This is a genomic window from Deinococcus sp. (genome assembly GCF_030523985.1).
Lineage (GTDB): Bacteria > Deinococcota > Deinococci > Deinococcales > Deinococcaceae > Deinococcus.
The window spans coordinates 1-40,848 of the sequence record NZ_JAUNHK010000013.1; the positions used below are offsets into that span (position 1 = coordinate 1).

Below are 40,848 nucleotides of genomic sequence, written 5' to 3' on the forward strand. Positions count from 1 at the left end.
CCGCGCAGGAACTCATGAACGATGACCGGGTGCGGAGTGCCTACCTGGGCGTGTAGGACAGGCCGAGAGTTGAGCGCTGGAGGGGGTTGCGGGCGAGAAAGCCGCAACCCTCTTTCATTGCCTCATACGGAACTGGGCTTTACTCCGCACATCCGAGGAAAGCGCCCGAATGTGCTCTGCTGCGCAGCTTTGCAAGTCCGCGTCGCCCAGCCCCGCTTTTTCTTCTTCTCGCTCTGCTCGGAAAAATAGTTCGGATGCCCAAACTATTTTTCGAAGCCGTATCAGAGGTTAAAAGAAGCCGGAATCCCTTGCTGCTGATCTCATTCTGATTGATTGAATATCGAGATTTATTGCTAGGAACCGTCCTCTCTTGTCAAAGAGTCGGTTCCTGTTGTTATAGTGAGGACGTTATGAAAACCTCCAGCCGTCTGGTGCTGGCGGGCGCAGGCCTATGCATGATGGGCCTGCTGTCCTCCTGCTTTCCTGTTCGCCCCCCCTACGAAAAACCTGTAACGGTTAAGTTCACCTTACCCGCCGATTCGGCTACCGAGAAGCTGTCGGTGGCGGCGCTCTACACCACCCGTGACACTGCCGGAAACGTGATTCAAAAGCGCGTGGACAACACGCTGGGGTATGTCTACGGCAGCGAGGGCAGCGTGACCCTCTACAAGGCGCAGCTCGACAAGGTGATCTCTGACCAGAACTGCCTGCCCTACCGTGCCGACAAGGTCAAGCAAGTCACCAAGCCTGCCAGCGTGCGAAGCTGCGACATCAATTTCGTGGCGTACGACCCTGCCCAGATGGCGGGCGACCCCACCACCGCCAACCTGCGCTACCTGACCCACGACACCTACAGCTACGCCAGTGAAGCGTATACCTACACCTCGACCTTCAGCGGCAAAGACGGGGATGCCACCGTGACCTCGCAGGAAACGGGTAGCCGCCGCGCAGGCTGGAGCCTGGTCACGCACCTGGTGCTCAACCCCAGCAGTACGCCCAATACCTATCAGGTCATTCGGAACAGCGTGGACGACAGCCAGCTCAACTTGGCCCGCACCATGCACCGACCCAGCGATTACTTCACCAGCATGAGCGTCACCGGAGGCAAGCAATGAAACGACTTTCCATCAAGGCGCTGCTGGGCGGCATCGTGCTCACCTCGGCGCTCGTCTCCTGCGGCCAGAACGGCTCAGCGCCCGACCTCGGCGGCCTGCCCCCACTGGCGACGGGCATCACGGTGCGTTTTGACGCCGCCCCAGCCAACACCTACCTGACCCTCAGCACCGAGGGCGGCGAAGTGGTCTACCAGAAGGCCGTGAGCGAGGGGGCCATGTCTTTTGCCCCTGACCTGAACGACTGGCGCAGTCTGTCGAGCCGCGCCGCTCCCATCAAGCTGAACACCGGCGTGACCACCGAGCCGCTGCTGTTCCTGAAATGGGGCATGTTTCAGGACAAGAACACCAATGGCAAGCCCGACGAGGGCGAGTGGCTCGACCGCATGACCCATGACCGCGTGGCCTACGCCGAAAAAGCCGTCAAGGTCGAGTTCGACACCGAAACGCCCGCCATGCACCACGTCTGGACACTGAACCAGGGCTGGACCCGCGCCGAGCACTACGTCTACCGCCCGCTGGGAAGCAGCACCTTCCAGCGCCTCTCGCGCAGCACGGCTGCCTGGGACTTCTGGCTGCATACGGCGACGCCTGTGACCAGCATGTAAAACCAGTCCACCACCCGGAAGAAGCGCGGAGAAGAGTTGGCCCGCGCTTCTCATGTTTTTGCCCCCGGCCCCCCTGTCCAGTCCCTCCAAACGGTGACACGGCCCGCCCAAAAAAGAGGGCGAACGGCGTATCCTTAGACTTATGACCCAGTCGCACGACGAGCCGACCCAGACGATGATGTGGGGTGGAAACGCCGCCTTCATCGAGGGGCTGTACGAGAGCTACTTGCAAGACCCTTCCTCGGTGGATGCCGAGTGGCGCAGCTATTTCGACGACCTGCGCGGCGGCGCGAAAGACCGCGTTCACAGCGAGGTGCAGCAGCGCTTCTACGAACTCGGCACCCAGCGCCGGGGCGGGGCCGTGGTGCCCGTGCCCCAGGGCGTCAGCGGCGCACAGCAGGCGGCGGGTGCTCTGGTCACCGCCTACCGCGTGTACGGCCACATCAGCGCCAAGACCAACCCGCTCAAGCTGCGCGGCATCCCGGTGGTGCCCGAACTGACCCCCGAGTTCTACGGCCTGTCCGAAGCCGACCTGAACGAGCAGGTGCAAGACGGCCCCTTCAGCGGCACCCTGCGCGACTTTATCGGTCAGCTTCAGGACACCTACTGCGGCTCCATCGGCTTCGAGTACAACTACCTGCCCGCCAAGGAACGCGCCTGGTTCCAAGAGCGCATCGAAAAGGGTCAGGGCCAGGGCCGCTATGGCCTCAGCAAAGAAGAAAAGCAGCGCCTTATGCACAAGCTCAACGCCGCCGAGGGGCTGGAACTGTACCTCAAAAACCGCTACCCCGGCGTCAAGCGCTTCGGCTTGGAAGGCGGCGAGAGCTTCATTCCGCTGATGGACCGCATCATTCAGCAGGCGGGGGCCAAGTACGGCGTCAAGGAAGTCGTGGTGGGCATGGCGCACCGTGGCCGCCTGAACACGCTGGTCAACATCTTCGGCAAGCCCAGCGGCGTGCTGTTCGACGAATTCGACGGCAAGAAGAAGCTCAGCGACGACCCCGATATCGCGGGTGACGTGAAGTACCACATGGGCTATTCCAGCGACGTGCGCACGCCCGGCGGCCCGGTTCACATGGCGCTGGCCTTCAACCCCTCGCACCTGGAAATCGTGTCGCCTGTCGTTCACGGCTCGGTGCGTGCCCGTCAGGATCGCCGGGGCGACAGCGAGCGCAAGCAGGTTCTGCCCATTACCGTTCACGGCGACGCGGCGGTGTCGGGTCAGGGCGTGGTGATGGAAACCCTGAACTTCAGCCGTCTGCGCGGCTTTACGACGGGCGGGGCCATCCGTATCGTCATCAACAACCAGATCGGCTTTACCATCTCCGACCCCCGCGACACCCGCAGTAGCCGCTACTGCACCGATGTCGCCAAGATCGCCAATGCGCCCGTGCTGCACGTCAACGGCGACGATGTGGAAGCGGTGGCGTTTTGCGGCGACCTCGCCATCGCCTACCGTCAGGAATTCGGCAAGGACGTGTTTATCGACCTGATCGGCTTCCGCCGCAACGGTCACAACGAAGGCGACGAGCCGCGCATGACCCAGCCTGTCATGTACCGCGAAATCGACCAGCACCCCGGCACCCGCGCCCTCTACGCTGCCCAACTGGAAAAAGAAGGCGTGCTGGCAGCGGGCGGCGGCGACAGCCTGGTGAACGACTTCCGTGACCGCCTCGACCGGGGCGAAACCGTGGTCGAGGAAATGGAAAACCTGGAGCAGAGCAAGCTGGCGGTGGACTGGAGCGACTACACCGGCACGCACTGGAAGGCCGACGAGGTGGCGACGGCGGTGCCTGAAGCCAAGCTACGCGAACTGGGCCTCAAGCTGACGCAGGTGCCCGAAGGCTTCAAGGTTCACCGCACCATTGAGCGCACGGTCATCAAGCCGCGTGAAGCCATGAGCAAGGGCGAGCAGCCCCTGGACTGGGGCATGGGCGAAATGCTGGCTTACGCCTCGCTGCTGGACGAAGGCTACGGCGTGCGCCTGGTCGGTCAGGACTCCGGGCGCGGTACGTTTGTTCACCGTCACGCCGTGCTGCACAACCAGGACGCGCAAGACCCGCTGAACGAGGAATACATGGCGCTGGCCCACCTGCGCGAAGGCCAAGGTCAGGTGGAAGTCATTGACTCGACCCTCTCCGAAGAAGCGATTCTGGCCTTCGAGTACGGCTTCTCGACTTCTGAACCCAAGAGCCTGGTGCTGTGGGAAGCGCAGTTCGGTGACTTTGCCAACGGCGCGCAGGCGGTCGTTGACCAGTTCCTCAGCGCGGGCGAAAGCAAGTGGCAGCGCCTCAGCGGCCTGACCATGCTGCTGCCGCACGGCTACGAAGGTGCCGGCCCCGAACACTCCAGCGCCCGCCTGGAGCGCTACCTGCAACTCTGCGCCCAGAAGAACATGCAGGTCGTGGTGCCTTCTAGCGCCGCCCAGATTTTCCACCTGCTGCGCCGTCAGGTCTTGCGCCCCTACCGCAAGCCCCTGATCGTGATGACGCCCAAGAGCCTGCTGCGGAACAAGCTCGCCATGTCGCCCCTGAGCGACCTGACCGACGGCGTCTTCCAGGAAGTCATCGGCGACAGCGACGTGCAAAACGCCCGCCGCGTGATTCTGAGCAGTGGCAAACTGCACTGGGAACTGCATGAAGCCCGCGACAAGGACAAGGAAGGCTACGCCGGAACCGCCCTGATTCGCCTCGAACAGCTCTACCCCTTCCCGATGGACGAGGTGAAGGCCGAACTCGCCAAGCACCCCGGCGCTCAGGTGGTGTGGGCCCAGGAAGAACCCGAAAACCAGGGCGCGTGGCTGATGATCTGGGAAGACCTGGAAAACTGCCTGCAACCCGGTCAGACGCTGACCCATGCCAGCCGCCCCCGCAGCGCCAGCACCGCCGTCGGCTACGCCAGCGTACACACCAAGGAACAGGCCAAGGTCATTGCCGACGCCCTCGGCGAACCCGTGACCCAGAAGGAAATCGAGGCGCAGGTCGACCTCAAGCCCGAAGCCAGCGCTCAGGGCTGAGCCAGAAACGCCCTCAACAACCCAGTCCGGCTCCCTGAACAGGGGCATGCCGGACTGGGTTTTCTGCGGCTGATACGGCTCCGAAAAAATAGTTCGGGTATCCAAACTGTTTTTTGAAGCCCTATCAGAGCATTTGACATGAAAAGACACCCCCCTCCCCAAGCTTTCGCAAGGCCCTCTGCTTCGCAGCTTTGCAAGTCCCCCATCAAGGGAGAGGGTCAGAAGAGGCCAATCCATCCTTATGTCAAATGCTCTAATTATCCGTCGTTCCCAGTCACCAGTTGATTGCGGCCCCGGGCTTTGGCTTGGTAAAGCCTCAGGTCGGCCTGGGCGACCACCCCAGCCAGGTCGTAGGCGTGCAGAAAAGACGCGACCCCTATGCTCACCGTCAGGGGGGGCAGGCCCGGCGGCTGACTGCGGCTCACCCCTTCACGAATCTGCTGTGCCACGGTGACGCCCTGCGCCGGGGTGACATTGCGCAGAAACACCGCGAATTCCTCACCCCCCCAGCGGCACACCAGGTCATCCGGCCCGACCTGCGCCTGCATCACCCGCGTGACGTGCCGCAGCGCCTCGTCGCCTGCCTGATGGCCGAAGCGGTCATTGACCTGCTTGAAATGGTCAAGGTCGAGCAGCAGCAGCAGGTGAGGGCCGCCCAGATGGGGTTCGACCTGCTCGATCAGTGCCTGACGGGTCATGGCTCCGGTCAATCCGTCGTGCTGCACCTGCCAGCGCAGCACCTCGTTGTGGAGCCTTTCTTGTGAAATCAGTTGGCCGTGCACCGTCAGGTAGAGGGTGACGCCGCCGGTCAGTCCCACCAGCGCCAGCAACACGGGGTCACGCTCTCCGGCCAGCCCCGCCGCCACCAGAAACAGCAGGTAACAGACGACCCCCCCGGCCACGGCCTGACGCAGCGGCAGCAGCGAAAAGAAAATCATGGTCATCAGCACGGTGTCGAGCACCATCCAGGCCGTAACGCCCCGGTGCAGCAGCACGCCCCCGTAAACGTCGGTGCCCAGCCAGATGGCCGCTATGCCGAGGCTGAGAAGGCGCACGGCGAGCCACCCGCCGGGCTGACGGTTGAACCAGTACGCCGCCAAGCTGCCCAGCAGTCCTAAGGTGGCGGGCCAGTGAATCAGACCGGACGGATAGAGCGCCGAGTCGGGCAGCAGCAAAATCGCGAGGTGAAAAACCGTGAAGAGCGCCGACAGCCACGCAATCATGCGCCGCCGCAGCGTGGGCACAGGCCGCCGATGTGTGGCGGTTGAACTGGACGCCTTCACAACTGTTCAGGGTAGCCGGGCAGATTGACAACCCTCTGACTGCCGAGAAGTCTTTATTGACTGAGCAAATCGGCCCCGAGGTGGTCGAAACGGTTGACCCAGCCCACCAGCGGCCCCCAGTCGGGGGGGGCATCGGGGGCAGGCAGGGTCAGCAGGGTGGTCGAGGTGTTGTAGACCATGAAATACGCTGCGCCGTGTCCCAGCAGTGACCGCAGCAAAAACTGCGTGAAATGCCCATGCGTGACCAGCGCCGCCACATCGTCGGGGCCATGCGCGGCGCGCAGGTCTTCCAGCACCCGAGCCGCCCGCGCCAGAAACGCCGCCTCGTCGCCTTCGCGCTCGAAGCCCCCGGCCCAGGCTTCGGCGGCACTCAGGTCGGCAGGCCAGCGCAAAGCCGGGTTCTCGGTCAGCAGTTCGGCGTGGGTCTTGCCCGGTACGCCGTAGCCCACGCCCGCCTCGTCACGCACAAACAGCCCCCCGGTTTCGTGGGCATGGGCCAGCCCTTGCACGCCCAGTCCCAGCGCCGCCGCCAGGGGAGCCGCCGTCTGCACCGCCCGCGTGGTCAGGCTGCAATACAGGTGCGTGACCGCCTGAAAGGTCGGGTCGGTGCGGGCAAACTCGGCCAACGCCTGCGCCTGCTGCCAGCCCAGCGGGGTCAGCGGTGGGTCGTGCGAGCGGCCCGTAGTCTGCCCGGTTTCGGCATACAGCAGGTTGTTGGTGGACTGGGCATGACGGATAAGCAGCAGGCGCATGGGGAGAGGATAGACGCCTTTGCTCTATCTTCTCTTATCTTCTCTACCGCCGCACCAGTCGGGCAAACTGCACGCCGCCCACCCCGAAGGCGTCGCCCAGCACGCAGCCGGGCAGGTGCCGCTCGACCCAGGTCAGGTCGGGGAAGAACAGCCCACCCCACCGTCCCAGTCCTCCCTGGAGTGCGCCTCCCGTCGGGGCGGCCCACATCAGCCAGAGTTGCCCCCCTGGCCGGAGCCGCCGCTCCAATTGGGTCAAGAACAGCGCCGGCTGCGCCGTTTCGTTGAGTGTCGCCCCCACCGTGATGCCGTCGTAGCTCGGGCTGCCCCCGGCCCCCGCCGCTTCCAGGTTGACCTGTTCCCAGACGATTCGCGCCGAGGGTTGTTCCCGCTGCGCCTGCCGCAGCATCGCCGCACTGAGGTCGGCGGCACGCACCCGGCACCCCTGCCCGACCAGCACGCCCGCGTAAAAGCCCGTGCTGGTGCCAGCGTCCAGCCAGCTTTCCCCCGCCTGCGGGCGGCACAGCGCCAGAAACAGCCGCGCTTCCCGCTCCAGAGAAAATGCCTGCCCCGATAGCAGCGACAGCGAATGCCTGCGCCACCACGAGTACCCCCAGGCGGTCAGCGGCAAAAAGTTGGTGCGCTGGGCGGGGGTCAACCGGGGAGCCGTCATCTCGCGTCTACCTTACTGCTCCACCGCTGCATTCGGGGGTGTGATGGCCTGCACCCGCCCCACTTCGCCCGTCGTCAGGCGCACCTTGATGCCGTGCGGGTGCGAAGGCTTGGGCGTGAGGAGTTAAGAAACGATGCCGCGTGTGAGTTTTCCGGTGGGCTGGTCATGCTTTTGCACGATGTCCACGGTCAGGCCAGGGTGGATTTGGGAGTGGAGGGGGAACATAATTTTTTTCGCTACTTTCGCTGCATTGCTCTTAGAATAGGTATATCTCTATCTTCAGCGGCTTTCGAAGCAGTTGGGGAAGTATCTCCATAATACTTTCGACTATCCTCATCATAGATAAGATCTTCAGATATATTGTATAGCTTTACCTGAATTATTCTGCTCCCGACTATTAACTCTACTGGGTTATTGCTATCGTTTGCTATCTCGATGGGGATGCAGCCTCTGAATCCCGGCTGCAATGTCGTAGCTATGCGAATACCTAGCCTATTGTAGCTGCTCCTGGTTATAACTTCTGCATACACATTACTAGGTAGCTTGATATACTCCAGGCTAGTTGTCAGAACAAGCTGGCTTGGGTATACCAAAAAGCCTTCGCCAAGATCGCGTCGTGTTTTCTGGAAGTACGATGTAGTATTCCTAAAATTATTATCTTTGGTAATTGATATATAGGAGGACCTAGTATTTACAGAAACAAGGAAGTCATACCCAAGCCGCAAATCTACCGAAATATTGCCAATTTGTCCTTCTTCAAGAAGAGGGTCTATAAGAACCCCATCCGTTTCAGAATTCACTATTTCTCTAAGTTCCTGACGAGTTAGAATTGACAAAACTCCACCTCTCTCTTATTGAGAAGTTTCTTATGGACTTAATAACCAAATCATTCGTGACTCTAAAAACTTGAGAATAGTTTTTCAGATCGGTGTCTCTATAGGCTCTTTTTAGAAATCCCCAGTATGAGACTAGCGTACCATGAGCTTCTTCTGTACTCTTAATTGGAAAGGTAACCGTCTCATTGAGGTGGGTAACTATATCTGGAGCAGAGAAAAAAGTATTCAGCTTTTGCATTCCTAGTGCAGAAATAGCCTCGTTTAAAAATGAGGTCAACGGGGTTTCCCTTGAACTTAGAAAATTCTTCACATGTTCACTGCGTTTGCTGGTAGCTGGGTGAGTCGCCGAATCAAGATCAGATGCACCTAATTCAAATAGGAAATCCGTGATTGTTTCTCCAACAAAACATGCCGCAAAGGTATCACAGAAATATTCACTAAAATGGTGTCTAAGAACAAAATTCCTCCCGTCCTGACTCAGATCATTAAATTCTTGAGGGAGATCAAGATAGGATATGACTGTCGGATTTGCAGTCAAGAGCATATATTCGCTTATGCTAAATTGACGATCAATAAAGTGGCCCAATTCGTGATACATTGGTATCATATATAGTGCGTTCTTAGAATAGAATGATGGCATAGCAATCTGTATAATCGGAATGTCCTCGCTAGTCAGCTTAATATCAGGTAAAAGTGATTTGATCTCACTTATAACATTAATATTTGAAAAGTAGAACGACGTATTATTGTTGGTAAATGCAGTAATTATCACCGCGTCTTGCTTTATAAATAGATTTAATGACAATTGAAGAAGGTATTCCATCTCGTATGGAATCTCCTTCGTGTTGCTGTTTGATATATGATTGTACGATGACCAAATCATGGCCGATATGCTCGATATTATTTTAGGATGAATGTCATCGAAATTTTCTATACAATAGTTTAGGGAGACCCTTAAGTCATCTATATAGTTATAGATTTTGGGGTTAAAGTATGGAATCTCACTTAAAGCAGTGAGATTCCCAGAAAGTAACAAGAGATCAGAATAGGCGAGCAAACTTTGGCCCCATGTGTTTAAGTAGCGCTGCTACAGCTTCTTCACTAAGGTCATCGATATCTTTTAGAGATCGCAGAGTCGTTGACAGAAAACTGTCGGATTTGATTGATACAGCCAAGCTCAGTGCATCCTTGCTAAAATCCTTATCGATTCTGCCAGTTTCGGCAATTTTTAATGCGGATAACATGATCTCATTTGCTCGATCTTTAAGGTAGTCTGGGGCAGTTTTATTTTCCGCTTTGATTTCCAAAAATAGTCTAAAGCTGCCATTTCCTATACTATCTCGTGGTTGTGCGGCCATAAGCATAGTAGACCTCCCACATTACGTAACTAGCAAAACGACGCCTTTTTGATTACATTTTGCTTGAGACATCTAAGCACATTCTTCTCGCCAATGCGAAGAGTCCTCTTGTGCAATTGTCTCACCCTTCCAACGCCAACTTATCCACATCGTTCAGTAACGGCGTGCCAGCCGGGTAATCCCCGGTAAAGCACGCCGAGCATAAGCCGGGGCCGCCGATGGCTTCCCGCAGGCCGCCTTCGCTGATAAAGGCGAGGGTGTCGGCCCCGATCAGTTCGCGGATTTCCTCAATGCTGTGCGTGCTGGCGACCAGTTCTTTGCGGGCGGCGGTGTCGATGCCGTAAAAGCACGGGTGCGTAATCGGCGGGCTGGACACGCGGAAATGCACCTCGGTGGCTCCCGCCTCGCGCAGCAGGTTCACGATCTGGCGGCTGGTGGTGCCGCGCACGATAGAGTCGTCCACCAGAATCACACGCTTGCCCCGCACGGCGCTGGTGGGCGAGAGCTTCATCTTGACCTTCAGTTCGCGGGCTTCCTGCGTGGGGGCGATGAAAGTGCGGCCTGCGTAGGGGTTCTTGTAGAGGCCGTAGTCGAACGGAATGCCACTTTCGCGGGCGTACCCGATGGCCGCGCCGATGCCGGAGTCGGGCACGGGCACCACGATGTCGGCTTCGACGGGCTTTTCGCGGGCCAGTTGCTCACCCATGCGGATGCGGCTTTCGTGGGCATCAATACCGTCCAAGCGGCTGTCCGAGCGGGCAAAGTAAATCCACTCGAACGAGCAGGGCGTGGGCTGCCCCGGTTCCACCATGATGGAATGCACGCCTTCGCGGTCAATGCTGACCAGTTCGCCGGGCTGCACGTCGCGCAGCAGCTTCGCGCCCACCGCGTACAGGGCGCAGGGTTCGGAGGCCAGCACATACGCGCCGTCTTCCCGCTGCCCCAGCACCAGCGGGCGAACACCGTGCGGGTCTCGAAAGCCGAGCAACTGGGTGCGGCTCATCAGCACGCAGGCGTAGCCCCCTTTCAGGCGTCTCATGGCGTGGACGGTGGCTTCCACGAGGTCTTTGGCACTCTCGCGGGCCACCAGATTCAGCATCACTTCGCTGTCGTTGGTGGTCTGGAAGAGGGCGCCTTCCGCCAGCATTTCGGCGCGGACTTCCAGCGCGTTCACAAAGTTGCCGTTGTGCGCGAGGCCCAAGATGCCCTTGTTGGTACGGGTGGTGAGCGGCTGGGCGTTGAAGCGCAGATTGCTCCCCGTAGTCGAATAGCGCACGTGCCCGATGCTGACGCGGGCGTTGGGCAGGCGCACACTGTCGAGACGCCGCTCGTCGAAGACTTGCGTGACCAGGCCCAAGTCCTTTTCCACATGGAATTTGTCGCCGTCGCTGACGCACATGCCCGCCGCTTCCTGCCCGCGATGTTGCAGGGCGAAGAGGCCCAGGTAGGTCATCCAGGCGAGGTCGTTGGGCTGGGGGGAATAGATGCCGAACACGCCGCATTCTTCGCGGGGCTTGTCGAGGTTGAAGTCGTTGAGGTCGTGGTTAAGCATGGATGGCTCCTGAGAAGACCCCTCACCCCTGCCTGCGGCAGGCCCTCTCCCCAAGGAGAGGGTCAGTTCTCCCCCTCTCCCTGGGGAGAGGGCCTTGCGAAGCAAGGGGTGAGGGGTCTTTACTCCCCACATGGGGGCAACTCGGACAGAGAGGGCGCGGCAATTGCGGCGCAATCAGACGGAGGCGGAAGACAAGCTTTGGCATGAGCTAAGGGGCAGCAAGTTAGGCCACAAATTCAGGCGGCAGCATCCTATTGGGCCGTACATCGCTGATTTTGCCTGTATTACCAAAGGGCTGGTCGTGGAATTGGATGGTGGGCAGCACGCCGAAGAATCCGCCCGCCTGTACGACGCCGAGCGAACGGCCTACATCAACGCGGCTGGATTCAAAGTGGTTCGCTTTTGGAACAACGAAGTGCTGGGAAATATGATTGGGGTTTTGGAAGTGATTGAGGGGGAGTTGAAGTGACCCCTCACCCCCTTGCTGCGCAAGGCCCCTCTCCCCTTGGTAGAGGGGAAGAACCGACCCTCTCCTTGGGGAGAGGGCCTGCCGTAGGCAGGGGTGAGGGGCGCGAGGGGTCACTTTCACCCCAGAATCCCCTTCAGAGGCTCTTCCCAGGCGGTTTTCAGCGTTTGCAAGTTCACGCTCAAGTGTAGGTGCTGCGCGGGTGCGGACACCGTGACGGTAGGCACATCCAGCGTTTCGCCCAGCACCGCGTAAGGCACGCCGAGTTCTTCCAGTTTGGCTTTGGCGGCGGCTTGGTCGGCTACGGCGACAATCACGCGCCCGTGGCCTTCACCGAACAGCAGGGCATCGGCGCGAATTTCTTCGGGGGCGTCCAGCGTTACCTTCAGGCCCAGATTGCCAGCAATCGCCATTTCTGCCAGCGCCACCGCCAGACCACCTTCGGCGCAGTCGTGGGCGGTGTCGGTCAGCCCTGCGCGGATGAGGGCCAGCGTGCCGTCCACCACCTTCTGCACGGCGGCGAGGTCAAGGGCGGGCACCTGTCCCGCTTCCAAGCCGTGAACGGTTTCCAGATACTGGCTTGCGCCGATGCTATTCGCATGTTGGCTCAGCAGAATCAGCGTCTGGCCTGCCGCTTTCAGGTTGAGGGTAGCGCGTTTTTCTGCGTCGGGCAGCACGCCCACCATGCCGATGGTCGGGGTGGGGTGAATCGCCACGCGCTCGTCGCCTGCGGTGTACTGGTTGTACAGGCTCACGTTGCCGCCCGTGACGGGGGTGTTCAGGGCGCGGCAGGCGTCGGCGATGCCCTGCACGGCCTGCTGAAGCTGGTAGTAGACCTCGGGGCGGTGCGGGTTGCCGAAGTTGAGGTTGTCGGTAATCGCCAGCGGCGTCGCGCCCACGCAGGCGAGATTCACGGCGGCTTCAGCGACAGCGGCGGCAGCGCCCGTGTACGGGTCAAGCTGCACGAAGCGGGGGTTACAGTCGGAGGTCGCTGCCACGCCCATGCCCGAGCCTTTCACGCGCAGCACGGCGGCGTCGGCTGCCCCAGGGACGACCACAGTATTCGTCATCACCTGATGGTCGTAGCGCTCAAAGATGGGGCGCTTGCTGGCAATCGTCGGATGAGACAGCAAATCCGCCAGCACCGCGCCTAGGTCGGCGGGAACGGGTACGCCGCTGAGGTCGCGTTCGCGGGCGGCCTTGATGTCTGCCGATTCCACGCCCTCGCGGGTGTATTTGGGCGCTTCGTTCAGCATGGCGACAGGCAGGTCGCACACGGTTTCGCCGCGCCACGTCAGGCGGTAGCGGTCATGGGCCTCCACCTCGCCGATGTCCACCACGTCCAGTTCCCATTTCGCCAGCAGGTCAAACAGTTCCTGCTCTTTGCCGGGGACGGGCACCAGAATCATGCGCTCCTGCGACTCGGACAGGCACAATTCCATCGGCACCATGCCCTCCTCGCGGGTGGGTACGTCGTCCAGGTTCATGGTGATGCCCAGGCCAGCGCGGTAGGCCATTTCACAGGTGGACGAGACCAGACCTGCCGCGCCCATGTCCTGCACGCCTGCCACCAGACCCGCCTGAATCGCCTCCAGCGTGGCTTCCAGCAGCAGTTTTTCCATGAAGGGGTCGCCCACCTGCACGGCGGGGCGGTCGGCCTGCGAAGCGTTGGACAGGTCAGCCGACGAGAACACCGCGCCGCCCAGCCCATCGCGGCCCGTCTTGGAGCCGACGTAGATGATCTTGTTGCCGACTTCGCCCATCGTGCCCTTGGCGAGGTCTTCGTGGCGCAGCAGGCCGAGGGCCATCACGTTGACCAGCGGGTTTTCCTGATAGCTGGGGTGAAAGGTGACTTCGCCGCCCACGGTGGGCACGCCAATCGCGTTGCCGTAGTGCGCGATGCCCTCCACCACGCCGTTCACCAGAAACTTGGTGCGGGGGCTGTCGGGGTTGCCGAAGCGCAGGCTGTCCAGCACCGCAAAGGGCCGAGCACCCATCGCAAAAATGTCGCGCAGGATGCCGCCCACGCCCGTCGCCGCGCCCTGCACAGGTTCCACGGCGGAGGGGTGGTTGTGCGACTCCATCTTGAACGCCACGCCCCAGCCGTCGCCGATGTCCACCACGCCCGCGTTTTCGCCTGGGCCTTGCAGCACTTGGGGGCCAGTCGTGGGAAAGGCGCGGAAGAGGGGGCGGCTGTTTTTGTAGCCGCAGTGTTCAGACCACATCGCGCCGACAATGGCGGCTTCTAGCGCGTTGGGTTCGCGGCCCAGTTGCTCAGCGGCGAGGTCAAATTCTTCGGTGGTGAGGCCAAAAGTGGCGGCTTGGTCACGGAGGGATTTAGTGGGTTGGGTCATGGGGTTGGCTCCTTAAGAAGATAGGGTTCTTCCTGAAACGGTTTACGACTGAGGAGGCACAGAGGATCCGCGCGCTTATGAATCAAGAACTCAAATTCAAATTTCCAGCCTTTTGAAACAAGGAGGCGCGCAAAATCAGAATTAGCTTGTGCACGAGCTAAGAAATGTTCGGCTGGATGAATCGCGCTCACTTCACATAACAAACGGCTCCCAATACCTAGATTTCGAAATTCGGGCTGGACGTAAAGTTCTACTATCTCCCAATACGGTTTGGAGCTCAGTTGCGATTCGAAACTTTGAAGCCTTGGCGCAAATCGAGAATCCAGCCATTTTGACGCCTTGTGTCCAATGACATATCCCACGGGTTTGCCGCTATCTAAGACCGCGACAAAACCTTTCGACTGAGGCATTGATAGTTTTTCATCGAAAAAACCAGCCGCCATTTGCTCGTCATATCCGAAAATTTGAGCAGAAAATTCGACCAAGGCATCAAACTCAGCGGTGTCTGCCTTCAAATCTAATAAACATATTTCGGCGCTCTTTCCGCTCACGCCACTGCCTCCGGCATCAGCTTCTTCGCCGCTTCCTCTAGCCTTGCGTCGAAGGTGACGAAGCGCAGGCTGACGCTCCCGCGCAGGGCGAGGGCTGAAGCGAGATGCAGGGCGTCCATAGCGCGGAGGCCGCGTTGGGCTTTCATGACTTGGGCGGCGCGGGTATTCACTTCTGGGGTCACGTCCAGCACGATGACCGTCTCCCAATCGTTGGAAAACCGCTCCAGCTTGTCGGTGTAGTCGGCTTCATCAAAAACGCCTTCGTGAAAAAGGCGAGCGAAAATGCCTGTGACTTCGGCGTAAGCGATAACGCAGGTGGCAACCTTCGGGTATTCACCCAGCAAATCAATGACCCTTTGCTGCTCTGTATTGTCCTCGTCTAAATACAACTTGGCGAGGGCATTGGAATCCAGATACAAAACGGTCAAGGTTCACGCCCTTCAGAAATCAGGCGGGACACAGTACCAGACGGTAGGCCGAGGCGTTTGCCGGAGCCGCTGTAACGGAAGGTCTTGTCAAGATTCGGCGCAGTTGCAGAAGGTTTTGGGGACGCATTTGCCTGCCGTTCCAGCCGCTCGACCACTTCGCCTAGCTCTACCTTCTTGCCCCGCAACCGTTCCAGAGCGTCCAGCAAGGTGTAGACCGTCGGCAGGTCAATGCGCTGGGCAGGCTTTCGGGCCAAGCCGTAGACCGTGCTGGCAGGCACTTGGCCCTCAACCTCTTTGACCAGCGCATAAGCCGTCAGCCCATGCTCTTGCAGGTATTTGCCCAGATTGAACAAAGGAATAGCCGTCATACTCTAAGTTACCATACTGCGAGAAGTCGTACTATTTCACCTTCAAGCTTTCAAACACGCCCTTGCCGTCTTCACTGCCCAGCAAAAGCTCCACGGCCCGCTCGGGGTGGGGCATCATGCCCAGCACGTTGCCGCGCTCGTTGACGATGCCCGCAATGTCGTTGAGGCTGCCGTTGGGATTGTCGGCGTAGCGAAAGACCACGCGGCCCTGCTCCTCCAGTTCGGCAATGGTGGCGGCGTCGGCGTAGTAGTTGCCCTCACCGTGCGCGATGGGGATTTCGAGGGTCTGCCCCTCGGCGTAGGCGCGGCTAAAGGCAGTCTGGTTGTTCTCCACGCGCAGATGCACGGGCTTGCACATGAAATGCAGTTCCTTGTTGCGGCTCAGCGCACCCGGCAGCAGGCCGCTTTCGGTCAGCACCTGAAAGCCGTTGCACACGCCCAGCACGTACCCGCCCGCTTCGGCGTGGGCTTTGACCGCGTTCATGATGGGGCTGCGGGCCGCAATCGCGCCGCTGCGGAGGTGGTCGCCGTAGCTGAAGCCGCCGGGCAGGAACACCAGTTCGGTGCCTTCGGGGAGCTTGGTTTCGGTGTGCCAGACAAACTGGGCACTGTCGTCCAGCAGCAGCTTGGCCGCGTGCAGCGCGTCGGCGTCGCAGTTGGAGCCAGGGAATTGAATAACGGCGGTTTTCATGCCTCGGCAAGCTCCCAGCGGGCGTCTTCCATGATGGGGTTGCTCAGCACGTTTTCCACGATGTCTTTGAGTTGCGCTTCCACGTCGGCGCGTTCGCCCGTCAGGTTCAGCTCAATGTATTTGCCGATGCGGACGCTGCCCACGTTGCTGTGGTTCAGGTGGCTCAGGGCACGCTCGACGGTGCGGCCCTGCGGGTCGAGAATGGAAGGCTTGAGGGTGACGTAGATTTTGGCTTGGTAGTTGGGCATGGTTTTTCCTTATTTCAAATTTCAAAGAACGTGAACGTCACTTAAACGCAGACCAGGAGGGGGTGCTTTCGGATCGGGATTAAAAATGGCGGTCAGGTCTGAAGGCTCGTCATCAAACCAGAGTGTGAAGTTCACTTGGAAAAGGTACTGGTCAGGAATGTCGTTATCGAAGGCATAGAAATCAATGCTTTGAAAAGCCGTTTCTGGTGGCATGGTCATTGTGCCGGGATAACGCTGAATTTCCTCTGCGACAATGGGTAGGCCGCCTAATCCCTTTTCCGTGATTTCTTGTAGTTCTGGATGGAGAAGGTGCTGAGTAAGCAACCTTTCATAGTGGCCGCTGACCAGTATTTCTACTGTTGCGCGGATTTGTGAGCGAGCTTCCTCTAGAAACGGACTCACACCTTGCTCGTCACCCTCTTCAGCATTTCCGCATAAGCCTCAGCCTCGCCGCCCAAATCACGGCGGAAGCGGTCTTTGTCCATCTTCTCGTTCGTTTGCGCGTCCCAGAAGCGGCAGGTGTCGGGGCTGATTTCGTCCGCCAGCACGATTTCGCCGCTCGCCAGCTTGCCGAATTCCAGCTTGAAGTCGATCAGGCGCACGCCGCGTTTTTCAAAGTAGGGCACGAGGAAATCCCGAATCTTGAGCGCCAGTTCGCGGATGCGTTTCAGGTCGTCTTCGCTGGCCCAGCCGAGTGACACGGCGGTGTCGGTGTTGATCAGCGGGTCGCCCAGTTCGTCGGACTTGTAACAGTATTCCACCACGGGGCGGCTCAGCGGCGTGCCTTCTTCCACACCCAGGCGCTTGCTGAACGACCCGGCGGCGACGTTGCGCACGATGACTTCGACAGGCACGATGGTCACGGCCTTGACGCGCTGGTGGCGCTCGTCCAGCTTCTCGATGAAGTGGGTGGGAATCCCGGCGGCTTCGAGCTGGGGGTACAGGTGGGCGGTAATCGCGTTGTTGGTCTGGCCTTTGCCTTCCCAGGTGCCGCGCTTCTGGGCGTTGAAGGCGGTGGCGTCGTCCTTGTACTCGACGATGTACTCGCTTGGCTTGTCGGTGGCGTAGACCTTTTTGGCCTTGCCTTCGTACTTCATTTCGCCTTTGTTCATTGGTTCCCCCAAAGTAGGAAAAGCGCCCCCCGCAGTGGCTCGGGGCGACGCTGGAATGTCGCGGTGATGGGCATATGTGTCCTCCGGTGCCGCCTCTCGGACGGACTTACCGCTGGCCTGGGCAGGAGCGGGGCGTCTCGCGGGACGCGACAGGAAGAAAAAAGTCATGTCAGCCGCGTACCGGGCTGCCCGGTCAGATTAACACTTCCCCAAGGGACAAAGGGGGTGGGGTTCCTGCCCGCTGGACACCTCGCCCCTGTAGGCCGAGCTACGGCGGCTTGCCCGTTGCTGCGTCAACCTAGACCCATGACCAGAGTTTCGCTGGCCCTGCCGCTGGGGGCCTCGCTGCTGGCGGGGGCACTGAGCGGCACCGCCCTTGCCCGCTACGGTACGCCCCTCCCCGACAGCGCTCTCGCCAAACCCGCCGGACAGTTCGGCCTCCCCTTTGCGGGTGCGCCCGGCCCCGACACCTGGCTGCTGGGGCAGGGCTACGGCAACACCACCGGGGCTTACCGCCAGCGCCGCAGCACCTACGGCAACTTGCAAGGCATCCACGCCGGGCTGGATTTCTCTGCCCCCTGCGGCACGCCGGTGCGGGCCATCGGCGACGGGGTGGTGGCCGAAGTGGACGGCCCACACGGCAGCCCGCCGCACAACGTGGTCATCGACCATGCGGGCAACCTCTCCAGCCTGTACGGGCACCTGCGGGTACGCTCGGCGCTCAAGGTGGGGCAGAGCGTGAAAAAGGGACAGGTGATCGGAGAAAGCGGCGACTCGCAGTTCACCTGCGTCAGTGCGCCGCACCTGCACCTCGAACTGCGCGACCGTTCGCACCAGCGGTTTCTGAACCCGGTGCCCTACATTGCCGCCGACTGGAACAGCCTCGCGCTGGCGGGCAGCTTCGGGCGCGGGTACGAGTACGACCTCGACCAGCCGCGCAAGTGGCAGACCCCGGATACCCAGCCCGGCGCCCTGCGGGGTGGGCCGCTGCTCAACGACTTCCGGCGGCCCTGGCCTCCTGCACCGGGGGGGGCGCGGTGAGGGGGCTGCTGGCCGCGCTGCTGCTCCTGGGTTCGCTGCACGGTGCCCAGGCCGCGTCACTTCCTTCGCAGGCAGTGCTGACGGGCGGGTGCTGCGCGGGGGCCGTGTGGACGCCCGATTCGAGGGCACTGCTGTTTCTGGACGGTGCGCCCGCTCGCCCGAGCACCGCCATCTATCAGGTTCCGGCGGGTGGGGGAGCGGTCACGCGGCGCTTTGCCACCGTCGCCTTCTATTCGCCCCGGCTGCTGTGGCAGGTCAGTCCCGGCAGCGGCGTGAATACCACCCTGCGCCGCCTCGCCGATGGGCGCACGTTTACCCTGCCCACCGACCGGGCCGACGTGACCTGGACCCCCTCGGAAAATCGGCTCGCCTACGCCCGCAGCGACACCACCGGCAACTATGACCGCCGCGCCACACGCATCTTCGTGGCCGACATGTTCGGGGCGCCGCGTCAGGTGGCGACGGTGTACGGCGGCGGGGTGGTGGGCTGGCTGGACGAACAGACGCTGCTGCTCAGCGGCAAGGGTGCGCCGGGCAACCGGGACCGCGAGCTGTTCACCCTCGACACCCGCACTGGCGCGAAAAAGGTGTTGCGTACCGCGCTGGGCTTCCGCGCCGTGCAGCTCAGTCCCGGCGGCAAACAGGTCGCCTACACCATTTCCTTTGACCGAAAGGAGCGCAATGGCCTGTGGTTGCAGGACACGGCGGGCGGCCCGCCCCGCGAACTGGGCGACTTCGGTTCCTACCGCTGGCGCGACGCCCGGCGCCTGCTGCTCATTCCGCTGGACTCGGGCCGGGTGCACCTGCTGCGGCAGTACGACGTGGGCACGGGCAGATGGACCACGCTCGGGGACCTCGGGGATCAGGTGCGGCAGGGCGACTGGAACGTGAGTCCCGACGGCACGCGGGTCAGCTATCTCAGCGCCCGCGACGGCAATGTGCGGGTGTTGCGGCTGCCCTGACACTGATCGCGCTGGCCCCAACGAAATTCACCGCCCACACCGGAGCTGACGTGCGGGCGGGTGCAGGCTTCAGTTCAGCAGCCGCTCCCCCGATGCAGGCAGCACGTCCAGGCGAAACGGCGGAATCGGCACCCGCGCCTGCTCGCCCCAGGCGTTTTGCATGACGTAGTGGCCTTCCATGCGGCCCGGCAAGGCGTCCACCGTCACGAACGAGTTGTAGGTGTAGCGCCCACCGGGGGGCAGCAGCGGCTGCTCGCCCACCACGCCCTCGCCTTCGACGGTGAAGGTCTGCCCGTCGCCGCTGGTGATGTGCCACAGCCGCCTGAGCAGCTTCCAGGAATCGGGCGAATGGTTTTCGATGGTGATGAAGTAGACGAAGAGTTGCCGGGGTGGGTGGCTCTGGCCCGGCACGTGTTCGACCCTGACCGTCACGACCACGTCTTGCAGAAAGGAGGACATGCCCTGATGCTATGGCTCTAGACTGCGGTTCATGTCTTCAACTTCACCTATCAACCGTGAATTCCTGTTCGCGCTGCTGTCCCAGGCTGCCCCCAGCGGTTTCGAGCGCCGCGCCGCCGACGTGTGGAAGAAAGAAGCCCAGAGCTTTGCCCGCGTCAGCGAAGACCATTACGGCAACGCCTACGCCGAAGTCGGCCCCGAGGACGGCCCCACCCTCGCCCTGATGGGCCACCTCGACGAAATCGGCCTGATCGTCTCGCACGTGGACGACAAGGGCTTGGTCAGCGTGCTGGGCGTGGGCGGCTGGGATCCGCAAGTGCTGGTCGGGCAGCGCATCCGCGTACTGGCCCCCGGCGGCGACCTGATCGGCGTGATCGGCAAAAAAGCCATTCACGTCATGGACCAGGACGAGCGCAGCAAGGCCAGCAAACTGGAAGACCTCTGGATTGACCTGGGCCTGGACGCCGATGAAGTCAAAGAACTCGTGCCCGTGGGCACTTACGCGGTCATCGAGCAGGGGCCGATGATGGTCGGCAACAAGGTGGTCAGCCGCGCCATCGACAACCGCATCGGCGCATTCATCGTGCTGGAAGCGCTGCGTCAGCTCGCAGGCGACGACCTCAAGCACCGCGTGGTCGCCGTGGGCACCAGTCAGGAAGAAATCGGCGTCTTTGGCGCCCAGACGAGCGCCTACCGCCTCGACCCCGTAGCAGGCGTGGCGGTGGACGTGACCCACGAAACGGGGCAGCCCGGCGTCAGCGAGAAGAAGTACGGCACCGCTCCCTTCGGCTCGGGTGCGAACGTGGCGGTCGGCCCCATGAGCAACCCGGTGCTGGTGCGCCAGCTGACCGAGGCGGCCCAGCGCGAAAATATCCCCTACACCCTCTCGGCGACGGGGCGCTACACCTTCACCGACGCCGACGCCCTGACCATGACCCGTGCGGGCGTGCCTTCGGGCGTGGTCAGCATCCCCAACCGCTACATGCACAGCCCCAGCGAAATGATCGACGAGCGCGACGCCAAAGCCTGCATCGACCTGCTGGTGGCCTGGGTGCGCGGTCTGGACACGGGGGCCGACTTTACCCGCTGAGAAAGCCTTTTTTCTGCGAGTAGCCGTGCAGGTTCCTGGGCATTCGGGGAGGTTTCCCGGAGGCCCTTTTTGTTCCACAAGGTCTTCTGCAAGGGCCACCGAACGCTGCACGCGGTACGCTGAGGCCCATGCCGACGCGTTTTGCCGCCCTTCTGACGCTCGCCCTCGCCGCGTGGCTGCCGAGCGCCCAGGCCCAGGTTGTTCCCTCCGACCCGGCCTCGGCCCCCGCTGCCGCTCCTACCCCGGCGCCGCCTGCCCCGGTGGTCGGGCCGAGCCAGCCGTCCTCTGCGCTGGCCGCCCCCGCCGATACCCTGCGCGAGTACCGCCTGAGCGAGACGACCCGCGTGCGCTACGAAAACGTCAAATTCGAAGTGACCGGGGGCACGCCGCAGCAGGCCAGCGCCTTCCAGGGTCAGTTCGAGGCGGCGCTCAAGGCACGCGAGGGCGAACGCGGCGCCAATTACAAGCAGTTCGTCAAGGTGCTGCCCGCCGAGGGCACGCCGGGGCGCTACCTCTGGAACAGCCTCAGCACCGAAGGCGGCAAGACGGTGTCGTCGCGTTCGCTGCGTACCCTGGGCGCTGGCGGGGGGCTGGCTTACCAACCCGACGCCCCCCAACCCGACGCCCCGCAGTCGCCCGCAGACGCGCCCATCGCCGCGCTGATGGCCCAGCTTCAGAAAGAACTGGCCCACGCCCACGCCGAACTGCTCGCCAACTTCGACCCCGCCAGCTTTGGCCTGCCCGCCGACCCCGCCACCGCTCAACTGCAACCGGGACAAGCCTTTACTCGTGTCAAGGTCTTGCGTCCGCCTCAGCCTTTCGCCACGTTGCCGGGGTTGAACAATATTGGTGCGCCGCTTCAGGTGGAGCAGCAACTGCGCTTTGAGAACGTGCAGGACGGCCATCTGGTCTTCTTCCGGCAGGCGCGGGTGTTGCAGCCTGGGCAAATCGTGGGCGGCGCGGGCCAGATGGTGCTGACCCTCTCGCGCTACGTCTACGACGGTGAATTGCGCCTCGCCCCCGACGGCCTGCCCACCAGCGCCCTGCGCGACGAAGCCTACGCGGTGCAGGTCAGCGGACGGGTACAGCAGGGCGACCTGACGGCGCAGTTCAGCTTCACGGTCACGGTGCTGTCGGCGCTGACGCTGAACCCGGTGCAGTAACTCCGGGCCATCTGCCCTCAGGCCTAAGCCTTCTGGCTTAGTGGCTTTTCCCCCTTGTACCCTGCCCCCTGTGACCCGGCCCTCTCCTTCCCGCACTTCTTCGTCACCGCGCCTGCCTGCCGGAGCCAGGGCCAGAGCGCCCCAGGTGCTGTCGGCGCTGGAACAGCTCTACCCCGATGCCCGCACCGAACTGGAATTTTCCACGCCCTTCGAGTTGCTGGTGGCGACGGTGCTGTCGGCGCAGGCCACCGACGTGAGCGTGAACGCCGCCACGCCCGCGCTGTTTGCCCGCTACCCCGACGCCCACGCCATGAGCGCGGCAAGTGCCGAGGACATCGAACCCTACATCCGCTCCATCGGGCTGTACCGGGGCAAGGCGAAGAATCTGGCGGCCCTGGCCCGGCTGCTGGTCGAGCGGCACGGCGGCGAGGTGCCCAACGATTTTGGCGCGGTGGTGGCCCTGCCCGGTGCGGGGCGCAAGACCGCCAACGTGGTGCTCAGCAACGCCTACGGCTACCCCGCCATTGCGGTGGACACCCATGTGGGCCGACTCGCCCGGCGGCTGGCCCTGAGCGTACAGACCAACCCCAACAAGGTGGAAGCCGACCTGCAAAGGCTGTTCCCCAGGGAAAAATGGGTCTTTTTGCACCACGCGCTGATCCTGCACGGACGCCGCATCTGCCACGCCCGCAAGCCGCAGTGCGGGGTCTGCGCGATGGCGGGGTTTTGTCCGAAAGTGGGGGTGGAACATGCCGAGGGCTAAGCGAAGAGGGTGGAGGGGAGATACAGCTTTCCTCACCCTCACCCCTTCACCCTCTACGCAAAGGGGCCGCCCATGAACTGGCGCTTTTCCCGCCAACTGTGGCTCTACCTCATTGCCGTGTTCAGCTTCGGGCTGTCGCAGGCATTCGCCTCGCTGTTTCTCAATTTCTATTTGCGGGCGCTGGGCTTAGACGCCGCGTGGCAAGGGCTGATTAACGCGCTGCCCGCCGTCAGCATGGCGCTGCTGAGCCTTCCGGCGGTGGCGCTGGCCCGGCGCATCAGCAACGCGCACACGCTCAAAATCGGGGCGGTGCTGGGGGCCGTCGGCACGGCGCTGCTGGCGTTTTCGCCGGGGCCGCTGCTGGCGCTTATCGGCGTGACGGTGCAGGGCGCAGGCGCGGCGCTGACGATGGTGGCGGGCGGCCCTTTCATGGCGAACAACACCGACGAGAGCAACCGCGTGACCCTCTTCAGCCTGCAAAACGCCCTGATGACGGGCGCGGGGTTTCTGGGCAACCTGCTCGGCGGGCGCGTGCCCGAGCTGTACGCCGCCGCCACGTCTACCGAGCCGGGCGGTTTGGGGGCGCTGCGGGCGGCCCTGCTGGTCGCCACGGCCCTGCAAGTGTTGGGGCTGCTGCCCGTGCTGGCGCTGCGGCCCACCGGAAAAACCCGTCCCGACGGGCGCTCGTTCGCCGTGCGTGACAAGGCGAACATGGCGCGGCTGGTGCTGCCCAACGTGCTGGTCGGCCTGGGCGCGGGGGCGACCATTCCCTTCCTGAACATCTTTATCGAGGGCAAATTCGACATTTCCTACGCCAGCCTGGGCAGCCTGTTTGCCTGGACGAGCCTCGCCACGGCGGTCACGGTGCTGATTCAGCCCGCGCTGGTGCGGTCGCTGGGCCAGTTGCGGGCGGTGCTGGTCGTGCAGGTGAGCAGCCTGCCGTTTCTGGCGATGCTGGGGTTCTCGCCCTTCTTGTGGCTGGTCACGCTGGCGCTGTTTACCCGAGGGGCGCTGATGAATGCGGCTGGCCCGGTCTACAGCGCCTACGCCATGACGCTGCTGCCTGAAGACGATAGGCCCATGTACTCGGCGGTCAACATGATTGCTTGGAATGCGGGCTGGGCACTGAGCAGCGTGCTGTCGGGCGTGGTGCGGGGAGCGCTGCCCTTTACAGCGGCCTTCAACGTCCTGTTCGGCTGGACCCTGGCGATGTACGTGGCGAGCATCCTGGCGACCTATTTCGGGCTGTACCGCCGCGCCCCCGCCCTTTCCCAGACTGGCGGAGTACACTGAAAAGCGATGAGTGAGCTGACTCCCCTGCAGCGCCTGCACCGCATTCAGGCCATTGACCTGAATCTTGACCGCCTGCGAGCCGAGGAGGGCAACTTCCCCGAAGACCTCCGGGCTGCCCGGCAGGAGCAGGACAAACTGAACAACGACCTCGAAGACACCGAAATCACCCTGGAGGGCGTCGAAAAACAGGTGCGCCGCCACGAACTCGACCTCGCCAGCCTGCGCGAACAACTCGCCCGTGCCCAGGAGGAGCAGGAGAAGAACGCCTTCGACGCCCGCGCCCAGAGTCAGTACGGCAGCCGGATTCAGATGCTCGAAGAACGGGCCGAGGAACTCGAAGAAGACCTGGTGCCCCTGCGCGAGCGCGTGCAGGAACTGACCAACAAGGCTGCGGGCCTGCGCGACCAGCACCGCGCCCTGCGCCCCCAACTGGGCGAACTCGAAGACCGCGACGACCAGCGTATTCAGGGCCTGCGCGACCAGGGCGAAGGCGAACGCCAGGAGCGTGCAGACCTCGTCGGCAGCCTGGACGCCCGCACCGTCAAGGAATACGACATGATTCGCAAGGCCAAAAAGGGTGTGGGCCTCGCCGAAGTGCGCGGCGGGCGCTGCTCGGCCTGCAACGTCGTGTTGCCCGTCAACGTGCAGCAAAAAGTCGCCCAGGCCAAGCTGCCCCCCGTCAAGTGCCCTTCCTGCGGACGCTTCCTGATTCGCTTGGACTGAACCAGGACGCAGTGAAGCGCAGCCCCATCCGACTGACCGGGTGGGGCTGCGTTCCGTTTCGTCCGGGGACGGTGTTTTAGGCTTCCTTGTGGCCTGCTACCGGGTCAGGCGTGGCGGCCTGGGTAACGGCAGGCTGGGGAATCACGGCTGCTGCCGCGACGGGCGTGGGGGCGGCCTGCTCCACCTGGGGCTGGGCCGCGATGACCTGCACCTGCGCGGGAGCGGGGGCCGTAGGGTTGACCCCCTGCATGGCCCCGTCGAACTCTTCCTTGAGGCCCTGGGTGCTGCGGCGGAATTCGCGCAGGCCCGCGCCGATGCTCTTGCCCAGTTCGGGCAACTTGCGCGGCCCAAAGATCAGCAGGGCCACGAGCAGAATCATCAGAATTTCAGGTGCGCCGAGATTGGGCATGGTCGTCTCCTTGGGAACCGCAGTGCGCGGCTCGGTGAGGCACAGTGTAGGCCGGCTCCATCAAAGCAGGGTGAAATGGGGGAAACATAAAATGAAAAAAGACGCTGCCCGCAGGCAACGTCTCTTCTGGTGGAGCTGAGGGGATTCGAACCCCTGACCTTCTGAATGCCATTCAGACGCGCTCCCAACTGCGCCACAGCCCCGAACAGCTCAGCTAGTTTATAAGCGCTTTCCGATTCTGTCAACGGGGGTCAGGCGGGGCCAGATGGTGAGCAGGGAGGCACATCTCCGACTGCCGTCCACTCGCATTCGGTACAGACCAGCGTCACGTCGTCCGGCTGGAAATACTGCGCTCTGGCACGAGCGATTTCACGTCGTCGGGTGATGCCCTTGAAGCTGGCGAAGAACTGGGGAATGTCTTCTGCGAAGAGAGTGATGGTGCTCAGGCAGCCCCACGGGTCGTCTTGCACTGTCGGGTCGGACGTGTCCCGTCTGCGGCTGCGGCGGCGGTACTGCGCGTAGGGCAGCGTTTCCGCCTTGCAGCGGTGGCAGGTGCCGGGGGGTGGCATGTCCATAGATTCAGTCTGCGGCCCTGAAGGTGGGGGGTCAAGCCGGAACGGGGGTGTCTCCGGCCTCTGTCCACGCGGTAAAGCGTCTGAATGTCATCGGTGCGCCATTCCTGAGCAGTTATCCCTGAGGGATGACCACGAAGCGTGACCCTGAATTCACCATCGGGATAATGCCCATCTGCCAAGCCGGTTTCGTCGTAGTAACCGACTTCCAGCACGAAACCAGGGGGGTAAAAGACTTCTACCAAGCAGCGGTCAAGCTGGTCTTTTTGCTCCTCAAGTGGCTTATTCGGGTCGGGCAGCCACGCATAGCAAATATTGCCACCGTGAAACTGAATGCCCAGCATGTCCTGAACGCGCATTCAACCTCTGGCCCGCACCACTTCCAACCCGTCCCGCACCAGCAATTCTCCATCCCGGTACACCACGCGCATCAGCGAGCCGGGGAAATCGGTGTCGAAAGTGCGGTACTGCTTGGTCACCATGCGCCCGCCCTCTTCCACCAAGTCCAGCACGCCGTCTTTGCTGCGCTTGCCGGGGTCGGTCACGGGGTCTTTGTAAATGCCCCGGTATTCGCCGTCGACCACGCCCGCGCTGGCTTTGTAGGCGAAGCGCTGGGTGTCGCGGTCAACCTTTTGCAGCAGTGCCCCGCCCATGCCAAAGCTCACGTTTTCGGCGCTGAACCCGTCCACTTCCAAGTTCTGCAAAATCTGGCGAATGGTCTGTTCGTCTATGCCGTCGCCCTGAATCACGCGCACAGTGTTCAGCACCTTAAAGCCCTTGGAGTTGGTGGTGGTGCCGTACTTCGCCGCCAGCGCATTGACCGCCATGCGAACCATCGCGGGGGGGTCGCCACTGTCGGGGCGCACCACCAACGTCGCGCCGCTTTCCTCGACTTCCTTCCGCAGCGTTTCGCCCCAGTGGACGTTGATGGCGTGCTTGAGGTCGTAACTGTCGGACACCACGGCAAAAATGCCGCCCGGCTTGCCGAATTGCCGCACCATGTTGCGGTAGGCGTCTACCTCGTGTTCCTTGCCCCAACTGGTGATGGTGCTGTGCTCGGCGGCGGGGATGCTGAATCCGGCAATATCGGCGTCGTAGTGGTTGCGGCCCACGCGCAGGGCTTCCAGCGTGTCGCTGCCCTGAAAGTTGACCAGATGCGCCAGCCCGCCAATTCCAGCGCTCTCGCGGCTGCTCACGCCCCGGCTGCCGAAGTCGTGCAGCTTGAAGGGCAGTTCGTCGGCGGCGCGGTCAGAGGTTGTTTCCAGCGCCCCCCGGATGATTTCGCGAATGTAGTAGCTCTGCGTGCAGACGGTGGTGGGATACCACACGCGCATCAGCATGGTCTCGAACCAGCCGACCAGCCACGGGAGTTCGGGGTCGGTGTTGGTGCAGCTCATCAGCACGTTGTGGATGGGCACCAGCGTCCCCTCCGGCACGGCGCGGATTTCCAGCGGGAGCTTACCGCCGTGAACATTGACCACCCGCATCCAACCGTCGTAGGGAAAGGGTTCGCCGTGCGCTTCGATGAGGGCGCGGGCTTCCTCCACGTCGGCAGCCGTCACGCGCCGGGTCAAGTACTTGTCCAGGATGTACTGCAACCCGAAAAAGCGGGTCGCGGGGTACTTGCCGCCGCGAGACTCCAGATAACTGAAGATGCGGGTCATCCCCTGCGGGTACTGGAGGAAGTGGCTGGACTTGTAGCTGTCGGTATCCAGAATCAGGTTGTGGTCGGACAGGGCGGCGGGGGCTGTCTGGGACATGGCGACTCCTTGGAAATGGGGGAGAGGAAGCGGCTTGCAGGGACCTTCAAAGCATAGAACGCTGCCCGGTCTGCTCCCGGCTTTTTGGCGTCTCTGTGGGGGTGACGCCGCCCCACCATCCGGGTTTTACCAGGGTGAACTCTGGTCTGCCGCCGGGCGAGGCTGGGTCATCCGGACTTCCTCGGAGGGCATCGGCTCACCGAAGTGCATGTACTTGCGCCCGGTTTCGGGAGAACCGCTGCCCTGCAACACGCGGATGGTGGGCCGTTCCTGCGGATTGCCGATTTCGACCAGCGCGAGGCGACCCGTTTCGTAGGCGCCCAGGTCGACGTAGACGTGCCGGGCCAGTCGGGTGGGCTGGCGCACCGGGGTATGCCCGTGCAGGCTGTACACCACGCCGTCGGGCATGGGAAAAGGCCCCTCGAAAGGCCGCAGCCACAGCGCCGCCGAGAGCGGGTTGGGGTGGGTCTGGTGGGCCACCGGGGGCGCGGCGTGCGACACCAGCACGCTCGGCTGCGAGGGCGCTTCGTCGTGGATGGCCCCGTCGGCGGTGACGTAGACCACCCGTTTCAGGTCGGGCAGGTACAGGTAGCGAGCCAGCAGTTCGGGAAACTGCTCCAGCGTCAGGCCGCCGAGTTCGCGGCGCACGCTGTCGCCCCCGGCGCGCATCCACCACTGGTAACCCTCCATCGCCTTGCGGTAATCGCCCATGTCGTGTGTGCCCAGGTAATCGCGGTACCAGCGCGGCCCTTCCATCGCCATGCGCTCGTGGTTGCCCATCAGCAGGGTGGCGCGGCCCGCCGCGTGCAGTTCCAGCAGCAGTTCCACCGTCGGCAGGCTGTGCGGCCCCCGGTCGATGGCGTCACCCAGGCACAGGTAATGGGCGTCGGGGTAAAGGTTCAGGGCACTTTGCAGCAGGTCCACGCGCCCGTGCAGGTCGGGAATGACGACGACTTGCCTCATGCGCGCTCCTCCGGGGCATCGGCAGGGTTGTCGGCGAAGTCCAGCAGGGTCTGTTTGCTCCGCTCGCGCAGCAGTCGGGGCGCTTCCGGGTCGGGGGTAAAGGTCAGCGTGCCTGCCCCGCCCGTCACGCGGTAGCCTGCGCCGTCGGCGGCCTGGGGCAGCCACTCGGCGGGGAGTTGAAAGGTGCGGCCCCGTCCGTCTTCCACGTCGGCCAGACCCGCGTCTTCGTCCAGCACATCAATGACCAGCAGGGCGTCGGCGTCTTGCATCATTAGGGCAGTGTAGAGCAGCCGGAGGGTTTTTAGCCCCGCAGCGCCAGGGCCTCCCGCGCCTCCTGCACCTCGTTCCAGGGCAGCGTTTCGGTGGCGCGTTCCAGGGTGTCTTCCGGCCCCTTGCCTGCCAGCAGCACGGTGTCGCCCCCGGCTGCCTCGCGCAGGGCGTGGCGAATGGCCTCACGGCGGTCAGCGATGCTGCGGAAATTCTGGCGTTCGCCCGCGCCGCGCTCCATTTCGGCCAGGATGTCCTGAATATGGGTGTCGCGGCAGTCTTCCTCGGTGAAGACGGCGTGGTCGGCCAGCCGGGTGGCGACTTCGCCCAGCGGCGCACGCTTGGAGGGGTCACGCGGCCCGCCCGCTGAGCCGATGACCACCCACAATTTGCCTGCCGTCGTCGCCCGCAGGGTGGACAGTGCCTTTTCCAGACTGGGCGGCGTGTGGGCGAAATCCACGATGACGCGGGGTTGCCCTGCTCCGCCCGGTATGGCCCCGCCCGGCACCAGCTCCATGCGCCCCGGCACGCCCCGGAAGGACGCCAGTCCCGTTCGTAGCGCCTCTGCGCCCGCGCCCAGATGCGCCGCTGCCGCCATGCCCGCCAGCGCGTTGGCGACGTTGAAGCGCCCTATCATCGGCAGCTCGGCGGCGAATTCGCCCAGCGGCGAGGTCACGCGGAAATGCAGCCCGCTGTGGCGCTCCTCGATGTCGTGCGCCTGCCAGTCGGCGTGCTGCCCCTCGGCGCTGTAGGTCGTTTCCTGCGGGGCGATCCCGCGCAGTTGTGCGGTCCAGGGGTCGTCCACGTTCAGCACGGCGAAGCGGGCACGCTCGACCAGTTTGCGCTTGTCGGCGAAGTAGTTGTCCAGCGTGCCGTGAAAGTCGAGGTGTTCGCTGCTCAGGTGCGTCCACACCGCCACGTCCCAGTCCACACCGCGCACCCGCTCCAGCGCCAGGGCGTGACTGCTGGCCTCCAGCACCACCGCCGCCGCGCCTGCCTGCACCATGTCGCCCAACGTCTGCTGCACCTGAGGCGCTTCGGGCGTGGTGAAGTGCGCCGGAAAATGCCGCAACTCGCCGTCGGGCAGTTCGTAGCCGACCGTACTCAGCAGCCCCGTCGGCAAGCCCGCCGAGCGCAGCAGATGCCGGGTCAGCCAACTGGTCGTGGTCTTGCCGTCGGTTCCGGTAATCCCCACCACTTTCAGCGCCCGACTGGGGTGCCCGGCGATGGCGGCGGCGGCATCGGCCAGGGCTTGCCGGGCCTGGGGCACGGTCAGGTAAGGCAGCGCCGGAGTTTCCCCGTCGCGCAGCCCCTCACCCAGAACCGCCACCGCGCCCGCTGCCCGCGCCTGCTCGATGAAGCTATGCCCGTCGAACTTGGCCCCGCGAATCGCCACGAAGGCGAAGCCGGGCTGCACCCAGGCGGCGTTGTGGGTCACGCCCGTCACTTCGGTGTCGGGGGCAGCGGGGGGCGGGAGCTGAAGTTCGGCGGCAAGGTCGTGGAGGCGCATGGGGTAGAGGGTAGAGGGTAGAGGGAAAAGGGTAAAGGCTCACACGGATTCCGCTCCATTCCAGCACAGGTGCAACAACACCGCCTGCGCTTCCATACCGCGAAATCCGCATTCTTTCCCACTCCTTCCAGTCGGATTGAATCCTCTACTGCGGGATTCAAGCGGTATCAGGGCAGCAGCGGCAGCCCGTAGCCGTGCGCCTGCACCCGTCCGCAGACCCACTCGAAAGCCTGCGGGTCATGCACGAAGTCGAGCTGGTCGCCGTCCACACGCAGCACCGGGCACAGGTCGAAGCGGCCCACCCAGTCGCCGTACAGCCGATTCAGGCCCGCCAGATACTCGTCGGGAATGTCCCGTTCGTAGTCGCGCCCCCGCTGGGCAATGCGCCAGCGCAGGGTGGGCAGTCCGGCGTCAATGTGAACCAGCAGGTCAGGCACGCGCAGCGCGGGCAGCACGCCCTGGTAGAGCGCCTGATACGTCTGCCAGTCGCGCCCGCTCATGTGGCCCGATTCGTAGAGGTTGCGGGCAAAAATGTTGGCGTCCTCGAACACCGTGCGGTCTTGGATGACGTACCGCGCTCCCGTCACCATGCCGAGGTGTTGCTCCAGGCGGCGAGACAGAAAATAAATCTGGCTGTGAAAGGAAAACTGCCGCATGTCGCGGTAAAAGTCTTCCAGATAGGGGTTTTCGGCGTAGGGTTCGTAGACCGGGCGCAGGCCGTACCTCTCCGAGAGCATCCGCGTGAGGGTGCTTTTGCCGCTGCCGATGTTGCCCGAGACGGCGACGTACATCAGGGATTTCCTGTCGCCTGGGCCAGCGCCGCGTCTATCTGGGCAAAAATGGCCTGTTCGTCGGCCTCGTTCGCCACGAAGTCGTAGCCCTCGGCGTTCAGAATCAGGTGTGGGTGGGCATAGTTGCGGAAATAGTCGTCGTAGCGCCCGGTCAGGTCGGCCAGATACTCGGCCTTCATGTCGTGCTCGAAGGGACGGCCCCGCTTGGCGATGCGGCGCAGCAGTTCGGGCGTGTCGGCCCGCAGGTACACCACCAGGTCGGGGGTGGGCAGCCGGGGCGAGAGGTGGCTGTAGAGGTCCTGATACAGGTCGAATTCGGCGTCACGCAGGTTCATGGACGCGAAGATGAAATCCTTGTCGAACAGGTAGTCGCTGACCACCTCCGGGCGGTACAGCCCCGGCTGCCACAGTTGCGAGAGCTGCTTGAAGCGCGAGAGCAGAAAGAACGCCTGCACCTGAAAAGCGTAGGCGTCCGGCTGCTCGTAAAAACGCGCCAGGAAGGGATTTTCCTCCACGACTTCGAGGTTCAGTTCGGCCCCCGCCCGCCGCGCCAGCCGCTGCGCGAGGCTCGTTTTGCCGACTCCGATAGGGCCTTCGACCACGACATACATCAGGGGAGAGTGTAGAGGGTGAAGGGAGAAGGATGGAGAGTTGCTGCCCTCCACCCCCCTCCCTTTGCCCTGCTCTCTCCGTGCGCTGCGCTTACTCCCCTGTGCGCTTGAGCAGGGTGACGGGCACCTTGACCTGTCGGCCCTCGCGCCACAGGGTCAGGGTCACGGTGTCGCCGGGGCGCTTGGCGGCGACCAGGCGCACCACATCGAAGGAGTTCTGCACGCGCACGCCGTCTACGGCCACAATCACGTCGCCCAGCGGGGCCAGCAGTTGCCCCTTGGCGTTGCGGAGGCTGCCGCGCAGGTCGGCGCGGGCGGCGGCGCTGCCTGCCTCGACCTCGTCCACCAGGGCACCCTCGGCACTCGTCAGCCCCGCGAATTCGCGCAGGGCGGGTTCCAGGCTGTCCAGGTCGACCAGCGTGGCCCCCAGGGTCCCGCGCTGCGGAACGCCCACCTGCTCCAGGTCGCTCACGCTCTGGGCCACCAGGTCGCTGGGCAAGGCGAGGCCAATCATGCCCGCCACCGCCACGTTCGGCGCAGCGTTGGCATCGGCGACCGCCACGACCGCGCCCCGCGAGTCAAGGACCGGGCCGCCGGAGTTGCCGTTCTGGATGCTGGCGGTGGTGGCGACGTACTGCCCGACTTCCTGGGCGATGCCGTCGTCACGCGGCACGTCGCGGGCACTCGCCAGTACGCTGAAAATCCCGGTGCTGACGAAGTTCTGGAACCGCAGCGGCGAGCCGATGACCACCAGTTTCTGCCCCGGCACCAGCCGCGCACTGTCCCCGAAGGCCAGGGTTTTGGGAGCGGTCACGCCCTGCACCCGCAGCAGCGCGATGTCGATGCCGGGGTCCACCGCCTCCACCCGCGCCGTCGCCTGTCGCCCGTTGGAGAGCGTCACCGTGATGGCTTCCTGGTCCTGAATGACGTGGTAGTTCGTCACGATCAGGTCGCGCTTGTAAAAGAACCCCGACCCGACTTCGATGGGGTCGTCGCCGGGTTGCAGCGCTTCTTTGCGCAGGCGCACGTCGAGGCGCACCACGGCGGGCAGCGCCGACTGCACGATTTCCACGGTGTTGATTTCGTCGGGCGTCACCAGCGCCTGCTGGGCAGACACCCGCCCGACCAGATACGCGCCCCCCGCCGCAGCGAGTAGGAGCACCGACAGGGCGGCGGCGCGAAGCGGCTTCACTCGCCGCCGCCCCCTTCGCTGGACTTGGGACGCGAGTCGTTGGCGTAAAAGCCGCTGCCTTTGAAGGCGATGGCAGGCCGCGCCAGCACGCGCTTGATGGCCGCGCCCGTCTCGGGGTGGGTGGTGTAGGGTTCGTCGCGCATGCTCTGCACGAGTTCGTAGATTTCGCCGGTTTCCAGGTCTTTGTAGAGGTAAGTGGGCATGTGTTCCTCGAAAAAAAAGCGGGACCAACTTCGCCAAGTCTTGCTGCCGAGTCGGCACGCCTTCTGTCCCTTGCGGGGCAACGTCTGCCCATCCTAGCAGCCCGCTCCGGCGTGGCGGGCGCAGCGGCCCCCCCGACCACTGGCCCCCCCGACCATCAATCGCAACACGTCACACCTTTTGACCGCGTCTCAAGTTGGCGGTGCCGGGTCGCGTTGCCAGGGATACTGATGTTGGCCCCGTGTCGCGGCGCGTTGCCCGGCAGCCGGGAGGCCAGGTGAATCATGACTGATATGACGCAGACTCCGGCTTCCTCGACGGCTCAGGCCTCTTCCTTCGCCCCCGCCCGTCTGCCCCAGATTATTCAGGGCGGCATGGGTGTGGCCGTTTCCGACTGGCGACTGGCCCAGGCTGTTTCGCGTACCGGCGAACTCGGCGTGGTGTCGGGCACGGGCATCGACAACGTGCTGGTCAGGCGCTTGCAAGACGGCGACCCGGAAGGCCACGTCCGCCGCGCCCTGGCCGCCTACCCCAACCAGGACAAGGCGCAGGAAATCATCGCCAAATACTTCATCGAAGGCGGCAAGGAGCCGCACAAGCCTTACGCCCGTATCGCGCTGCCCACCCACCGCAACCACAAACTGGCCTGGGAACTGTCTATCGCGGGCGGCTTCGTGGAGGTCTGGCTGGCCCGCGAAGGCCACGACAACCCCGTGGGCCTGAACCTGCTGACCAAGCTGGAACTGATGACCATGCCCGCCCTGTACGGCGCGATGCTGGCGGGCGTAGACACCGTGATTATGGGCGCGGGGATTCCGCGTGAAGTGCCTGCCGCGCTCGACAACCTCTCGGCGGGTCGGCCCGGCACCTTCAAACTGAGCGTGAAGGGCGACCCCCAGGGCGAGACCCCCAGCGTGACGCTCGACCCCGCCGAGTACGGCTTTGCGGGAATGACCACCGTGCGGCCCAAGTTCTACCCCATCATCACCTCGCATGTGCTGGCGGGCGCGATGCTCCGCAAGAAAACGGGCGAAATCGACGGCTTCGTCATTGAAGGCCCCACCGCTGGCGGTCACAACGCGCCCCCACGCGGCAACTACGAACTCGACGACCTCGGGCAACCCATCTACGGCGAGCGCGACGTGTGCGACCTGGCCGAGATGCGGAAATTCGGCCTGCCCTTCTGGCTGGCGGGCGGCTACGGCAAACGCGGCGGGCTGCAAGACGCGCTTGCCGAGGGCGCGGCGGGCATTCAGGTCGGCACGCTGTTTGCCTACGCCAAGGAAGCGGGCATCCGCGACGAACTGCAGGCCGAGGTGCTGGGGCGCGTGCAGGAGGGCAACCTGTCGGTCTACACCGACCCGCTGGCCTCGCCCACGGGCTTTCCCTTCAAGGTGGTGCAACTGCCCGAAACCCTCTCCAACCCCGAGGTCTACGCCGCCCGCCAGCGCATCTGCGACATCGGCTACCTGCGCGAAGCCTACTGGGAAACGGGCGAGGGCAAGGCAGGCAAAGTGGGCTGGCGCTGCGCCGCCGAACCCGTAGACCAGTACGTCGCCAAGGGCGGCAAAATTGAGGACACGGTGGGCCGCAAGTGCCTGTGCAACGCGCTGATGGCCGACGCAGGGCTGCCGCAAGTGCAAAAGAACGGTGACGTGGAAAAGTCCCTGCTGACCAGCGGCGACGGCCTGACCGAACTCGGCAGCTGGAAGCCGGGCTACACGGCGGCAGACGCGGTGGAGTTCTTGCGCGGCGAGCAAGTCTGAAGGTCTGAAAATCCGACAAAAAAGGGGCGGCCCCATGCGGAGGTCGCCCCTCGCTCTCTTCCCTCAGCCCTCCACGCTCACCCCTCAGCCCCTGACGCCCCGCAAAATCTCGTCAATCACTTCTTCCAGCGTCAGCGGCCCGGTGTCGATCACGCGGGCGTCGGGGGCGGGGGCGCTTTGCACGGTGTCTCTGGCGTCACGCTCTATCAGGGCGGCCTCAATCGCGTCCACGTCCTCGGGGCGCTCGGCACTGCGGCGCTCGGCGCGGATGCGGGGGCTGGCGGTCAGGTAGAACTTGGCCTGCGCCTGCGGAAACACGTTCGTGCCCATGTCGCGCCCCTCGGCCACGAAAGGCGGGGGCAACTGCCGAAGCTGCTCGTCCACCCAGGCGCGGATTTTGGGGTGGGCCGCCACGGTACTTACACCCGCGTCCACGGCGCTCTGGTGCAGTTCCCAGGTCAGGTCGCGCTCGCCTGTCCAGATGCGGTTGCCCTCGGCCAGCGGTTCCAGGCGCAGCGGCAGCGTTCGGAGGTGCGCCAGCAGGGGAGCCGCTTCAGCCAAATCCAGGCGGGCTTCCAGGCCCAGCAGGGTCGCGGCGCGGTAGAGCAGACCGCTGCTGACATACGGAATGCCCAGGGCACGGGCCACGCCGCCCGATACGCTGGATTTGCCGCTGGCCGCCACGCCGTCTATGGTCACAATCACATCCCGCAAGCTACCAGTTTCCGGGCCGCTTCGCTCAGTTGTGGGCCACCCCTCGCCTGCTTTTCCTCATCGCCGACCCGTACACTAAGGGGCATGAAGACCCCCACTGTGGCCCTGCTGCTCGGCGGCCTGCTCGTCCTGAGTGCCTGCCAGAACAAGACCGAGACGACCACCGAAACCAAAACCGAAACGACCACCACCGAAACCCAGACCGATACGGCGGTCACGACCCCCGGCCCCATTCCGGCGGGCTACACCGAGGTCGCGCCCCTGACCGAAAAGCCCGTGCGAGAGTTCAAGGCCGAACCCGCCATGAGCCTGCAAGAAGGGCAGGACTACTACGCCCTGATGGACACCAGCAAGGGCCAGATTCTGCTCGACCTCTACGAGCAGGAAACGCCCGTCACCGTCAACAACTTCGTGACGCTGGCCCGCAACCGCTTCTATGACGGCACGCGCTTTCACCGCGTCATCGACGGCTTCATGGCGCAGGGGGGCGACCCCCAGAGCACCGACCCCGCCAAGAAGGACGCCTGGGGCACGGGCGGCCCTGGGTACCAGTTCGCTGACGAATTCCGCTCCAAGCTGACCTTCGACGGCAGCGGCATTCTGGCGATGGCGAACAGCGGCCCCGCCACCAACGGCTCGCAGTTTTTCATCACCTTCGACCAGACCTCGCACCTCAACGGAATGCACACCATTTTCGGCAAGGTCGTGACCGGGGATGACGTGCTGCCCAAACTGACCCGCACCAGCGGCGCGGACGGTGCCCCGGTCGAGGGCGCGGAAGCCGACCAGATTCTGCGCGTCCGCATCCTGACCAAGAGCAAATGAGGCGCGTCATGAAACAAACCTTCCTGTTGCTGCCGCTGCTGGCACTGGCCTCGTGCGGCAAGCAGACCGTCAAGGCTCCGGGCGACTATGACCTGAGCGGCACCCTGCGCGGCGACTGGACCGGGGCCAATCTCCGGCTGGCGCTGGTGGGGGCCGGGCTGCCCAACCTGCTGACCAACACCTCCACCCTGACCCAAACGCCGCTGCAACCGGGGTCGGCCTTCGGGGTGGACCTGCCCTCTTTGCCCGACGTCATCGGGGTTTATCAGGTCATCGCCTTCGACGACCGCAACAACAACGCGACCTACGACCCCGGCGAGACGGTGGCCCGCAACAGCCAGTGGCTGATCTTCAGCCCGCGTGGCGGCGAGATTCCGGCGCTCAAGGTGCCGCAGAACCTTCCCGGAGCCGGGGAAGAACTGCTGCCCACGCTGACTGTGGAGCAGGGTTGGAACCTGTATGACCGCGCCCAGCCGCTCAGCGGGGCCAACCCCCGCGCCGGGAAAAAAGTGACAGGGTACGACCTGAGCCGCTGAAAACGACTCTGAACAGGCGGGATGGTCCCAGGTTCGGGCTGCCCGCCTGTTCCTTTTGGCCTACCCTGGAGCCTATGACCACCTCACCGCTGACCCTCCTGCTGGCCCAGGTGACCACTCTCGACCCCCAGCGTCCCCAGGCCGAAGCCGTGCTGGTCGGCGGCGGTCGGGTGCTGGCGGTGGGCACCCGTGAAGACCTCCGCGCCCTGGCCCCCCGCGCCGAGGTGCGCGACTGCCGCGACCTGCTGCTGACGCCGGGCCTGTGCGACGCGCACACGCATCTGGTGGCGTACGGGGCCAGTCTCAGTCAGCTCGACCTTCAGGGCGTGCAGAGTGTGGCGCAGGTGCAGTCGAAACTGGCCGAGCGGGTGGCGCGCACTCCGGCAGGCGCGTGGATTGAGGGCAGCGGCTTTCTGCTCTCGGAACTGGGGGTGGCGGGTTATCCCACCGCCGCCGACCTGGACGCGGTCAGCCCGCACCATCCCGTGCTGCTGCGCTCGCGTGACCGTCACATGGTCTGGGTCAACAGCGAGGCGCTGCGGCGGGCCGGAGTGACGGAGGCGACGCCCGACCCGGAAGGCGGGCACATCGTTCACCCGCTGGGCTGCTTGCAGGAAAACGCGGCGGGTCTGGTCAGCGCCCTGCTGCCCCCGCCCAGCGAGGCCGACTGGCTGGCCTACGCCCGCGCTGGCGCAGACGACCTCGCGGCACGCGGCTATGTCAGCACGCACACGATGGCCGCCGAGTCGCCCGACGCGCCGCTGGCCCTGCAAACCCTGGCGGCGCGGGGCGAGTTGCCGCTGCGGGTCTGGGTCTGCCTGCCGCACGAACGGCTGGAAGCGGCGTCGGCGCTGGGCCTGAGCCGCGTGCCCGGCGGCCTGTTTCAGTGGGGCGGGGTCAAGTTCTTTGCCGACGGCGCACTCGGCAGCCGCACCGCCTGGCTGCACGCGCCGGGGTTTGCCGACGGTTCCGGCACGGGCATCGCGCTCGACTCGCCCGAACTGATCGTCGAGCGGGGGCGCGAGGCGCTGCGGCTGGGCCTGACTCCGGTAACCCACGCCATCGGGGACCGGGCCAACACCGAGGTGCTGAACGCCTACGACCAGTTGCGCCCCGAGGCCGAGGCACGCGGCATTCGTATGCGCGTCGAACACGCCCAGCACGTGCGCCCCGCCGACTTGCCGCGCTTTCGGGGGCTGGTCGCCAGCGTGCAGCCCATCCACCTTCAGGGCGACGCCGCCATGATTCGTGACCTGTTGCCGCACGGCGAAGCCACCAGCCACGCTTACCGGGCGCTGCGGGACGCCGGGGCGATTCTGGCGTTCGGCAGCGACGCGCCCGTGTCGCCGCCCGACCTTCAGGCCAACTTCGCCGCCGCCACGACCCGGCTGGGCGAGGACGGCCTACCTCTGGCCCCCGCCGAGGCCCTTAGCGCCGAAGACGTGCTGTGGGCACACACGCGGGGCGCGGCCCTCGCCGCAGGCTGGGACGACGAAGGCTGGATCAAGCCGGGAGCGCGGGCCGCTTTTACCCTCTGGGACCGGCTCGGCGGTACGGCGCGGGCGTTGGTGCTCTAGCGCCGGAGAGAAGTACCGGAAAGGTGTTTCGGAGGAGGCAATAAAAAATCCGCTCACTCGGAGCGGTTATGACAAAAAGAATAGCCCGATATGCAGGCTTTGTCAATGTCTTGCATGCTGCTACTAAAAATCCCGATGGGGACGTGGTTTTCGACTCGCCCAGTCGAACGGTCTATTCGCGGTTTGGTTGGGCTGCCTGACCCTCAAGCGCCGCCTTCCTCATCCGGCAGCGGCACCGGGTCGCCCAGGAACTTCGGCCCCTTGCCGCTCAGCACGTCCAGCACGGCGCGGACGCGGGCCAGGACTTCACGCAGTTGCACCCGCACACCACTGCGCCCGGTCACGTCGCGGGCATTCAGACCGATGGCGTCCAGGCCCCGCGTGCGTGCCAGAAAAATGGCCCGTTCGTTGTGAAACGGCTGACTGATGACGGTGAACTGCCGCGTGCCGAAGACCTCGGCGGCCCGCACCACGCTGTCGAGGGTGCGAAAGCCCGCGTAGTCCAGCACCAGCCGCTCGGCGGGAATCCCGCGCTCGATTAGGTCATGCTGCATGGTGGTCGGTTCGTCGTAGTACTCGCTGCCGTTGTCGCCGCTCAGCAGCAGCACCCGCACCTTGCCCGCCCGGTACGCGGCCTCGGCGGCGTCTATGCGGTAGAGGTAATAGCGGTTCACGCGCCCGCTGGCGAGGTATTTGCTCGTGCCCAGCACCAGCCCCACCTGCCGGGCGGGGAGGTCTTCGGCGCGGTCGTATATGCGCCCGTAGGCCGCCAGCGGCACCACGACCTGCGGGAGCAGCACCCCGGTCAGCAGCAGGCCCACGCCGCTCCGGAGCCACTGCCGCCATCCCCACCGGGTCATACGCCGAGTCTTCACCCACAGAGCATAACGGCCCCTGCTTTGGGGCGTAGCCTGTGGCCCATGCCTGTGCGCCTGATTGCCTCCGACCTCGACGGAACCCTGCTGAGAAACGACCTGAGCGTCAGTCCCCGTGTGCGGCGGGCACTGGACGCAGCGCGGGCGGCGGGCCTGCACGTCGTTCCGGTCACGGCGCGGCAACCCGTCGGCGTGCGGCGCATGGCCGAAGCTGCCGGGTTCGACGGCTGGGCGCTGTGCAGCAACGGCGCCCTCGGCATTCACCTGGGGACGGGCGAAGTGCTGTTCGAGGCCCACCTCGCGCCGGAGGTGCAGCGGGCGCTGGCCCTGGCGGTGGCGGAACGGGTGCCGGGAACGGTCTTTGCCAGCATCCGGCAAGCGGGCGAGGTCTTCGTGGCCCAGGACGGGTACGCCCAGCTCGCCTCCGAGGGCGACCACAAGCGCGACCCGGCGACGATGGGCCGTCACCTGCTGGATGACGTGGTCAGCGGGCCAAGCCTCAAGTTCGTGCTGCGTCACCCCGAAGTCTCGCCCCCGGACCTGCTGGCGGCGGTGCGGGCGCTGAATCTTCCCGGCTTTCACGCCACCCACAGCGGCGCGGCTTTTGTCGAAGTCGCCGCCGAGGGCATCAGCAAGGCGTGGGGGCTGGCGAGGTTGTGCGAAAAGCTGGGCATCGCGCAGGCCGACACCCTGGCCTTCGGGGACGCCCCCAACGACGCCGAGATGCTGGCCTGGGCCGGGCGCGGCGTGGCGATGGGAAACGCCCATCCCGAGGCCCGCGCCGCCGCCGACGAGGTGACGCTGAGCAATGAGGAGGATGGGGTGGCGGTGGTGTTGGAGGGGCTGCTGGGGCTGGTTTAGTCCAGGGCTGTGGGAGCTTCGGCTTAAGCTTTTGGCCCCAACCCCCAACCCCTATCCCCAGGGGGGACAGGGGCTTCGACGCTGGCGCTGTGCACATGGCGGTGGGTTCGCTGACTGGGCGGTGTTTCACAACTGCACGGGGCTGGACGCTGCTGTTTCCCAATTCTTGTGCGGCCCGTGCGCTTCGCGCCCGACGGCCCCGGAATTCTGCGTTTCTCAACTTCTTGGGTGTAACCCTCTCCCCGCGTGGGAGAGGGCCTCGCGTAGCGAGGGGTGAGGGGGCTTACCGTCAAATGCTAGAAGCCGCAAAGACCACGCACTATGGCCCCCTTCCCTCTGCCAGCGCCGCGCCCGCCGTGTCCTGCACTGTGAAGGCGTAAGCGTCGGCGGTCTGCTGCTGCCATTTGACAGTCTGGTTCTGGCAGGCGGGCGGCAGGGTCAGGTCTTGCGGGCGGGGGTAGCGCCCTTCCAGGCTGCTGCGGCGGTAGTCCTCCAGCGTGCGCGAAAGCTGGGTGGCGC

At 64.0% G+C, this 40,848-nt stretch carries 44 protein-coding genes, 1 tRNA gene and 2 pseudogenes; 16 read left to right on the forward strand and 31 right to left on the reverse strand.

Annotation, left to right across the window (positions count from 1 at the left end; all coding sequences use genetic code 11):
* Window positions 1-410: 410 nt before the first annotated feature.
* From Q4C89_RS03650 to Q4C89_RS03660, 3 genes are all read left to right on the forward strand, one after another.
* Window positions 411-1,115 (forward strand): hypothetical protein, encoded by a 705-nt coding sequence (locus Q4C89_RS03650; RefSeq protein WP_303101246.1) that lies wholly within the window; start codon window positions 411-413, stop codon window positions 1,113-1,115.
* A complete protein-coding gene (locus tag Q4C89_RS03655) occupies window positions 1,112-1,720 on the forward strand; it encodes a hypothetical protein (protein WP_303101247.1) in 609 nt (202 codons plus the stop codon). The genes Q4C89_RS03650 and Q4C89_RS03655 overlap by 4 nt, the downstream gene beginning before the upstream one ends.
* Before the next feature lie 142 nt (window positions 1,721-1,862).
* A complete protein-coding gene (locus tag Q4C89_RS03660) occupies window positions 1,863-4,736 on the forward strand; it encodes a 2-oxoglutarate dehydrogenase E1 component (RefSeq protein ID WP_303101248.1) in 2,874 nt (957 codons plus the stop codon).
* A gap of 257 nt (window positions 4,737-4,993) precedes the next feature.
* Here Q4C89_RS03660 and Q4C89_RS03665 read toward each other — a convergent pair whose 3' ends face one another.
* The 8 genes and pseudogenes from Q4C89_RS03665 to purF form a co-directional block, all read right to left on the reverse strand.
* The gene (locus tag Q4C89_RS03665) at window positions 4,994-6,019 is read right to left on the reverse strand and encodes a GGDEF domain-containing protein (protein WP_303101249.1); all 1,026 of its coding nucleotides are present in this window, start codon (window positions 6,017-6,019) and stop codon (window positions 4,994-4,996) included.
* A 53-nt stretch (window positions 6,020-6,072) separates the two neighbouring features.
* A complete protein-coding gene (locus tag Q4C89_RS03670) occupies window positions 6,073-6,771 on the reverse strand; it encodes a histidine phosphatase family protein (protein ID WP_303101250.1) in 699 nt (232 codons plus the stop codon).
* 43 nt (window positions 6,772-6,814) lie between these two features.
* Window positions 6,815-7,441 carry a bifunctional 2-polyprenyl-6-hydroxyphenol methylase/3-demethylubiquinol 3-O-methyltransferase UbiG gene (locus Q4C89_RS03675; RefSeq protein ID WP_303101251.1) on the reverse strand — a complete coding sequence of 209 codons (627 nt, stop codon included), beginning with the start codon at window positions 7,439-7,441 and terminating at the stop codon, window positions 6,815-6,817.
* Window positions 7,442-7,453: 12 nt separating this feature from the next.
* Window positions 7,454-7,666 (reverse strand): annotated as a pseudogene (locus Q4C89_RS03680) (YwbE family protein).
* Between the two features lie 11 nt (window positions 7,667-7,677).
* On the reverse strand, window positions 7,678-8,241 hold the full coding sequence (gene dcd, locus Q4C89_RS03685; protein WP_303101252.1) for a dCTP deaminase: 564 nt from the start codon (window positions 8,239-8,241) through the stop codon (window positions 7,678-7,680).
* 7 nt (window positions 8,242-8,248) lie between these two features.
* Window positions 8,249-9,100: a hypothetical protein gene (locus tag Q4C89_RS03690; protein ID WP_303101253.1), complete on the reverse strand. Its 852-nt coding sequence runs from the start codon at window positions 9,098-9,100 to the stop codon at window positions 8,249-8,251.
* A 217-nt stretch (window positions 9,101-9,317) separates the two neighbouring features.
* Complete coding sequence (locus Q4C89_RS03695) at window positions 9,318-9,635, reverse strand: hypothetical protein (RefSeq protein ID WP_303101254.1); 318 nt, start codon at window positions 9,633-9,635, stop codon at window positions 9,318-9,320.
* Between the two features lie 121 nt (window positions 9,636-9,756).
* On the reverse strand, window positions 9,757-11,187 hold the full coding sequence (gene purF / locus Q4C89_RS03700) for an amidophosphoribosyltransferase (RefSeq protein WP_303101255.1): 1,431 nt from the start codon (window positions 11,185-11,187) through the stop codon (window positions 9,757-9,759).
* Window positions 11,188-11,317: 130 nt separating this feature from the next.
* Between purF and Q4C89_RS03705 the strand changes: the two genes are divergently transcribed.
* Window positions 11,318-11,656 (forward strand): endonuclease domain-containing protein, encoded by a 339-nt coding sequence (locus Q4C89_RS03705; RefSeq protein WP_303101256.1) that lies wholly within the window; start codon window positions 11,318-11,320, stop codon window positions 11,654-11,656.
* Window positions 11,657-11,772: 116 nt separating this feature from the next.
* Here the strand turns inward: Q4C89_RS03705 and purL are convergent, their stop codons facing one another.
* Genes purL through purC form a run of 8 tightly spaced genes read right to left on the reverse strand, consistent with a single transcriptional unit; the run spans window position 11,773 to window position 17,405 of the window.
* Complete coding sequence (gene purL, locus Q4C89_RS03710; RefSeq protein ID WP_303101257.1) at window positions 11,773-14,007, reverse strand: phosphoribosylformylglycinamidine synthase subunit PurL; 2,235 nt, start codon at window positions 14,005-14,007, stop codon at window positions 11,773-11,775.
* The gene (locus Q4C89_RS03715; protein ID WP_303101258.1) at window positions 14,004-14,558 is read right to left on the reverse strand and encodes a GNAT family N-acetyltransferase; all 555 of its coding nucleotides are present in this window, start codon (window positions 14,556-14,558) and stop codon (window positions 14,004-14,006) included. The genes purL and Q4C89_RS03715 overlap by 4 nt, the downstream gene beginning before the upstream one ends.
* On the reverse strand, window positions 14,555-14,986 hold the full coding sequence (locus Q4C89_RS03720) for a type II toxin-antitoxin system VapC family toxin (protein WP_303101259.1): 432 nt from the start codon (window positions 14,984-14,986) through the stop codon (window positions 14,555-14,557). Before Q4C89_RS03720 ends, Q4C89_RS03715 begins: the two co-directional genes overlap by 4 nt.
* Window positions 14,983-15,354 (reverse strand): hypothetical protein, encoded by a 372-nt coding sequence (locus tag Q4C89_RS03725; RefSeq protein ID WP_303101260.1) that lies wholly within the window; start codon window positions 15,352-15,354, stop codon window positions 14,983-14,985. Before Q4C89_RS03725 ends, Q4C89_RS03720 begins: the two co-directional genes overlap by 4 nt.
* Window positions 15,355-15,385: 31 nt before the next feature.
* The gene (purQ, locus tag Q4C89_RS03730) at window positions 15,386-16,045 is read right to left on the reverse strand and encodes a phosphoribosylformylglycinamidine synthase subunit PurQ (RefSeq protein ID WP_303101261.1); all 660 of its coding nucleotides are present in this window, start codon (window positions 16,043-16,045) and stop codon (window positions 15,386-15,388) included.
* Complete coding sequence (purS, locus tag Q4C89_RS03735) at window positions 16,042-16,293, reverse strand: phosphoribosylformylglycinamidine synthase subunit PurS (protein WP_303101262.1); 252 nt, start codon at window positions 16,291-16,293, stop codon at window positions 16,042-16,044. The genes purQ and purS overlap by 4 nt, the downstream gene beginning before the upstream one ends.
* Window positions 16,294-16,314: 21 nt before the next feature.
* Window positions 16,315-16,695, reverse strand: a complete 381-nt coding sequence (locus tag Q4C89_RS03740; RefSeq protein WP_303101263.1) for a hypothetical protein — start codon at window positions 16,693-16,695, stop codon at window positions 16,315-16,317.
* Window positions 16,692-17,405, reverse strand: coding sequence for a phosphoribosylaminoimidazolesuccinocarboxamide synthase (gene purC / locus Q4C89_RS03745; protein WP_303101264.1), 714 nt, complete (start codon window positions 17,403-17,405; stop codon window positions 16,692-16,694). Before purC ends, Q4C89_RS03740 begins: the two co-directional genes overlap by 4 nt.
* Window positions 17,406-17,711: 306 nt before the next feature.
* On the opposite strand from purC, the gene Q4C89_RS03750 reads away from it, so the two are divergent.
* Together Q4C89_RS03750 and Q4C89_RS03755 are read left to right on the forward strand one after the other, a co-directional pair.
* Window positions 17,712-18,446, forward strand: coding sequence for a M23 family metallopeptidase (locus Q4C89_RS03750; RefSeq protein WP_303101265.1), 735 nt, complete (start codon window positions 17,712-17,714; stop codon window positions 18,444-18,446).
* On the forward strand, window positions 18,443-19,408 hold the full coding sequence (locus Q4C89_RS03755) for a hypothetical protein (RefSeq protein ID WP_303101266.1): 966 nt from the start codon (window positions 18,443-18,445) through the stop codon (window positions 19,406-19,408). Before Q4C89_RS03750 ends, Q4C89_RS03755 begins: the two co-directional genes overlap by 4 nt.
* A gap of 69 nt (window positions 19,409-19,477) precedes the next feature.
* On the opposite strand, the gene apaG is transcribed toward Q4C89_RS03755, so the two are convergent.
* Entirely contained in the window at window positions 19,478-19,867 is a 390-nt protein-coding gene (apaG, locus tag Q4C89_RS03760) for a Co2+/Mg2+ efflux protein ApaG (RefSeq protein ID WP_303101267.1), read from the reverse strand.
* A 31-nt stretch (window positions 19,868-19,898) separates the two neighbouring features.
* Here apaG and Q4C89_RS03765 point away from each other — a divergent pair, with 31 nt between their 5' ends.
* From Q4C89_RS03765 to Q4C89_RS03785, 5 genes are all read left to right on the forward strand, one after another.
* Window positions 19,899-20,957: a M42 family metallopeptidase gene (locus tag Q4C89_RS03765; protein WP_303101268.1), complete on the forward strand. Its 1,059-nt coding sequence runs from the start codon at window positions 19,899-19,901 to the stop codon at window positions 20,955-20,957.
* Window positions 20,958-21,085: 128 nt separating this feature from the next.
* A complete protein-coding gene (locus tag Q4C89_RS03770) occupies window positions 21,086-22,120 on the forward strand; it encodes a hypothetical protein (RefSeq protein WP_303101269.1) in 1,035 nt (344 codons plus the stop codon).
* 70 nt (window positions 22,121-22,190) lie between these two features.
* Complete coding sequence (nth, locus tag Q4C89_RS03775; protein WP_303101270.1) at window positions 22,191-22,883, forward strand: endonuclease III; 693 nt, start codon at window positions 22,191-22,193, stop codon at window positions 22,881-22,883.
* Between the two features lie 72 nt (window positions 22,884-22,955).
* Window positions 22,956-24,176 carry an MFS transporter gene (locus Q4C89_RS03780; RefSeq protein ID WP_303101271.1) on the forward strand — a complete coding sequence of 407 codons (1,221 nt, stop codon included), beginning with the start codon at window positions 22,956-22,958 and terminating at the stop codon, window positions 24,174-24,176.
* Between the two features lie 6 nt (window positions 24,177-24,182).
* Window positions 24,183-24,899 carry a zinc ribbon domain-containing protein gene (locus Q4C89_RS03785; protein ID WP_303101272.1) on the forward strand — a complete coding sequence of 239 codons (717 nt, stop codon included), beginning with the start codon at window positions 24,183-24,185 and terminating at the stop codon, window positions 24,897-24,899.
* 76 nt (window positions 24,900-24,975) lie between these two features.
* Here Q4C89_RS03785 and Q4C89_RS03790 read toward each other — a convergent pair whose 3' ends face one another.
* The 11 genes from Q4C89_RS03790 to Q4C89_RS03840 form a co-directional block, all read right to left on the reverse strand.
* Entirely contained in the window at window positions 24,976-25,308 is a 333-nt protein-coding gene (locus Q4C89_RS03790; protein ID WP_303101273.1) for a twin-arginine translocase TatA/TatE family subunit, read from the reverse strand.
* 127 nt (window positions 25,309-25,435) lie between these two features.
* Window positions 25,436-25,511: transfer RNA gene (locus Q4C89_RS03795), tRNA-Ala, on the reverse strand.
* A 48-nt stretch (window positions 25,512-25,559) separates the two neighbouring features.
* Window positions 25,560-25,883: a hypothetical protein gene (locus Q4C89_RS03800; RefSeq protein WP_303101274.1), complete on the reverse strand. Its 324-nt coding sequence runs from the start codon at window positions 25,881-25,883 to the stop codon at window positions 25,560-25,562.
* Between the two features lie 356 nt (window positions 25,884-26,239).
* On the reverse strand, window positions 26,240-27,640 hold the full coding sequence (locus tag Q4C89_RS03805) for a nicotinate phosphoribosyltransferase (protein WP_303101275.1): 1,401 nt from the start codon (window positions 27,638-27,640) through the stop codon (window positions 26,240-26,242).
* 126 nt (window positions 27,641-27,766) lie between these two features.
* Window positions 27,767-28,603 carry a metallophosphoesterase gene (locus tag Q4C89_RS03810; protein WP_303101276.1) on the reverse strand — a complete coding sequence of 279 codons (837 nt, stop codon included), beginning with the start codon at window positions 28,601-28,603 and terminating at the stop codon, window positions 27,767-27,769.
* Window positions 28,600-28,875: a hypothetical protein gene (locus tag Q4C89_RS03815; protein ID WP_303101277.1), complete on the reverse strand. Its 276-nt coding sequence runs from the start codon at window positions 28,873-28,875 to the stop codon at window positions 28,600-28,602. Before Q4C89_RS03815 ends, Q4C89_RS03810 begins: the two co-directional genes overlap by 4 nt.
* A gap of 29 nt (window positions 28,876-28,904) precedes the next feature.
* A complete protein-coding gene (locus Q4C89_RS03820) occupies window positions 28,905-30,380 on the reverse strand; it encodes a UDP-N-acetylmuramoyl-L-alanyl-D-glutamate--2,6-diaminopimelate ligase (RefSeq protein ID WP_303101278.1) in 1,476 nt (491 codons plus the stop codon).
* Window positions 30,381-30,547: 167 nt separating this feature from the next.
* Window positions 30,548-31,171, reverse strand: a complete 624-nt coding sequence (locus Q4C89_RS03825; RefSeq protein ID WP_303101279.1) for a deoxynucleoside kinase — start codon at window positions 31,169-31,171, stop codon at window positions 30,548-30,550.
* Window positions 31,171-31,782, reverse strand: coding sequence for a deoxynucleoside kinase (locus tag Q4C89_RS03830; protein WP_303101280.1), 612 nt, complete (start codon window positions 31,780-31,782; stop codon window positions 31,171-31,173). The genes Q4C89_RS03825 and Q4C89_RS03830 overlap by 1 nt, the downstream gene beginning before the upstream one ends.
* 91 nt (window positions 31,783-31,873) lie before the next feature.
* Entirely contained in the window at window positions 31,874-32,974 is a 1,101-nt protein-coding gene (locus tag Q4C89_RS03835) for a S1C family serine protease (protein ID WP_303101281.1), read from the reverse strand.
* Window positions 32,971-33,177 (reverse strand): FmdB family zinc ribbon protein, encoded by a 207-nt coding sequence (locus tag Q4C89_RS03840; RefSeq protein WP_303101282.1) that lies wholly within the window; start codon window positions 33,175-33,177, stop codon window positions 32,971-32,973. Before Q4C89_RS03840 ends, Q4C89_RS03835 begins: the two co-directional genes overlap by 4 nt.
* Before the next feature lie 282 nt (window positions 33,178-33,459).
* Here Q4C89_RS03840 and Q4C89_RS03845 point away from each other — a divergent pair, with 282 nt between their 5' ends.
* Window positions 33,460-34,941, forward strand: coding sequence for a nitronate monooxygenase (locus tag Q4C89_RS03845; protein ID WP_303101283.1), 1,482 nt, complete (start codon window positions 33,460-33,462; stop codon window positions 34,939-34,941).
* Between the two features lie 84 nt (window positions 34,942-35,025).
* Here the strand turns inward: Q4C89_RS03845 and cmk are convergent, their stop codons facing one another.
* Complete coding sequence (gene cmk / locus Q4C89_RS03850; RefSeq protein WP_303101284.1) at window positions 35,026-35,646, reverse strand: (d)CMP kinase; 621 nt, start codon at window positions 35,644-35,646, stop codon at window positions 35,026-35,028.
* 93 nt (window positions 35,647-35,739) lie between these two features.
* On the opposite strand from cmk, the gene Q4C89_RS03855 reads away from it, so the two are divergent.
* The 3 genes from Q4C89_RS03855 to Q4C89_RS03865 all read left to right on the forward strand — a co-directional run bounded on the left by Q4C89_RS03855 (window position 35,740) and on the right by Q4C89_RS03865 (window position 38,593).
* Window positions 35,740-36,480, forward strand: coding sequence for a peptidylprolyl isomerase (locus Q4C89_RS03855; RefSeq protein ID WP_303101285.1), 741 nt, complete (start codon window positions 35,740-35,742; stop codon window positions 36,478-36,480).
* An 8-nt stretch (window positions 36,481-36,488) separates the two neighbouring features.
* Window positions 36,489-37,016, forward strand: a complete 528-nt coding sequence (locus Q4C89_RS03860; RefSeq protein WP_303101286.1) for a hypothetical protein — start codon at window positions 36,489-36,491, stop codon at window positions 37,014-37,016.
* A 74-nt stretch (window positions 37,017-37,090) separates the two neighbouring features.
* Window positions 37,091-38,593 carry an amidohydrolase gene (locus Q4C89_RS03865; protein WP_303101287.1) on the forward strand — a complete coding sequence of 501 codons (1,503 nt, stop codon included), beginning with the start codon at window positions 37,091-37,093 and terminating at the stop codon, window positions 38,591-38,593.
* A gap of 203 nt (window positions 38,594-38,796) precedes the next feature.
* On the opposite strand, the gene Q4C89_RS03870 is transcribed toward Q4C89_RS03865, so the two are convergent.
* The gene (locus Q4C89_RS03870) at window positions 38,797-39,453 is read right to left on the reverse strand and encodes a vancomycin high temperature exclusion protein (RefSeq protein ID WP_303101288.1); all 657 of its coding nucleotides are present in this window, start codon (window positions 39,451-39,453) and stop codon (window positions 38,797-38,799) included.
* A 60-nt stretch (window positions 39,454-39,513) separates the two neighbouring features.
* Between Q4C89_RS03870 and Q4C89_RS03875 the strand changes: the two genes are divergently transcribed.
* The gene (locus Q4C89_RS03875; RefSeq protein ID WP_303101289.1) at window positions 39,514-40,329 is read left to right on the forward strand and encodes a Cof-type HAD-IIB family hydrolase; all 816 of its coding nucleotides are present in this window, start codon (window positions 39,514-39,516) and stop codon (window positions 40,327-40,329) included.
* Between the two features lie 319 nt (window positions 40,330-40,648).
* Here Q4C89_RS03875 and Q4C89_RS03880 read toward each other — a convergent pair.
* A pseudogene (locus Q4C89_RS03880) lies at window positions 40,649-40,848 on the reverse strand (hypothetical protein); the annotation flags it as partial.

Bases quoted from the DNA above. Each gene is read 5' to 3' on its own strand.
- Q4C89_RS03705 (WP_303101256.1), top strand. From the start codon at position 11,318: ATGGGGGCAACTCGGACAGAGAGGGCGCGGCAATTGCGGCGCAATCAG.
- Q4C89_RS03725 (WP_303101260.1), bottom strand. From the start codon at position 15,354: ATGACGGCTATTCCTTTGTTCAATCTGGGCAAATACCTGCAAGAGCAT.
- Q4C89_RS03650 (WP_303101246.1), top strand. From the start codon at position 411: ATGAAAACCTCCAGCCGTCTGGTGCTGGCGGGCGCAGGCCTATGCATG.
- Q4C89_RS03820 (WP_303101278.1), bottom strand. From the start codon at position 30,380: ATGCGCCTCCACGACCTTGCCGCCGAACTTCAGCTCCCGCCCCCCGCT.
- apaG (WP_303101267.1), bottom strand. From the start codon at position 19,867: ATGTCCTCCTTTCTGCAAGACGTGGTCGTGACGGTCAGGGTCGAACAC.
- purS (WP_303101262.1), bottom strand. From the start codon at position 16,293: ATGCCCAACTACCAAGCCAAAATCTACGTCACCCTCAAGCCTTCCATT.
- Q4C89_RS03750 (WP_303101265.1), top strand. From the start codon at position 17,712: ATGACCAGAGTTTCGCTGGCCCTGCCGCTGGGGGCCTCGCTGCTGGCG.
- Q4C89_RS03840 (WP_303101282.1), bottom strand. From the start codon at position 33,177: ATGCCCACTTACCTCTACAAAGACCTGGAAACCGGCGAAATCTACGAA.
- Q4C89_RS03825 (WP_303101279.1), bottom strand. From the start codon at position 31,171: ATGTACGTCGCCGTCTCGGGCAACATCGGCAGCGGCAAAAGCACCCTC.
- purQ (WP_303101261.1), bottom strand. From the start codon at position 16,045: ATGAAAACCGCCGTTATTCAATTCCCTGGCTCCAACTGCGACGCCGAC.
- Q4C89_RS03675 (WP_303101251.1), bottom strand. From the start codon at position 7,441: ATGACGGCTCCCCGGTTGACCCCCGCCCAGCGCACCAACTTTTTGCCG.
- purC (WP_303101264.1), bottom strand. From the start codon at position 17,405: ATGAACAAAGGCGAAATGAAGTACGAAGGCAAGGCCAAAAAGGTCTAC.
- Q4C89_RS03870 (WP_303101288.1), bottom strand. From the start codon at position 39,453: ATGACCCGGTGGGGATGGCGGCAGTGGCTCCGGAGCGGCGTGGGCCTG.
- Q4C89_RS03860 (WP_303101286.1), top strand. From the start codon at position 36,489: ATGAAACAAACCTTCCTGTTGCTGCCGCTGCTGGCACTGGCCTCGTGC.
- purF (WP_303101255.1), bottom strand. From the start codon at position 11,187: ATGCTTAACCACGACCTCAACGACTTCAACCTCGACAAGCCCCGCGAA.
- Q4C89_RS03655 (WP_303101247.1), top strand. From the start codon at position 1,112: ATGAAACGACTTTCCATCAAGGCGCTGCTGGGCGGCATCGTGCTCACC.
- Q4C89_RS03810 (WP_303101276.1), bottom strand. From the start codon at position 28,603: ATGAGGCAAGTCGTCGTCATTCCCGACCTGCACGGGCGCGTGGACCTG.
- Q4C89_RS03660 (WP_303101248.1), top strand. From the start codon at position 1,863: ATGACCCAGTCGCACGACGAGCCGACCCAGACGATGATGTGGGGTGGA.
- Q4C89_RS03695 (WP_303101254.1), bottom strand. From the start codon at position 9,635: ATGGCCGCACAACCACGAGATAGTATAGGAAATGGCAGCTTTAGACTA.
- Q4C89_RS03770 (WP_303101269.1), top strand. From the start codon at position 21,086: ATGCCGACGCGTTTTGCCGCCCTTCTGACGCTCGCCCTCGCCGCGTGG.
- Q4C89_RS03855 (WP_303101285.1), top strand. From the start codon at position 35,740: ATGAAGACCCCCACTGTGGCCCTGCTGCTCGGCGGCCTGCTCGTCCTG.
- Q4C89_RS03800 (WP_303101274.1), bottom strand. From the start codon at position 25,883: ATGGACATGCCACCCCCCGGCACCTGCCACCGCTGCAAGGCGGAAACG.
- Q4C89_RS03845 (WP_303101283.1), top strand. From the start codon at position 33,460: ATGACTGATATGACGCAGACTCCGGCTTCCTCGACGGCTCAGGCCTCT.
- Q4C89_RS03865 (WP_303101287.1), top strand. From the start codon at position 37,091: ATGACCACCTCACCGCTGACCCTCCTGCTGGCCCAGGTGACCACTCTC.
- purL (WP_303101257.1), bottom strand. From the start codon at position 14,007: ATGACCCAACCCACTAAATCCCTCCGTGACCAAGCCGCCACTTTTGGC.
- Q4C89_RS03805 (WP_303101275.1), bottom strand. From the start codon at position 27,640: ATGTCCCAGACAGCCCCCGCCGCCCTGTCCGACCACAACCTGATTCTG.
- Q4C89_RS03815 (WP_303101277.1), bottom strand. From the start codon at position 28,875: ATGATGCAAGACGCCGACGCCCTGCTGGTCATTGATGTGCTGGACGAA.
- Q4C89_RS03875 (WP_303101289.1), top strand. From the start codon at position 39,514: ATGCCTGTGCGCCTGATTGCCTCCGACCTCGACGGAACCCTGCTGAGA.
- Q4C89_RS03790 (WP_303101273.1), bottom strand. From the start codon at position 25,308: ATGCCCAATCTCGGCGCACCTGAAATTCTGATGATTCTGCTCGTGGCC.
- Q4C89_RS03785 (WP_303101272.1), top strand. From the start codon at position 24,183: ATGAGTGAGCTGACTCCCCTGCAGCGCCTGCACCGCATTCAGGCCATT.
- Q4C89_RS03690 (WP_303101253.1), bottom strand. From the start codon at position 9,100: ATGGAATACCTTCTTCAATTGTCATTAAATCTATTTATAAAGCAAGAC.
- Q4C89_RS03765 (WP_303101268.1), top strand. From the start codon at position 19,899: ATGTCTTCAACTTCACCTATCAACCGTGAATTCCTGTTCGCGCTGCTG.
- Q4C89_RS03830 (WP_303101280.1), bottom strand. From the start codon at position 31,782: ATGTATGTCGTGGTCGAAGGCCCTATCGGAGTCGGCAAAACGAGCCTC.
- Q4C89_RS03780 (WP_303101271.1), top strand. From the start codon at position 22,956: ATGAACTGGCGCTTTTCCCGCCAACTGTGGCTCTACCTCATTGCCGTG.
- Q4C89_RS03670 (WP_303101250.1), bottom strand. From the start codon at position 6,771: ATGCGCCTGCTGCTTATCCGTCATGCCCAGTCCACCAACAACCTGCTG.